This window comes from Pseudomonas sp. nanlin1, from assembly GCF_045571515.1.
Lineage (GTDB): Bacteria > Pseudomonadota > Gammaproteobacteria > Pseudomonadales > Pseudomonadaceae > Aquipseudomonas.
Map to the genome: position 1 here is coordinate 4,004,529 of NZ_CP124218.1, position 57,003 is coordinate 4,061,531.

Sequence of the window (57,003 nt, forward strand, 5' to 3'; positions counted from 1 at the left end):
AGGGCCGATTGCAGTTGATGCTGAAAATCGGCTTTGCTGGCCGCGGTGAAGAACGCCATCTGTGATACTCCGCTTGGGCTTGTTATTGAATGAAGCGTCGCGAGTGAGCCGCGTTACGGATCAACCATAGCCAATCCGCGCGGCGGGGTGGAAAAAAGGTCTACTAATTGCCCCAGCTTACCCATTGCCTGGGCTGCACTCTTGCGGTGCAGCGACATATTCGGACATGCAGGAGTTATCGTATAAGCCCACTGGCACGGGCGTTCCAGCCTGGCTAACGATTACCCGGGTATAATCGGTCGATTTCCCATCACGGATACTTTTCCCATGCAAATACGTACTGAGCAGCTGATGGCAACCCCCCGCGACGAAGAGGAAGACAACCTCGCGCTGCTGTGTTTCGAGTACGCGGATGGGGAGATGTTTATGCTGACCCGCTTCCCCGATGAAGACGAGTTGGAGATTACCTTGGACGAAGAGCAGTACCGGCTACGTGACGTCAAGGTGACGCTGGCGCCGCAGCTACTGCGTATTGAAGTTGCGGACGCTGAGGTGTTTGGCGGGGACCTAGTGCTGGATATCAGCCATTCGACGGCCGACGGGGACATGCCGGAAGTGATCGAAACGTTGCGTATTGTGTTGGATGGGGTCGGGACGTTGGTCGGGGGGGATGGTTGACGGATCGAGGGGACGGTTAACGGATCGGGGGCAAGCCCCCTCCTACGTTTAACACATGTAGGAGGGGGCCGGGCGGCGCTCCGCTTGCCCCCGATCTTTTGATTATTTACGCGCCGCCTCCCACGACTTCAATAGCTCGCTGTAGCCGACGGTCTCGCCCTGGGGTTTCTCGTTGGCCAGTTTGGGTTTCGGCGCACCGGGCTGGTCGAACCAGTACTGGGCGTCGCGCTCGGGGTTCATTTTAGGCCCGCATTTGGGTTGTACTTTGGAGCGCTCCAAACGCGCCATCAGTGCATCCTGATCTTTGGCCAGGCCATCCAACGCCTGCTGCGGGGTTTTCTCGCCGCTGGCGGCTTCGGCGATATGGGTCCACCACAACTGCGCCAGGCGCGGGTAGTCCGGCACGTTGGTACCGGTGGGGGTCCATTGCACACGGGCTGGGCTGCGGTAGAACTCCACCAGGCCACCCAGTTTGGGCGCCAGGTCGGTCATGGCTTGGGAGTTGATGTCGGACTCACGAATCGGTGTCAGGCCGACGATGGTTTTCTTCAGCGAAACGGTTTTCGAGGTCACGAACTGCGCGTACAGCCATGCCGCCAGGCGCTGTTTCTCGGGGGTGGAATACAGGAACGTCCACGATCCGGTGTCCTGGTAACCCAGCTTCATCCCCTCCTCCCAGTACGGGCCTTTAGGCGATGGTGCCATGCGCCACTTGGGCGTGCCGTCGGCGTTCATCACCGGTAAGCCAGGCTTGGTCATGTCGGCAGTGAATGCCGTGTACCAGAAAATCTGCTGGGCAATCGCGCCCTGGGACGGCACCGGCCCGGACTCCGAGAAGGTCATGCCCTGGGCTTCAGGCGGCGCATAGGCGCGCATCCAGTCAACGTATTTCTGCGTGGCGAACACCGCCGCCGGGCCGTTGGTATCGCCGCCGCGGGTCACGCTGGAGCCCACCGGGTGGCAGTCTTCGACGCGGATACCCCACTCGTCCACCGGCAGACCGTTGGGCAAGCCTTTGTCGCCGCCACCGGCCATGGAAAACCAGGCATCGGTGAAGCGCCAGCCCAGGGACGGGTCTTTTTTGCCGTAGTCCATGTGGCCATAAATACGCTTGCCGTCGATTTCCTTGACGTCTTCGCTGAAGAACTTGGCGATGTCCTCGTAGGCCGACCAGTTCACCGGTACACCCAACTCATAACCATATTTGGCTTTGAACTTGGCTTTGAGGTCGGGCCGCTCGAACCAGTCGGCGCGGAACCAATACAGGTTGGCGAATTGCTGGTCGGGCAGTTGGTACACCTTGCCGTCTGGCGCGGTGGTGAACGACAGGCCGATGAAGTCCTTGAGGTCCAGGGTCGGCGAGGTGACGTCTTTACCTTCGTTGGCCATCAAGTCGGTGATGGACTGAGTTTTGCCGTAGCGAAAATGGGTGCCGATCAGGTCAGAGTCGTTAACCCAGCCGTCGTAGATATTTTTGTCCGACTGCATTTGCGTTTGCAGTTTTTCCACCACATCGCCTTCTTGCAGCAGGTCGTGGGTCAACTGAATGCCGGTGATCTCGGTGAACGCCTTGGCCAGGGTCTTGGATTCATACTGGTGCGTGGTCAAGGTTTCCGAAACCACGTTGATCTTCATGCCACGGAAGGGTTTGGCAGCCTCGGTAAACCACTTCATTTCCGCCATTTGCTGCTCTTGGCTGAGCGTCGATGGCTTGAACTCGCTGTCGACCCATTTCTTTGCTGCATCTTCATAGGCATCCGCCCAAGCCGATGCGCTAAGACCACACAGCGCCAATGCCGACGCCAGGGCAATGCTATGTCTGAGCTTGTTGTTATTGTTCAACATAGTGACCTCCTAGTTATGTTTTTTGCACAGAACCGCCCCGCAGACGGGCCTAGCCCCAGCGCATCACCAGCAACAGCCACACCAGGGACAGCACGGACGCCACCCAGATGCTCCAGTCGCTCACGCCAATGACCAGCAGATGCAGGTAGGCGCTCGCGAGAAGACCGATAAATAGCCGGTCGCCACGGGTGGTGGCAATCGGCAGGAAACCGCGGCGCTCGACACACGGCGAGCGCAATTCGAAAACCGTCATACCCAGCAATATCAAGCCGATCGAGGCGAAGAACGCCGCCGTGGGCAAGGTCCAGTTCATCCATTCCATCGTCGTACCCCTCAGACTCGGCCGAGGGCAAAGCCCTTGGCCACGTGATTGCGAACGAACCAGATCACCAGCATGCCGGGCAGAATGGTCAGTACTCCGGCGGCGGCCAGCACTCCCCAATCGATACCCGAGGCCGACACGGTACGGGTCATCACGGCCGCAATCGGCTTGGCATTGACCGATGTCAGGGTGCGCGCCAGCAGCAGCTCGACCCAGGAGAACATAAAGCAGAAAAACGCCGTCACGCCGATGCCCGAGCCGATCAGGGGGATGAAAATCTTGCCGAAGAAGCGCGGAAAACTATAACCATCGATGTACGCGGTCTCGTCGATTTCCTTGGGCACCCCGGACATGAAACCTTCCAGAATCCACACTGCCAACGGCACGTTGAACAGGCAATGGGCCAGGGCCACGGCAATATGGGTGTCGAACAGACCGATCGATGAATACAGCTGAAAGAACGGCAGCAGAAACACGGCGGGCGGGGCCATACGGTTGGTCAGCAGCCAGAAAAACAGGTGTTTGTCACCGAGAAAGCGGTAGCGCGAAAACGCATAGGCCGCCGGCAAAGCCACGCTGAGGGAAATCACCGTGTTCAGGCTGACGTAATACAGCGAATTGAGGTAGCCGTTGTACCAACTGGGGTCGGTGAAGATCACCCGGTAGTTGGCCAGGGTGAAGTTCTGCGGGAACAGGGTCAGGCTGCCAAGTATCTCGGTATTGCTCTTGAACGACATGTTCAGCAACCAATAGATCGGCACCAACAGAAACAGAATGTAGATCAGCAGCAGTGCGCGCTTGCCCATGTCACACCTCAGCGGTTCTTATCGGTGTGGGTCATGGCGGTATAAAACAGCCATGACACCAGCAGGATGATCAGGAAGTACACCAGCGAAAAGGCGGCGGCCGGGCCCAGGTCGAACTGCCCGATGGCCATCTGCGTCAAGGTCTGGCTGAGGAAGGTGGTGGCGTTGCCGGGCCCGCCCCCGGTCAGCACGAACGGCTCGGTGTAGATCATAAAACTGTCCATAAAGCGCAGCATCACCGCGATCAGCAGCACGCTTTTCATCTTGGGCAATTGAATGTGGCGGAACACCGCCCAGGCCGAGGCGCGGTCGATACGCGCCGCTTGGTAGTACACGTCAGGGATGGCGCGCAAACCTGAGTAGCAGAGCAGCGCCACTAGCGATGTCCAGTGCCAGACGTCCATGACCAACACGGTGGCCCAGGCATCATAGGTGTTGCCCGCATAGTTGTAGTTGATCCCCAGGGCATTCAGGCTGTACCCCAGCAAGCCGATGTCGGCGCGGCCGAAGATCTGCCAGATGGTGCCCACCACGTTCCATGGAATCAGCAGCGGGATCGCCAGCACGATCAACACCAGGGACGACCAGCGGCCTTTGCTCGGCATGGTCAAGGCAATGGCGATGCCCAGGGGAATTTCGATCAGCAGCACGCTGGCGGAATAGATGAACTGGCGCAGCAGCGAGTCGTGCAGGCGCGGGTCGAGCAACACCTGGCGATACCAGTCGGCGCCGACGAAGTAACGGCTGGACTGGTCGAAGATGTCCTGCACCGAGTAGTTGACCACCGTCATCATCGGGATCACGGCGCTGAACGCCACCAGCAGAAACACCGGCAATACCAGCCACCAGGCTTTGTTGTTGTGCACCTTGCTCATGGTTGTTCCTCGGCCAGGTAGTCATCGACGTAAAGCATCAGCCACTGTGCCGGAAAACTGATATGCACCGGCCCGGCCGGCACGGTCCGGTCTTCCTGAAGGCGAACCTTGAGGGTTTTGCCACCCAGGCCCAGGGTCAGTACCTTGTAGGTGCCGAGGTCTTCGAGGTAGAGCAGTTCGGCGGCCATGGAGCCTTCGAACGGCGCGTCCCAGACTTTGACGAATTCCGGCCGGATGCCCACCTTCAAGTGCTTCCAGCCACCGCGCTCGATACGCGCCAGCAGGGGCTCGGCCAGCGGCAACTGCACATCGCCAAAGGTGACCCCGCCCGGCACAGGGCTGACCTCGATGAGGTTCATCCCCGGGCTGCCAATGAAATAGCCGACGAAGGTATGCCCGGGCCGCTCGAACAGCTCGCGCGGGGTGCCGAACTGGACGATCTGGCCGCCGTACATCACGGCGATCTTGTCGGCAAAGGTCGAAGCTTCCAGCTGGTCGTGGGTGACATAGACCATGGTGATGTTGAACTGCTCGTGGATCTGCTTGAGCTTGCGCCGCAGTTTCCACTTCAGGTGCGGGTCGATCACGGTCAGGGGTTCATCGAACAGGATCGCCGACACGTCGTCGCGCACCAGGCCACGGCCCATGGAGACTTTTTGCTTTTCATCAGCGGTGAGGTTGCTGGCCTTCTTGCTGAGTAATTTCTGCAAGTCGAGCACTTCGGCCACTTCTTCGACCTTGGTGCGTATCGCCGGCTCCGCCATGCCTTGGTTGCGCAAGGGAAACGCCAGGTTGTCGAACACCGTCATGGTGTCGTACACCACCGGGAACTGAAACACCTGGGCAATGTTGCGCTGCTCGGGGCTAAGGGTGTTCACTTCTTTGCCGTCGAACAGCACCTGGCCGTGGGAGGGGCTCAACAGCCCGGAAATGATATTGAGCAAGGTGGACTTACCGCACCCTGAGGGGCCCAGTAATGCGTAGGCGCCGCCCTGGTGCCAGACGTGGTCCAGCTCGCGGATGGCATAGTCTTGTTCGCTCTGAGGGTTCTTGCTATAGCTGTGCGCCAGGTGCTGCAAACGAATTTCGGCCATCAGGCAACCCTCGCTACACGCAGCCCAGGGGCCTGGATCAGGCGCCCTTCAGGCTCGAAGACAAACAGCTTATGGGTGGGGATATAGATGCGGATCGGCGCATCCACGGCGTAGTCGTGCACCCCAGGCAGGTGCAGCACCAGTTGAAAGTGTTCGTTACGCACGTGCAGAAAGGTCTCCGAGCCGCTGATTTCAGCCAACTCGACGCTGACGGCCAGTTCCAGGTCGTCGTCGTTGGAGGGCACCAGGCTGATATGGCTGGGGCGCACGCCAAACCGTAGTTCACCGTCACCGATGCGCCCCAGGTCGACATTGCGCGGAAAATGCACTGCAGCGGCGAAACTCACTTCGTTGCCAGCGATGCGCCCAGGGATCAGGTTGATCGGCGGTTCAGAAAACAGCTCGGCGGCCAGAACACTGTTGGGCCGGTGATACACCTCGGCGGTTTTTTCGCTCTGGATCACCCGGCCTTCGTGCAAAATCGTGGTGGTGCCGCCCAGCGCCAAAGCCTCGTTGGGCTCGGTGGTGGCGTATACCGCAATGGTATGGCGGGCGGCGAACAGCTCGCGCATCTCCTGGCGCAGCTCTTCGCGTAGCTTGTAGTCGAGGTTGACCAGCGGCTCATCGAACAGGATCAGTTCGGCGTCCTTGACCAAGGCCCGCGCCATGGCAGTGCGCTGTTGCTGACCACCGGAAAGCTCCAGCGGGTGGCGCTTGAGAAACGGCTCGATGCGCAGCATGCGCGCGGTTTGCAGTACCCGCTCCTGGATATGTTCAGCGCCCATGCCCGCCTGGCGCAGCGGCGAGGCGATGTTCTCGAACACGGTCATGGTGGGGTAGTTGATGAATTGCTGGTAGACCATCGAGACATTGCGCAAGCGCACAGCCCGGCCCGTGACATCCACCCCATTCATCAGAATGCGCCCTCGGTCCGGGCGATCCAGGCCGGCCATCAGGCGCATCAGGCTGGTTTTGCCGGACAACGTCCGGCCTAACAGAACATTGAATGAGCCCGGCTCAAAGCGCAGGCTGGCATCGTCGATAAACACCTGGTTGTCGACCACTCGGGTGACGTTTTCAAGCACGAGCGACATGGGCAGGCCCTTTGTCATTGAAATTATTATGGGGTCATGCGGTAAGGAGTACACAGCCAGATCCGTGCCAAAATTCTGCTTTCAGGCCGCGACCGCTCTGGTCTGCGGTTGTCGAGCCGAGGCGTGCTGAAGAGCGTTCACTGACGAACAAAAATGAACGGTTCGGGCTGAACAATTGAACAGTTCAGGCATTGACAATGAACAATCCTGAACAACAATGGAGGGACAAAAACAATAAGGCCACGGCCGGGGCAGTCCTATGTCCGTACACCTCGCAACCCCCGAGCACGACCAGCTCGTCCAAGCCTCGTGGTCACGCTGCCGTGGCTTCGGCCTGGAGCAAGCCAGCCTCCCCGACTTCGACGGGCTAGGTACCCAGGCGCTGGCGCAACTGCTCGAGTGCCAACACGACTTGGTGCACACCACCCATCGCGAAGTCCTGCCTTATTACGAAAATATCCTCGGCCATTCCAACTGTCTGATCCGCCTGGCCGACCCCCAGGGCCGTATGCTCAAGTCCTGGGGCGACCAACGCTTCATCGAAGCTGGCCGCCTGGCGGGCTTCGATGCCGGTGCCTGCTGGCTGGAACAGCGGGTCGGCACCAACGCCATCGGTACCGCCCTGGCGTGCCAACAGGCGGTACACATTGAGCACGACGAACATTACCTGCGCGCCAACCGTTTTATGACCGGCTCGGCGGCGCCGATCTTCGACGCACAACGCCAGGTCGTGGCGGTGCTGGATGTGTCCAGCGACAGCTACCTGCCCCCCTCGCACACCCTGGGGCTGGTCAAGGTAATGAGCCAGACCGTGGAAAACCGCCTGATTCTCAACGCCTTTGGCAGCAGCCAGTACCAACTGACCTTCAATACCGGCCTGAACAACCTCGACAGCCAGTGGGCCGGGCTACTGATCTTTAACGAAGGCGGCCAGGTGTTGGCCGCCAACCGCCGCGCCGACAGCCTGCTGGGCGGTCGCTTGCTCGGGCGAACCTTGGAAACTGTATTCAACACGCCACTCAGTGACCTGCTCGACCAGCCCGGCAGTACGCCCTTTGCCCTCCTGGCGGCGGGCCGCAGCCGTTTTCAATGCCTGTTGCGCCACCCGCTGCGTACGCCGCTGCGGCCTGTAACGCCTACAGCCGGCCGCCAAGCCAAGCTGGCCCCAGCCTGCGACCAGCGGGTTGAGCGCGCCCTGCGCCAGGGTGGCCGGTTGCTGGAGAAAAACATTGCGCTGTTGATCACCGGTGAAACCGGCACCGGCAAGGAGGTGTTAGTCAAGGCGTTGCACCGCGCCAGCAGCCGAGCGCATCAGCCATTGGTGGCGGTCAATTGCGCGGCGATTCCGGCGGAGTTGGTTGAGTCGGAACTGTTTGGCTACGAGCGAGGCGCTTTTACCGGTGCCAATCAAAAAGGCAACCTGGGGCTAATCCGCAAAGCGGACAAAGGCATCTTGTTTCTCGACGAGATCGGCGACCTGCCTCTGGGCGCCCAGGCTCGGCTGTTGAGGGTATTGCAGGAGCGCTGTATTCAACCGCTAGGCAGTGGCGACCCTTGGCCCGTGGACATCCGCGTGGTCTGCGCCACCCACCAGGACCTGCGCGCGCGGGTCAGCGCCGGGCTGTTCCGCCAAGACCTGTACTATCGGGTGGCCGGGGTGACGTTGCAGCTACCCCCATTGCGTGAACGCAGTGACCGGCACGAACTGATCCAGCAGCTTTGGCAGCAATACCGCGAGCCCGAACAGGCGGCGGGCTTGACCTCTGAGGTGCTCGCCATGATGTTGCAACACCCGTGGCCGGGCAACATTCGCCAGTTGGCCAGCGTGATGCAGGTGGCCCTGGCCTTGGCTGAACGGGAACCGGTGGGCGTGGAGCACCTGCCGACAGACTTTTACCAGGACATGCCTCAAGCGCCGGCGCCCGTGGTGCCGATCACTCCGGTTGCGGGTTCGGATTTGAATGAATTATTGGTGGCGACCCACGGCAATATTTCGCAATTGGCGCGGCGGTTGGGGGTCAGTCGCAATACGCTGTACAAGCGCTTGCGTGCTCAGGGGGCAGAGCAAAAGATCGGGGGCGAGCCCCCTCCTACAGCGTAGGAGGGGGCCGGGCGGCGCTCCGCTTGCCCCCGATCTTTTGCTTTTGCTTTTGATCAATCAGCCAACCGCCAAGTCGTGCCGCCCTTGCCATCTTCAAGAACCACACCCATGGCCGTGAGCTGGTCGCGCAGGCGGTCGGACTCTGCCCAATCCTTGTTGGCGCGAGCTGTTAGCCGGGCCTGGATCAAAGCGTCTACCTGGGCGGCATCCACACGGCCGGCCGCGTCGGCTTTGAGGAAGTCATCGGCTTCGAGCTGCAGTACCCCGAGCACACCGGCCAACTCGCGCAAACGTGCCGCCAGGGCAGCGGCGGCGTGGATGTCGGTTTCGCGCAGGCGGTTGATCTCGCGCACCATGTCGAACAGCACCGCGCAGGCTTCCGGGGTGCCGAAGTCGTCGTTCATGGCCGCGCTGAAGCGCTCGACGAATGCTTCACCACCGCCAGCCGGTACCTTGGGCAGACCTTTGAGGGCGTGATAGAACCGCTCCAGAGCGCCCTTGGACTCACGCAGGCTGTCCTCGGAGTAGTTGATCGCACTGCGATAGTGGCTGGCCACCAACAGGTAACGCACCACCTCGGGGTGATACTTGGCCAACACGTCGCGCAGGGTGAAGAAGTTGTTCAGCGACTTCGACATCTTCTCGCCGTTGATGCGGATCATGCCGCAGTGCATCCACGCATTGGCGTAAGGCTTGCCGGTGGCCGCCTCGCTTTGGGCGATTTCGTTCTCGTGGTGCGGGAACTCCAAGTCGTTGCCGCCGCCATGGATGTCGAAGGTATCGCCCAGGCAGCAGGTGGACATCACCGAGCACTCGATATGCCAACCCGGCCGGCCAGGGCCCCACGGCGACTCCCAGCTGGGCTCGCCTGGCTTGACGCCTTTCCATAGAACGAAATCCAGCGGGTCCTGCTTGGCTTCGCCCACTTCGATACGGGCGCCGATGCGCAGGTCTTCGATGCGGTTGCGTGACAGCTTGCCGTAGCCGACGAACTTGCCGACGCGGTAGTACACGTCACCGTTGCCTGGCGCATAGGCATAGCCTTTGTCGATCAGGGTCTGGATCATGGCGTGCATGCCGGGGATGTGGTCAGTGGCGCGCGGCTCGAGGTCCGGCTTGAGGATATTGAGCCGGGCTTCGTCTTCGTGCATCGCCGCGATCATGCGCGCGGTCAGGGCGTCGAACGGCTCGCCGTTGTCCCGCGCCCGATTGATGATCTTGTCGTCGATGTCGGTGATGTTGCGCACATAGGTCAGCTCGTAGCCGCTAAAGCGCAGCCAGCGGGTGACCAGGTCGAAGGCCACCATGCTGCGGCCATGGCCGAGGTGGCAGAAGTCGTACACGGTCATGCCGCACACGTACATGCGTACCTTGTTGCCGTCCAACGGCTGGAAAACTTCTTTGCGCTTGCTGAGCGTGTTGTAGATGTTAAGCACGATGATTCCTTAGCTGCCCCACGAATCGCGCAGGGTCACGGTACGGTTGAACACCGGACGACCAGGTTGCGAGTCTTTCAGGTCGGCGCAGAAGTAACCTTCGCGCTCGAACTGGAAGCGGTCTTCCGGCTGGGCGTTGGCCAGCGATGGTTCCGCGCGACAACCGCTCAGTACCTGCAGGGAATCGGGGTTGATGTTGTCCAGGAACGTCGCGCCTTCTGCGGTTTTCTCCGGGTTGGGCGAGCGGAACAGGCGGTCGTACAGGCGCACTTCGCACTCCACGCTGGCCGCAGCCGGCACCCAGTGGATCACGCCCTTGACCTTGCGCCCTTCGGGGTTTTTGCCCAGGGTTTCAGGGTCGTAAGAGCAGTGCAGCTCGACGATATTGCCGTCGGCGTCTTTGATCGCCTGGTCGGCGCGGATCACGTAACTGCCACGCAGGCGCGCTTCGACACCGGGCTCCAGGCGCTTGTAACCTTTGGGCGGCTCTTCCATGAAATCGTCGCGGTCGATGTAGATTTCCCGGGCGAAGGGCAAGGCGCGCACGCCCATGTCTTCTTTCGGGTGACGCGGCAGTTCGAGGTCTTCCACCTGCCCTTCGGGGTAGTTGGTGATGATCACTTTCAATGGCCGCAGCACGCACATGGCGCGCGGCGCGGTGCGGTCGAGGTCGTCGCGGATGCTGAATTCGAGCATCGACATGTCGACCACGCCATCGGACCGATTGGTGCCGATCATATCGCAGAAGTTGCGGATCGACGCCGGTGTGTAGCCACGGCGGCGGAAGCCCGACAGCGTGGACATACGCGGGTCGTCCCAGCCGTGCACGTGCTGCTCATCGACCAGTTGCTTGAGCTTGCGCTTGCTGGTGATGGTGTAGTTCAGGTTGAGGCGGCTGAACTCATACTGGCGCGGCTTGCTCGGCACCGACAGATGGTCGAGGAACCAGTCGTACAACGGCCGATGCCCTTCGAATTCCAGGGTGCAGATAGAGTGCGTGACGCCCTCGATGGCATCCGACTGGCCGTGGGTGAAGTCATAGTTGGGGTAGATGCACCAGGCGTCGCCGGTCTGGTGGTGATGGGCGTGGCGAATGCGGTAGAGGATCGGGTCGCGCAGGTTCATGTTCGGCGAAGCCATGTCGATCTTGGCGCGCAACACACGCTCGCCGTCTTTGAACTCACCGGCTTTCATGCGGGCGAACAGGTCGAGGTTTTCCGCCACCGAGCGCTCACGGAACGGGCTGTTCTTGCCTGCTTCGGTGAGGTTGCCGCGGTACTCGCGGGCTTGCTCTGGGGTCAGGTCGCAGACGTAGGCAACGCCTTGCTTGATCAGCTCTACCGCCCAGTCGTGCAACTGGTCGAAATACTGCGAGGCATAGCGCTCTTCACCGTTCCAGTCGAACCCCAGCCATTTCACATCGCTTTTGATTGCGTCGATGTACTCCTGGTCTTCCTTGGCCGGGTTGGTATCGTCGAAGCGCAGATTGCACACGCCGCCAAATTCTTCGGCCAGGCCGAAGTTGACGCAGATCGACTTGGCATGGCCGATGTGCAGGTAGCCGTTGGGCTCTGGCGGAAAGCGGGTGACGATCTGGCTGTGCTTGCCAGCGTCCAGGTCTGCCTGAACGATCGGGCGCAGGAAATTGGTAGGTACGGCGGGGCCGTTGCCTTTGGAGTTGAGCGCGGAGTCGGCAGTGGGCTTGCTCATAGGATCCTTGAACGAACTAACGGGTTGCGGCCGGGGTAGGCCGACGAAATCAAAGCGCTTATCATAGCCGAAGCGGTCAAGCCGCTGACAGGCCAGGGTCGACAAACTGTCGGCTAAATAGGGCGATGCTTGAAAAAACAGCCTTTACCCACGTATCCCCGCCGTTAAACTGCGCGTCAGTCTTTACCTATTCTCCAAAAGAAGAGCGATTTATCCCATGTCCAAAGTCAAGCTGAGCACCAACCACGGCGACATCGTGTTGCAACTGAACGCTGAAAAGGCCCCGCTCACCGTGGCCAACTTCATCGAATACGTCAACGCCGGGCACTACGCGAACACGGTTTTCCACCGCGTGATCAGCAACTTCATGGTCCAGGGCGGCGGCTTCGAACCTGGCATGAAAGAAAAGAAAGACAAGCGCCCAAGCATCCAGAACGAAGCCGACAACGGCCTGCCGAACAAGAAATACAGCGTGGCCATGGCGCGCACCATGGAGCCGCATTCGGCTTCGGCGCAGTTCTTCATCAACGTCGCCGACAACGCTTTCCTCAACCACAGCGCCAAGACCGTGCAGGGCTGGGGTTATGCGGTGTTCGGTGAAGTGATCGAAGGCCAGGACGTCGTCGACAAGATCAAAGGTGTCGCCACCACCTCCAAAGCCGGGCACCAAGATGTCCCTGCAGAAGATGTGATCATCGAGAAAGCCGAGATCATTGAGTGATACTGCTGATCTCTGATCTGCACCTGCAAGAGGAGCGCCCGGACATCACCCGGGCGTTCCTGGCGTTGACCACCGGGCGCGCTCGCAGCGCCGAATCGTTATACATCCTGGGTGACTTCTTCGAAGCCTGGATTGGCGACGACGCCATGAGCCCCTACCAACTTTCGATCTGCGAGGCCCTGCGCGCCCTCAGCGACAGCGGCACGAAGATCTTTCTGATGCACGGCAACCGCGACTTCCTGCTCGGCAAAGCCTTCTGCAAAGCGGCCGGCTGCACCCTGCTCAAGGACCCGACCCGGGTCGAATTCAATGGCGAGGCAGTCTTGCTGATGCACGGCGACAGCCTGTGTACCCGCGACGAAGCCTATATGCGCCTGCGCCGCTACCTGCGCAACCCGCTAACACTGTTCGTATTGCGCCATCTGCCCTTGGCGACCCGCCATCGGCTGGCGCGCAAGCTGCGCAGCGAAAGCCGAGCGCAGACACGGATGAAAGCCAACGACATTGTCGATGTCACGCCCACGGAAGTGCCTCGGGTGATGCTGCAACACGGCGTCACCACGCTCATCCACGGCCACACCCACCGCCCCGCCATTCATAAGCTGCAACTTGGCGACCTGGCCGCGCGGCGCATCGTGCTGGGGGACTGGGCCCGCCAGGGTTGGGCGTTGCAGGTGGACGAGCAAGGCATGACGCTGAACGCATTCGACCTCTAAGCACGGGCCCCTGGCGCCAGGGGCCCGGCCACTCAGTGCCCGGCAGAGGCCGGCCCGGCCTTGGCCGCGAACGGCGGCTTGGCGAACCACACCAGCACGATCAAACCTGCAAAGATCCAACCCAGTAAGGTGAAATAGTCCACCGTGCTCATCATGTACGCCTGGCTGTTGACGATCCGTTCGAGCTGGGCATAGGACTGCTCGTTGGCGCCGCCCATCTGTTCCAGGGCATGCCGAGTCACGGGGTCGTAGGTGCTGATGTTTTCGCTGAGGTAAGCATGGTGCTGGTCGGCGCGGCGAATCCAGATCCAGCTGGTCAGCGAAGCGGCGAAACTGCCGCCCAAGGTCCGCAGAAAGGTCGCCAGGCCAGAGCCGTCGGCAATTTGCTGGGGCGGCAGGTCCGAGAGCAAAATGCTCAGGGTCGGCATAAAGAACAGCGCCACACCGATCCCCATGAACAGTTGCACCAAGGCCACATGGGCGAAGTCCACCTCATTGGTGAAGCCGGCGCGCATGAAACAACTGGCGCCGATGGCCAGGAACGCCAGCCCGGCCAGCACCCGCAGGTCGAACTTGTTCGCGTATTTACCGACGAAGGGCGACATCAGCACCGGCAATATGCCGATGGGGGCCACGGCCAGGCCCGCCCATGTGGCCGTATAGCCCATTTGCGTCTGCAGCCATTGCGGCAGTATCAGGTTGATCCCGAAGAACCCCGAATAGCCGCCGACCAACACCAGGGTGCCGATGCGGAAATTGCGAAAGGCAAATAGCCGCAGGTTGACCACCGGGTGGTCATCGGTCAGCTCCCAGATGACAAACGCGCTCAGGGCCACCGCTGACAGGAGGCTGCCCATGATGATGAAGTTGGACTCGAACCAGTCCATGTCGTTGCCCTTGTCGAGCACCACCTGCAAGGCCCCTACGCCGATGATCAAGGTGATCAGGCCCACGTAATCCATGGGCTGGCGACTGGTCTGCACTGGCCGCGTGCGCATTTGCTGACGCACCACCAGCACCGCGAACAGGCCGATCGGCACGTTGATAAAGAAAATCCACGGCCAACTGTAACTGTCGGTGATAAAGCCCCCCAGGATCGGCCCGGCAATCGGCGCCACCACCGTCACCATCGCCAGTAGGGCCAAGGCCATGCCTCGTTTAGCCGGGGGGTAGATGGCGATCAGCAAGGTTTGCGTCATGGGGTACAAAGGCCCGGCTACCAGCCCCTGGACCACGCGGAACCCGACCAACTCAGGCATCGAGGTGGAAATACCGCACAGAAACGAGGCCAGCACGAAGAGGATGGTCGCCCAGATAAACAGTTTCACCTCGCCGATGCGCCGGCTCAACCAGCCGGTGAGTGGCAGCGCGATGGCGTTGCTCACGGCGAACGAGGTAATCACCCAGGTGCCCTGCTCCGAACTCACCCCCAGGCTGCCGGAAATGGTCGGCAAGGCCACGTTGGCGATGGTGGTGTCGAGCACCTGCATGAAGGTCGCCAGGGACAAGCCGATGGTGCAGAGCACCAGGCTGGGCGGCGTGAATGAAGCGGGCGCGGGTGAGCTCATCGCGAATCCTTTGGGGTACAGTACCCCGTGCCCAACCTTGCGCGGTCAGGCCCGAGGGGCGGCGCATCAACGCCGGGCAGTCTTGCCTGACGCGGCGCTGTTGGCGTGGATCAACTGGTTGATCAAGGCGTCGGCTTCGTCCAACTGGCGGGCGTAGACGTTGGTGCTGAACGACGCTTGCTGGGCAGGCTGTTGCGCCAGAACCGGGCCATTCTGGTCGTGCAGGTCCACATCAACCTGGGTCGACAGACCGATGCGCAGCGGATGATCCTTCAACTGTTCAGGGTTGATATGCACCCGCACCGGCACCCGCTGGACGATCTTGATCCAGTTACCTGTGGCGTTCTGCGCGGGCAACAGGGCAAATGCGCTGCCGGTGCCTGCCCCGAGGCTGTCGATGGTGCCGCTGTATTTGACCTCGCTGCCATACAGGTCGGCGGTGATGTCTACCGCCTGGCCGATGCGCATCTTGCCGAGCTGGGTTTCCTTGAAATTGGCGTCGATCCACAAATGGTTCAAGGGGATCACCGCCATGGTCGCTGTGCCCGGCTGCACCCGTTGGCCCAATTGCACGGTGCGCTTGGCCACATAGCCGGTCACTGGGGCGATCAGGGTGGTGCGGGCATTGGCCAGGTAGGCCTGGCGCAGCTGGGCGGCAGCGGCGAGCACGTCCGGGTGATCGGCGACCTGGGTGTCATCGACCAGCGCGGCGCTGCTGCTCAACTGCTGCTGGGTGTTGCTCAAGGCACTTTGCGCCGAGGTCAGGTCATCACGGGCGTGGGCCAGTTCTTCTTGGGAGATGGCTCCGCCGGCGGCCAAGGTTTTACGCCGGTTGAAGTTCTCCTGAGCGCGTTTGACTTCCGCCTGGCTAGCCGCCACCTGGGCTTTCATGCCGTCGACATTGCTGTATAGGCCACGGACCTGGCGCACGACTTTGGCCAGGTTGGCCTGGGCGCGCTGCAGGTCGATCTGCGCATCGTTGGGGTCGAACTGCAACAGGACCTGGCCTTCCTGCACCAGGTCGCCATCGTCAGCGCCGATGCTGATGACGGTGCCCACGGTCAACGGGGTGATTTCCACTACGTTGCCATTGACGTAGGCGTCGTCGGTGCTTTCGCTGTACTGCCCGTAAAAGGCGTACCAGACCCAAACCCCCAAGCCCACCAGCAGCACCAGCACGGCCAGGGCGATCAGCCACAGCTTGCGTTTGCGCGGGTTAGCCACGGGGGTGCCCGGGTTGTTCTCTGAAGCCTGCGATGGAGCGGCAGTGGCCATGTGGCAAATCCCTCGGTTTATTCAGTGGGCGGCGTGGTGAGGCTGGCCGTCGAAGCCATCGCGGCCCCTTGATAGCCGCCGCCCAGGGCCTGCATTAATTGGATCGAAAGGTCGAGCTGTTCGGCATTCAGGCTGGCCAACTGGCGCTGGGCCTGGAGCAATTGCTGCTCGACGCTGAGTACATCCAGGTAGTTGCCAATGCCCGAGCCGTAGCGCTGGGTGGCGATGTCGAACGAGCGCCGGGAAATGTCACTGGCCTGCTGTTGCGCAGCAATCTGCTGGCCAATGGCGCGCAATTGCTCGAGGGTGTCACTGACATCGCCCAACGCCTGCACCAGGGTTTTGTTGTACTGGGCCACCGCCAGATCGTAGTCGGCATCGCGGGCATCGAGGTCGGCGCGCAAGCGGCCGCCGTCGAACAGGGGTAACGAGACCGCCGGGGCAACATTGAAAAAGCGGCTAGGGGCGCCGAACAGCGCGTCGCCCAACAATGAGCGCACACCCGCCGAAGCGCTCAGGTTCAGGTTGGGATAGAAGCGGGTCTTGCTGGCGACGATATCTTTGCTCGCCGCCTCTACCCGCCAGCGGGCGGCGACCAGGTCCGGGCGGCGACCCAGTAGTTCGGCAGGCAACGCCGAGGGCAAGGCCACGGCGCTTGGCTGCAACACCTTGGGCCGGGCCAATTCGACGCCCCGGTCGGGCCCTTTACCCAGCAGCACGGCCAAGGCGGTGCGTGCGCTTTGCACGCGCTTGCGGGCATCCAGTGCCTGCTCCTGCGCGCTGGCGGCGACGCTTTGGGTCTGTTGGTACTGGTAGTCGCTGTCGATGCCGGCGTTGAGGCGGCGCTGGCCCAGTTCGAGCAGTTGGCGGGTACGCGCCAAGTCTTCTTCGGCCAGGTCATCGACCAGGTAGGCCTGGCCCAGGTGGCTGTAAGCGCGGGCGACGTCGGCGGCCAAGGTCAACTGCGCAGCCTGGCGGTCTACTTCGGCAGCACGGGCCTGGCCCAGGGCCGCTTCCCAGGCCGCACGCTGGCCGCCCCACAGGTCGAAACTGTAGTTGAACGCCACGTCCAGGCTACGCAGGGTGCTGTAGCGTTCGCCCTGCCCCAATGGGTCTTGCTCACGGGCCAAGCGCGACCGGCTGACCCCACCCTGGGCATCCAGGGTCGGCATGCGCGCGGCATTGGCGGCAGCGGCGGCGGCCGTGGCTTGGTGGGCACGGGCGTCGGCGATCTGCAGGTCCGGGCTATCGCGCAGGGCTTCGCGGATCAGCCCATCTAACTGCGGGTCGCCGAGGCTGGTCCACCAATCGCTGCGCGGCCAGGCGGCGGGCGATAAGGGCACGCCTGCCAGTGATTGTTTTGCGGCCAGCTTGTCGGGCTGCAAGCTGACGCCCGCGGTGTCCAGGCCGTGGTGGTTGACGCAACCGGCCACACTCATGGCCAATAGCAGCAGGCTGATGCGCCCGCGCCAGGGTTTAACGTTCATCGCCGATACCCAGCCAGCGCGCCGTCAACGAATCATTGGCGGCCAGCAAAATTTTCGTGAGGATGCGCTCCAGGTCTTGCAGCTCCTGGGGTTCGAGCCCGCCAAGCAGCTCGTTCATGGCATTGGCGCCGATGTGCGGCAGCAGGCCCGCCAGCTTCAAGCCCTCCTCTTTGAGCAGCAGTTGCACTTGGCGTCGATCGGTTTCGCTACGGCGCCGGCAGATCAGGTCTTTGTGTTCAAGACGGTCGAGCATGCGCGTGATCGAACCGCTATCGAGCCCCATATGCCGTGACAGCTCCGCGGGGGTGTCGACACCGAAACGCTCCATGATGATCAGCACTTTGAATTGGGCCGCAGTGATGGCGTATTCGGTCAAATGGGTTTCCAGCACCATGTCCTTGAGGACAGCGGTACGGCCGATCAGCAAACCCAGGTTGCACTCGGAGAAGTTTTCAGGCGTGAAGTGACTCATTGCAGAAAAGCCTGCTTAGGCAGAGAAGTAACATAATGTTACTGCCTAGGCAGACAATGTCAATGCAATAGTTAGGAAGCTTTCTATAACGGTAAAAAAAACGCAGCTCGGCTGCGTTTGCAAGCTATGGGATAGGGTCAGGCAGGCACGCCACTGTGAAAGCGGAACTCGCTGTCCACGCTCTCGATCAGCTCAGCTTCGGCCACTCGCACGCGCTCGATGACGCGAGCGATATCGGCGCTGTCGCCATATTGATAGGCCAGTTTCAGATAGCCCTGATAATGCCGCGCTTCGCTTTTGAGCAGCCCGTGATAGAAGCGCCCCAGCTCTTCGTCCAGGTGCGGCACCAGCGCCTCGAAGCGCTCGCAACTGCGAGCCTCGATAAACGCCCCGACCACCAACGTGTCCACCAGCTTGACCGGCTCGTGGGAACGCACCTGCTTACGCAACGCCGAGGCGTAGCGCCCTGCGGTGAGCAGGCGCAATTGGACCTTGCGTTTTTTCATCAAACGCAACACTTGCTCATGGTGAACCAGTTCTTCCCGGGCCAGGCGCGACATCATATTGATCAGGTCGGGCAGCAACGCGTAGCGGGCGATCATGCTGAGCGCCGTACTGGCGGCTTTGAATTCACAATTCTTGTGGTCGATCAGCAGCGTCTCCTGATCGGCCAGCGCCGCCTGCACCCACGCGTCGGGGGTACGGCAACCGAGGAATTCATGGATCTCTGGCAGCATGAGAGGAGCACCGGGCAAAAGCGGGGGATTATACCCGTGGGGTTTCGATGTGGGTATTGGCACAACAAGATCAAAAGATCGGGGGCAAGGCCCCCTCCTACGTGCCGCGGTATATCTGATATTCACCTATATCCCCGACTGTAGGATGGGGGCTTGCCCCCGAGCTCTTCAACGATTACACGTTGGCCGAAGATCAAAAGACCGGGGGCAAGGCCCCCGGTCAATCATTGCCAAGGGCGTCGCGCAGAAAGCCTGGGGCGATGTAGCGTTGGTAGTGGGCCTCGGACAACAGGAAAAATTCCCGATCGATGGCATCGCGTAACTGCGGCAGGTCCCAGTCGCGGAACTCTGGCAGCAGCACCATGCCGTAGGCTTCCAACTGGTTGATCACCCGTGCCCCCCGCGCGATGAGCTGGTAGGCCCAGCAGTATTCGGACTGTTGCGGCACGAAACGGATTTTGCGCTGTTCGAGCTGGTGGCGCAGGCGCTCAGGGTCGAACACCTCCAGCTTGGCCGCCATGACCTGCACCAGCAACTGCTCCAGGCGCAGCCAGACGGCGCGTTTGGCGGCTTCGTCATAGCCGTTCCAGTGGATCACTTCGTGGTGGAAACGCTTGCAACCACGGCACACAAGGTCGCCATAGACCGTGGAGCAGAGGCCCACGCAGGGCGTTTTGATAGACTGGTTGGACATGGCAATTGGCAGCGTCGAAGGGCGGAACGGGGAGGCATGTTAGCCCTTTGTCTAAAAGGGGTCACCCCAGAAGTCGTAGGGCTTAACTTACCTTTCTGTTATTTATGACGTAGAATCATGCAGCCTTTTTAGGCGCCAATGTCCAGGAAGCTGTTTTCAAAGCGTCACGAGCACAGTCGATCCAGTAGAAGGGCCCAGGCCCCCGTATCTCCGGGTGCCAGCCCTCATCAGCTCAGCCCTTCTACCGGCGTAAAACTTTGAAAGCAGCTTCTGTAAGGAACCTTCGACACCCAGGCTAATGGGCCCAACGGCCATTTAGTGCATGGGGGCTTAGGTTTGCTGGATGAGCGTCCCACCGGGACCACTGATGAGGGTAATAACTGTGCTTGAAGCCTATCGCAAACACATCGAAGAGCGTGCCGCCCTGGGTATCGTGCCCCAGCCGCTTAACGCCGAACAAACCGCAGGCCTGGTCGAGCTGCTGAAAAATCCCCCCGCCGGCGAAGAATCCGTCCTCCTGGACCTGATCACCAATCGAATTCCTCCAGGCGTTGACGAAGCCGCCTACGTCAAGGCCGGTTTTCTCTCTGCCCTGGCCAAGGGCGAAGCCACCTCTCCTCTGATCGACAAGCAGCGCGCCGTCGAACTGCTGGGCACCATGCAGGGCGGCTACAACATCGCCACCCTGGTGGAGCTGCTGGACGACGCCACCCTGGCACCCATCGCCGCCGAGCAGTTGAAGTTCACTCTGCTGATGTTCGACGCTTTCCACGACGTCGCTGAAAAAGCCAAGAACGGCAACGCCCACGCCCAAGCGGTGCTGCAGTCCTGGGCGGACGGCGAGTGGTTCAAGAAGCGCCCGACCCTGGCCGACAAGATCAGCCTGCGGGTATTCAAGGTCACTGGCGAAACCAACACCGACGACCTCTCCCCGGCCCCCGATGCCTGGTCGCGCCCGGACATCCCGCTGCACGCCCTGGCCATGCTGAAAATGGCCCGCGAAGGCATCGTGCCTGACCAACAAGGCGCTATCGGCCCGATGAAACAGATCGCGCAGATGTACGCCGACGGCTACCCGGTCGCCTACGTCGGTGACGTGGTCGGTACCGGTTCTTCGCGTAAATCGGCTACCAACTCGGTTCTGTGGTTCTTCGGTACCGACATCCCCTACGTGCCGAACAAGCGCGCCGGTGGCTTCTGCTTCGGCACCAAGATCGCGCCAATTTTCTACAACACCATGGAAGATGCCGGCGCCCTGCCGATCGAGTTCGACGTGTCGAACATCAACATGGGCGACGTGATCGACCTGTACCCGCACCAGGGCAAAGTGTGCAAGCACGACTCCGACGAAGTCATCACCACCTTCGAAATGAAGACCCCGGTGTTGCTCGACGAAGTTCGCGCCGGTGGCCGTATTCCGCTGATCGTCGGCCGTGGCTTGACCGACAAGGCCCGCGCCGAGCTGGGCTTGGGCCCTACCGACCTGTTCAAGCTGCCAGAAGCGCCGGTCGACACCGGCAAGGGCTACACCCTGGCGCAGAAAATGGTCGGCAAGGCCTGCGGCCTGCCAGAAGGCAAAGGCGTTCGCCCGGGCACCTACTGCGAACCGCGCATGACCACCGTCGGCTCCCAGGACACCACTGGGCCGATGACCCGCGACGAACTCAAAGACCTCGCGTGCCTGGGCTTCTCGGCTGACCTGGTAATGCAGTCGTTCTGCCACACCGCGGCCTACCCCAAGCCTATCGACGTCACCACCCACCACACCCTGCCAGACTTCATCCGCACCCGTGGCGGCGTGTCGCTGCGCCCTGGCGACGGTATCATCCACAGCTGGCTGAACCGCATGCTGCTGCCCGACACCGTCGGCACCGGTGGTGACTCCCACACCCGCTTCCCGATCGGCATCTCGTTCCCAGCCGGTTCCGGCCTGGTAGCTTTCGCCGCAGCCACCGGCGTTATGCCGCTGGACATGCCGGAGTCGGTGCTGGTGCGCTTCAAGGGCAAGATGCAACCTGGCATCACCCTGCGCGACCTGGTGCACGCCATTCCGTACTACGCCATCCAGAAGGGCCTGCTGACGGTCGAGAAGAAGGGCAAGAAAAACGCCTTCTCTGGCCGTATCCTGGAAATCGAAGGCCTCGACGACCTGACCGTCGAACAAGCCTTCGAACTGTCCGACGCCTCGGCCGAGCGCTCCGCGGCAGGTTGCACCATCAAGCTGCCGGAAAAAGCCATTGCCGAGTACCTGAAGTCCAACATCACCCTGCTGCGCTGGATGATCAGCGAAGGCTACGGCGATGCCCGGACCATGGAACGTCGTGCCCAGGCGATGGAAGCCTGGATCGCCAAGCCTGACCTGCTGGCCGCCGATGCCGACGCCGAGTACGAAGAAATCATCGAAATCGACTTGGCCGACCTGAAGGAGCCAGTCCTCTGCGCGCCTAACGACCCGGACGACGCCCGCCTGCTGTCCAGCGTGCAGGGTGAGAAAATCGACGAAGTGTTCATCGGTTCGTGCATGACCAACATCGGCCACTTCCGCGCTGCCGGTAAGTTGCTGGACAAGGTCAAAGGGCAATTGCCAACCCGCCTGTGGCTGTCGCCGCCGACCAAAATGGACGCGCATCAGCTGACCGAGGAAGGCTACTACGGCATCTACGGCAAAGCCGGCGCGCGCATGGAAATGCCGGGCTGCTCGCTGTGCATGGGTAACCAGGCACGGGTAGAGCCGAACGCCACTGTGGTGTCGACTTCCACGCGTAACTTCCCTAACCGCCTGGGCGATGGTGCCAATGTGTACCTGGCTTCAGCGGAACTGGCGGCGGTCGCGTCGATCCTCGGCAAGCTGCCTACCGTCGAGGAATACATGGAGTACGCGGCAAGCATCGACAGCATGGCGGCAGACGTTTACCGCTACCTGAGCTTCGACCAGATCGCCGAATTCCGTGAGGCTGCGGCCAACGCGAACATTCCGGTCGTGCAAGCTTGATGTAACTTAGCTGTATAAAAAAACCCGTCCTCGTGACGGGTTTTTTTATGCCTCGCTTATTGAGGCGAACGGCGCTCAGACAAACTCTTTTATCGTCGCTCGAAAACGACCGATGGGGCCTTGGAAGGTGCTCAAAAAATGCAGGAATTGTGGGTATGGCGTACTAAGGCTAGACGTTCTGCGGTGGTAATACGCACAGACCCGTTTACCTTCAGGGTCGCGCCAATAAAAATCAAAACTCTTGGCCTGCTCGTTGCTGCTGAGCACCTCAACTTTCCAGAAGTCAGAAACCTTGGCGATATTGTAGAGCCCTAAAAAACCACTGATACTAACGCCGACTTTCGCTCCCGCGTAATCCCCGGCAGAGGGCGCACCGCTGACCATGTAATGTATTCGGTCGGAGGTATGTTCCAAATAATCGAAGCGCAGTTCCAACGTCTGGCCCGATGGGAAGTCGTAAACCAGCCAGCCCTCGCCGCCTGCACGAAAATTGCGATCGTAATCTACAGAGCGGTACTTGTCGGCTATCTTGCACTCTAGCGATGCGATGAATGATTTGCCTCTGATATCCAGCATGATTGACCTCCTGGTCATGTCAGGTGACGCGTCAAACTCTAAAGCCCTGTCCGGTGGGCTTATCAGCCTGAAACCTTTGTCATCGACAGCGCAAACGGGATGTAAGTTAATCGCGCTCAAACAAACGCTTTTATCGTCGCGCGAAAAATACCGACGGTGCCTTGCAGGGTGGTTAAAAAATTCAGAGAGGCCGGGGACGGTGAACTAAAGCTAGACGTTCTGAGGTAGTGATACACACACACGCGTTTACCTTGCGAGTCGCGCCAGTAAAAATCGAAACTATTGGCTTGCTCGTCGCTGCTGAGCACTTCCACTTTCCAGAAATCAGTCACGCTGGCGATATTGTATAGCCCTAAAAAACCATTGAGACTGGCGCCGATCTTCGCGCCCGCGTAGTACCCGGCAGAGGGCGCACCGCTGACCCTGTAATGTATTCGGTCGCAGGTGTGTTCCAGATAATCGAAACGCAGCTCCAAGGTATGGCCCGCCGGGAAGTCCCAAACCAGCCAGCCGCCTCCGGCAGTACGATCGTTGTTATCGTAAACAACTGGGCGGTAGTCTTCGAATATCTCGCACTCTAAAGATGCGATGAATGATTTGCCTCTGATATCCAACATGATTGACCTCCTGGTCATGTCAGGTGATGCGTCAAACTCTAAAGCCCTGACCGCTGGGCTTATCAGCCTGAAGCCTTTCACGTCGACATTCCCGCCCGTCAACGAGGCCGGGATCGATCACCTTGGAGCCCACCTGTGTGCACGAATACCCAGCGCGAGCGTGGAGGCAGGCCTGAGGCGCTGACGTGCTGTTGCAGGGCCATGAGGGCCTTGCCGGTATACACCGGCTCCAGGGGCACCCCGCTGTGCCGCTCGCAGGCAGCCATAAACGCCAGTAACTGCGGGTCAATGCGGGCGAAGCCGCCCCGGCTGGCGTCAAGCAACTGCACGTTGCGGGCATTCAAGGCCGCGATCTGTTCGGCCACGCCATGCCCCGGTGGCACCGCCATGGCAGCGAACACCGGGCGGGCGCCGCCCTCGGCCAAGGCCAGGCCCGCCGCCGTGGTGCCAGTGCCTGCGGCCAACCACCAGCCATCGAAATCGGCCCACCCCAGCTTGCCCAGTTGCGTCTGCACCTGCGCCAGCAACGGCGCGCAACCGGCCGCGCCGAGGGCCCCGCCACCGCCTTCGGGCACCGCCAGCAGTTGTGGGTAACGCTGCTGCCAGCTGGCCCAAAAGTGCGGTTGGTGGCGCTCGCGATAACCGCCATAACCCAGCCAATGCAATTGCATGCCCCATGCCTGAAGGTCATCGGTGGTTGGCGTGCGTTGCGCGTGGCCGCGGACCAACCCGACCGTTTGCAGGCCCAGACGCTGGCCTGCGGCGGCCAACGCGTGAAGGTGGTTGGAGTGGGCACCGCCAAGGCTGATCAGCCCGGCGTAACCACCCGCCAGGGCAGCGCGAACGTGATGTTCGAGCTTGAACCATTTGTTGCCGCTGATCAGCGGGTCGATAAGGTCCAGGCGCAGCACCGCCACTTCCACCCCGGCTTGGGCCAGCCAGGGCAGGCACAGCAGGTGCAATGGGGCGGTGGGCAGCTCGATGGGGCTGGACATGACAGGCTCGGCCGGTGGCAAGGCAAAGCCCGACAGTTTACAACGCCGCCGCCAGCCGTGAACCTTGATTGATCGCGCGTTTGGCATCGAGCTCCGCCGCCACATCGGCGCCGCCGATCAGGTGGACGTGCTGGCCTGCGGCGAGCAGACCATCGTGCAGCTCGCGCAGGGGGTCCTGGCCGGCGCAGATCACCACGTTGTCCACCGCCAACAGTTGCGGTTCACCCTCACCGATGCGGATGTGCAGGCCGTCGTCGTCGATTCGCAAATACTCGACGCCGTTGAGCATCTGCACCCCTTTGTTTTTCAGGCCCGTACGGTGGATCCAGCCAGTGGTCTTGCCCAGGCCGTCGCCGACCTTGCTCGCCTTGCGCTGCAGCAGATATACCTGCCGAGCCGGCGCATGGGGCTGCGGTTTGACCCCAGCCACCCCGCCGCGGGCGGTCAAGCTGGTGTCGATGCCCCACTCCTGCCAGAACGCTTCGCGGTCCTGACTGGTGGATACGCCCTGGTGCACGAGAAACTCGCTCACATCGAAACCGATCCCCCCGGCACCTACCACGGCCACGCGCGGCCCCACGGCGCGACGTTGCAGCAGCACGTCCAGGTAACCGAGCACTTTCGGGTGGTCGACGCCCGGTATGGCTGGCAACCTCGGCACCACCCCGGTCGCCAGGATGATCTCGTCGTAGCCGCCAGCGACCAGCGTCGCCGAATCGACCCGACTGCCCAAGCGCAGGTCCACCCCGGTCCGACTCAGCTTGTGGCGGAAGTAACGCAGGGTCTCGAAGAATTCCTCCTTGCCTGGCACACGCTTGGCCACATTGAATTGGCCACCGATTTCGCTGCCGCTGTCGAACAGCGTGACCTGGTGCCCGCGCTCGGCAGCCACCGTTGCCGCGGCCAAGCCGGCGGGGCCGGCCCCCACCACGGCGATACGCTTGGGCTGCGCGGTGGGCAGGTAGTTGAGCTCGGTTTCGTGACACGCCCGGGGGTTGACCAGGCAACTGGTCAGTTTGCCGCCGAAGGTATGGTCCAGGCAGGCCTGGTTGCAGCCAATACAGGTGTTGATCTCATCGCCTCGCCAGGCGGCGGCTTTGTTGACGAACTCGGGGTCGGCGAGAAAAGGCCGGGCCATGGAAACCATGTCGGCATCGCCCTCGGCCAGAATGCGCTCGGCCACTTCCGGGGTATTGATGCGGTTGGTGGTGATCAGCGGCACGCTGACCGCACCCCGCAACTTCGCCGTCACCTTACTGAATGCGGCACGCGGTACCTTGGTGGCGATGGTCGGAATGCGCGCCTCATGCCAGCCGATGCCGGTGTTGATCAAAGTCGCACCGGCACGCTCGACGGCCTGGGCCAATTGCACGATCTCGGCCCAGTCGCTGCCACCCTCGATCAAGTCGAGCATCGACAAACGGAAAATAATAATGAAGTTCGGCCCCACCGCTTCGCGGACCTGGGTCACGATGGCCACCGCCAGGCGCATGCGGTTGGCATAGCTACCGCCCCAGTGATCAGTGCGGTGGTTACTGTGGGCGGCGAGAAACTGATTGATGAAGTAGCCTTCGGAACCCATGATTTCGACGCCATCGTAGCCGGCACTCTGGGCCAACCGAGCGCACTGGACAAAATCGGCGATCTGCTTCTGGATACCCGCCTCATCCAGTTCATGGGGTTTGAACGGGTTGATCGGGGCCTGAATCGCACTGGGCGCGACCAGCTTGGGGCTGTAGGCATAACGCCCAGCATGCAGGATCTGCAGGCAGATCTTGCCGCCAGCGGCGTGCACGGCCGCCGTCACCTGGCGATGCTGTTCGGCTTCTGCCTCGGTGCTCAGCTTGGCCGCACCGGCATACACCCCGCCCTCCTCGTTGGGCGCAATCCCACCCGTGACCATCAAGCCCACGCCGCCCCGGGCACGCTCGGCGAAATACACCGCCATGCGCTCGAACCCGCCGGGCTTTTCTTCAAGGCCCGTGTGCATAGAGCCCATCAATGTGCGGTTGCGCAGCGTGGTGAAGCCCAGGTCAAGGGGGGCCAATAGGTGTGGGTAAGGGGTCAAGGGCATGGCGGACGGCCTCGGAGCGAATCACGGGATGCGAGCACCTCACTGGCAGGTGGGGCCCGTCGTATGGAGCAGACAGTACGGTGGACTCCGCCGCGCCTCAATGACTGAAAGTGACAAGTTATTGATCCAAGCGTACAGTCGTGGGGCCTTTGGGTAGGCGGTTGAGATTAGAAGATCGGGGGCGAGCCCCCTCCTACGTTCGGTTGAATTTGTATTTCATGGGTAAATTTTTGATAGCCCTGGCGCTGTTGACGATGCTGGGTGCAGCAGGCAGCTACGCCTTTTGGGCGCAACAACGTCCTGTCAGCCATTACCTGTCTGACTTGCGCATCCAGGTCGATCCCGACCAGGGGTCGCCGGGCGATCGAGGTAATGTGCTGGGGGTAGAGACGGCGTTGTCTGCAGGGGACTATCAAAGCCTTGAACGCTTGCACCTAAAGCTTGCCGCCTACCTGCAAGAAGCGCGCGAGCACGGTTTGATCAACGCAAAAACCGTGGTGGTGCTGCCGGAACAGGTCGGCACCTGGCTGTGGGCGGTGGGTGAAAAACCGCAGCTGTACCTGGCCGAAGAGCGCAAAGAGGCCCAGCATTGGCTGGCGCTCAGCAACCCGCTGCGCTTTGCCTGGGCCTACCTGACCGCCAGTGGCCAAGACCGCTTGGCCGACGCCCGCTTGCGCATGAAGGCCGCCGACATGGCGCGCGACTACCAGCAACTGTTCGGCGGCCTGGCACAGGAGTTCGCTGTCACGCTGGTTGCCGGCACCATCGTGCTGCCTGCCCCGTATATCGACGAAGGCGTGCTGCACCCGGGCTCAGGTGCGCTGTACAACGTCAGTGTGGTGTTTAGCCCTGAGGGCCAGGCGCTGAGCCAGCCTCAGCGGCAATTGCGCCCCGCCGCTAACGAACAGGGCTACCTCACCGACGCCGGCGATGAGCCCCTGCAAGTGTTCGAGACCCCTGCCGGGCGTTTGGGGTTGTTGGTCGGCCCAGACGTCCGCGACGCAGCCAATCATCAGCGGCTCACGGCGCTGTCGGCTCAGTTGGTCGTGGTACCCGCCGCCCAGGCCGGCATTCAGCCTTGGGCTGGCCATGGCGGTAAACCTCGCCTGCGCAACCAATGGCGGTGAACGTGCCCGGCCCTCGGGTGCGCCTGGGTGATCTGTCGGTAGGCTTTATCCAGTGCCTGGCCCAGGCCCTGCGAGCAGCGGGGCAGCCGCCGGATGCGCTGTTGCAGCGTTTTGGCCTAGACTCTGCGCGCCTGGGCGAGCCCGACGCACGGTTGTCGATCGCACGCTACATGCGCCTGGGCCATGCGGCCATTCAACTCAGCGGTGACCCCGCATTGGGCTTACGCATGGGCCAGGCCAGCCGCCTGAGCCAGTTGGGCCTGGCCGGGATCGCGGCGGCTCAGGCCCCCACGGTGCGCGAGGCGGCCCGCACGCTGATCCGCTTCGAGCCATTGTATGCCGCCAACTATCGCGGCAACTCCAGCTTCCATGAAGACCCCAAGGGCGCTTGGCTGCGCTTTTACTCCATTAGCCCGTATAACGACTACAACCGGTTTGTGGTCGACTCGGTGCTGTCCGGTTGGCTGAACCAGCTGTCCAGCGTGGCCGGCAGCCCGCTATTGGCCGAGCAACTGGAGATAGAATTCGATGCACCCGCCTACGCGGCGCAGTATGTGCCGTTGAGCAATGCCCACGTGCAGTTTGGCGCACCGCTCAATCAGCTCCGGCTAGGCTTGCAGGCGCTGGGCCTGCGCAATGCAGACCATTGCCCCAGTACCTGGAAGCAAATGCTAAGGGTGTGCGAGCGGGAATTGGAGCAACTGACCCGTACCCGCCATCTGCGCGAGCGGGTGATTCAGCTATTGGGGCCGCTGCTCAGTGGCGGCCGTGAGCCTGACCTGGAAGAGGTCGCGGTGCGCCTGAAGTTGCCCACCTGGACACTGCGGCGCAAGTTGGCGGATGAAGGCACGCACTTTCGCGCGATCCTTAACGACACCCGTCGCGACCTGGCCATGACTTACATCCGCGATACGGAGTCGAGTTTCGGCGAAATCGCTTACCTGTTGGGGTTCGCATCCGCGGAAGCGTTTCAACGGGCATTCAAACGCTGGACGAGCCAGACGCCCGGGGAGTTTCGCCGCGCTTCACGGCATTGAGCCACGGCGCGCACGGCGGTTTAAGTTGGGGAACGCCCGACGCTAGAGTTCGGTGGCGTCTTCTACTGCGTCGGGTACATCTTGCTCGCGAGCACGTGCTTCGAGCCACTCTTCTTGATAGTCATCCATATCGCTGTCCTAAGTAGCGCTTCAGTTCGTCTTTTACTGACCACTCGGTCAGCATAAAGTGCCTGAATGACGCTATCGTGACAACCGCCTTGGCTCAAGGCGCGGGCTCGCCTGGGGTCTCCTGTGCAGGCACCAGGGGTGCAGGCTCTGGTGCAGGAGCCAGCGGCTGTGAGGCGCCGGGGGTTTCCGTTGCCGGCATCTCGGGGGCTGGGGCAGCTTGCTCGGGGGCGGCCTGTTCGGTTGCAGCCGGCTCAACAGCAGCCGGTGCTGGTGCAGGGGCCGGTGTAGTCACCTCCGGCATGCCCAACTCACTCTTGGGCTTCTCAACGATGTGGGCTGCCTGCTTGGCTTCGGCGGGCATGAAATTTTCAACCAGGCCAAAGTAGCGGTCATAGAATTTGTCGGACGCCACCGTCTCGCTGGCGACTTTTACCATGGAGTCATCGGTGGAACCGATCGGCATCGACACCGACCCGAGAATCCCCACCCCCAAACTGGCGGAATTGTTGACCTTCTTCAACGCATAGCGGTCGACCAAGGCATTGGCAAACATCGTGGAAGAGTTAGCGCCGCTGGCGTCGGCCGCGCAGACCACATTGAAGGTGATCTCCAGGTGGGTTTCGCCGGTTTGCTGAAAGCTTTTATGCCCACTGACCAACTTGGCATCGTTGCTGGTGATGATATAGCCCTGGCTCAGTAACGCGCGGCGCGCCGCCTCGCAAGACACCGCTTCACTGGCCGGGTAGGTGCGCGAGAACGTGCCGGAGTCGTCAAAGTTCTCATGTTCGTAGATGGCTGGTTTTTTCGACGAACAGCCGACCACGCCGGCCACCAATAGCACGAGTACGACGCCTACCCGCAGGGCGCCTGAGCCTGTGTGATTCAACATTATCAACCCTGGAAAAACGAACTGGGGCCCATTGTGCAACACAACGGGCCCCGTCCTTGGTGAAATTAAGTTTCGATCAACCTACAACCCTACTACGCATTGGCCAAAGGAAAAAGCCAAAGCGTCTTGCGTGCAGGCAGATGTCACCTCTTCTCCCAGCATAAGCGCTACTGGTCGAAGCGCAACTGCACACCGAGTGACTGCAGCGCCTGCCAGTACCCCGGATAGGTCTTGGCCACGCAATCTGGGTCCTGGATGCGAATGCCGGGGACTTTCAAGCCTGCCAAAGCAAAGCACATGGCGATGCGATGGTCGGCATGGGTATCCACCAAGGCGTCGCTGACGTGATCGGCCAAGCCTGGGTCCGCCGCCACCAGCAGGTCGTCGCCCTCGACCGTGGCCAAACCCGCGCGAATGGCATTGAGGCCGTCGTGCAACGCCTGCACGCGGTCGCATTCCTTGACCCGCAGGTTGGCCAGTTCGGTAAAGCGCACGGGCGTACGGTTGAACGCGGCCAGCACCGCCAGGGTCGGGATCGCATCCTGCATCTGCGAACCCACCACCACGGCGGGCATGTGCGGGAACTGGGCGATGACCTTCTGCGCCTCGGCATCGGGTTGGGTGAACGCCGCGTCCGCGACGCCCAGATCGATGCGACCGCCAGTCAATGCTTGCGCCGCCCACAGATAGGTGGCTGCTGAAGCGTCCGGCTCGATATGGTAGTCGGTGGCCTTGTAGCCGCCAGGCGACACCCGCCAGGTGGTGTCGTCCAGGCTCTGCACCTGCGCGCCGAACGCCTGCATGCAGGCCAGGGTGAGGTCCACGTAACCGCGAGCGCCGATGTCCTTGCCGGTCAAGGCGACATCGATCGGCGCCTGGCCGCACGCCGCCAGCATCAACAGCGCCGAGACGTATTGGCTGGATAAACCGCCATCGATCTCGAAGCGTTGCGCAGTAACTTGGCCTCGGCCTTGCACCTGCACCGGCGGGCAGCCGGTGGCGCTGCTGGCGTCGACTCCACCTCGGCTGAGCGCTTCCAACAGCGGGCCAATGGGGCGCTTGCGCATATAGTCGTCGCCATCGAGGGTCACGGCGCCATCGACCGTGGCCACCGCTGCGGTCAGAAAGCGCATTGCGGTGCCGGCATTGCCCAGGAACAGGGCTTGCTCGGGCATGCTCAGGCGCCCCTGGCCGGTCACCACAAAAGTGGTGGCATCCGGTTCGTCTATGCTCACGCCCATCTGTCGCAAGGCGTTGGACATGTGCCGGGTGTCATCACTCTTCAATGCGCCGGTCAGACGGCTGGTACCGCTGGCCAGGGCCGCGACCAGCAGGGCACGGTTGGTGATGGACTTGGAACCTGGCGGGGTGACCTTTCCGTTCAAGGCAGACCCAGGTGGCGTGACCGTGACGGTTTTTTGCGTGCTCAACGTTCGACTCCCTCATTCGGCACCCGCCCCGAGGCAATCCGGGGCGCTAATGGGGGCCTATGATGCCATGTCTGTCGAGCCGATGGAGGCGTCACGTGCGTTGGACAGGCCTCAGCCCACCCAACCGATGGCGGTTTTAGGGATGACCTCCGACTCATCGAGTTTGGAAGCGAACATGCTAACCGCCTCCACCGCATCACTGGCGCCATCACGGATCTGTACGATGACCTGGCCAGCCTGGTCGGCCAGGGTCACGCCCCGATGGGCGCCGGCCTCGGTGGATTTCATGCTGGTGACCGCCTCCTGGGTTTCAGCGACGATCCTGCCGATCATTTCGGCGATCTCAGCCGTCGAACCGCTGGTGCGCCCCGCCAGTTGCCGCACTTCATCGGCCACCACGGCAAAGCCGCGGCCCTGATCACCGGCCCGTGCCGCCTCGATGGCCGCGTTGAGGGCCAGCAGGTTGGTCTGATCGGCAATGCCACGGATGGTATTGACGATCGCGGTAATCTGCTCCGAGCGCGCGCCCAATTGCGCGATCAGACGCGCCGAAGAGCCAATATTCTCGGCGATCGAGCGCATCTCTTTGGCGGTTTCCTGAATCACCTGGGTACCGTGCTCGGCGACTTTTTCGGTCTCGGCGGAAATATGATAGGCGCGAGAGGCGCTGCGCGAGTCTTCCTCGAATTTTTCCACCCGCTCGGTGATATTACTGGCGAACTTGACCACCTTGCACAGCTTGCCCTCGGCGTCGTACACCGGGTTATAGGTTGCTTCCAGCCACACCACCCGGCCATGCTTGCCCAAGCGTTTGAATTGCCCGGCGAAGAACTCGCCGTGGTTCAGACGCCGCCAGAAGTCGGCATATTCCGCGCTGTTGACCAGGCTCGGCTCGCAGAACTGCCGATGGTGTTTGCCTTTGATTTCATTCAGGCCGTACCCCATGACCTGGAGAAAATTGGTATTGGCCGAGAGCACATTGCCATTTAAATCGAATTCAATGACGGCCATGGCGCGGTCCAGCGCCGTCAGCTTGGCGGCGGTTTCGCTTTCCAAGCGCACCTTGGCGGTGACGTCCAGGGCGTACTTCACCACTTTGAGCACCCTGCCCTGTTCGTCCAGTACCGGGTTGTAGCTAGCCTCCAACCAGATGCTCTGACCCTTGGCGTCGATCCGACGAAACGTCCCCGAGACAAATTGCCCAGCCTTCAACGAAGCCCAAAAGTCGCTGTACTCACGGCTCGCCACCAAAGCCGGCGGGCAAAAGTCGCGGTGGCTCTTGCCAATGATTTGCTCGGCGCGGTAGCCCATGGCGGCCAGAAAATTGTCGTTGGCGCGAATGATTCGGCCATCCAGTTCGAACTCGATGACCGCCATCGAGCGCTCTAATGCAGTGGTCAATCCTTTGAAAATTGCAACTTCGGCCTCCTTGGCCGCTAGCTGTTTCTTGAGTTTATGGTCGAACATGGTGGGCCACCTCAGGGCTGAATCATCTATCGGATGATTACCTAGAGGTTATCGGCGCGATACCTGAAGGCATGAATCGAACCCTGAGTAAAGCGATGAAGGGATGGCTACACGGGAAATTCCAATGCTGCGGTAAGGTCCCCCATCGGCACCTGGCCACGGGCGAGCATGGCTTGGTCGCGCTGTTGCAGGCCGTCGAGTTTTTCCAGGCCATGGACACGGGTAATCAAGCGCAACACCGATGCGGTGTCATAGACCGTGTGATCCACCAGCCCTTTGCGCGCGAACGGCGAAACCACCAACGCGGGGATGCGTGTGCCGGGGCCCCAGCGGTCGCCTTTGGGCGGCGCGACATGGTCCCACCAGCCGCCGTTTTCATCGAAGGTGACCACCACCACCATCTGCGACCACTGTGGGCTGGCGCGCAGTACTTTAATCGCCCGGTCGATGTGGCGGTCGCCGGAGGCCACGTCAGCGTACCCGGCATGCAGGTTGAGGTTGCCCTGGGGCTTGTAGAAGGTCACGGCCGGTAACTTGCCCGCCTCGGCATCGGCGAAAAAACGGTTAGTGCTGGACTCGTCCCCCAGGCCGCCGTCGCGCAGACGCCGCTGACGCTCTTGGGGAAACTCGGGGCCCTGGCGTTTGAAATAATTGAACGGCTGGTGGTGGTACTGGAAGTTAGGAATTTTGGGGATCCCTGCCGAATCCTTGAATTGCTCCAGGGTGACCTGCCAGGCGCCGGCGTACCAAGCCCAATCCACGCCTTTTTTCGACAGTTTGTCGCCGATGTGCTCATGCTCCTGCGGCACCAGCACACTGGCCAGGCCCGGCTTGGAGTAATCGGGGTTGTCCGGGTCGCGCAGCCAGGTGGGCCAATAGGGTGGCGCCAGGGTGTTCACCGCATAGCCGTCGGGGGTCAATGCACTGGGGCCGAACTGCGGCGGCCCAGTCATGGCGCTGGCGGGTGACGCCTCCAGGGGTTTGAGGCGGGTATCGAGCGGGTCATCGCTTTGCAGGGTGGCGATCACCGCGCTGGCAGGCGAGTTGCGCGCATCCGGGTAGAAGGGCGCGGTGGCTGAAATCAAGTATTGGTGGTTGAGAAACGACCCACCAAAGGCCCCCTGAAAGAAGTTGTCACAGAGCACGAACTCCCGCGCCACGTCCCACAAGCGTAACGAATAACGGGTTTGTGCGTAGTGCCCCATGGTCAGGCCACCGGCATCGCCCCAGGCGACAAAACCATCGTTCTTGCCGCCGTTGATCTGCATCTGGTTCTGGTAGAACACGTGCCACAGGTCCCGCGTGACCAAGCCCAATGGCAAATCTTCGCCATCCGGCCCTTTAAGCGCATAGGGTGCATTGGCCAGGTTTTGCTGAAACTGGGTGCCCACCGGGTAGGTCACCCCATCCAGGGTTTGTGGCCCCACCTGAAGCACGCCGCCCCAGGTGGCTGGCAAGGTGGTCAGCGGGCTACCGTTGCGGTCGCGCTGCTCGCTGGCCTGGGCACTCACCGCCGACAGGGGCTGCTCGACGCCGGGAAAATTGCCGAACAGGTTATTGAAACTACGGTTTTCGGCGTAGATCACCACCACTGTTTTCACGTGCTCGCGCAGGGCTTGATCAAGCGCCTGGCCGCTCAGCGGGCGCGCCTTGGCTTGCCCAGGCTCCGCGGCGGCGTTGGCGTAGCCGCCCAAGGTCGCCCCCGCGCCCAGTACTGCCACGCCACCGAGGAAGCGTCGGCGGCTGCTGTCGGCGGGAGCGGGCTCGGAGGGGTCGCGCAGATCGTCTGGGGTGTCTGTCATGTGGGCTACCGGGTCGGATATGGATGTTTCAAGATGTGTCCGCTGAGCGTATTTGCTTAATATGACGTAATCGCGACAGCACGCAAACCCTCCCCCAAAGCAACTGGTCAGTCCAATTCATTATTTTTGATATTGGTCTTGCCAATGTATGAGCCAAGGTTTAGCGTTCAGGTAGAGATCATCTGGGCAACCACCTGCCCGCTTATAACAAAAAGAGATCCTTACCATGCTGACTGTTATCTGCAACGCCCCTGGTACGTTAACCGCTATCGACCGTGAAAAACCGCGGCGCCAACCTGGCGAGGTGCTGATCCGCGTCAAGCGCGTCGGCGTCTGCGGCACTGACCTGCACATTTTTACCGGCAACCAGCCCTACCTCGATTACCCGCGGGTGATGGGCCACGAATTCTCCGGAACCGTCGAAAGCGCCGACCCTGACTGCGGCCTAGCCCTAGATGACGTCGTCTACGTGATGCCGTATTTGTCCTGTGGCACCTGCGTGGCGTGCCGCCAGGGCAAGACCAACTGCTGCACGCGCATTCAGGTGCTCGGGGTTCACTGCGATGGCGCGTTTACGGAGTACCTCAGTGTGCCCCAGCAGTTCGTCCACAAGGCGGCGGAGATTACCCTGGATCAAGCTGCCATGGTCGAGTTCCTGTCCATCGGCGCCCATGCGGTACGCCGTTCCAACCTTCAGGCCGACACCCACGCGCTGGTGGTAGGCACCGGCCCGATCGGCATGGCTGCGGCCATCTTCGCCAGCCTGCGCGGGGCCAAGGTGACGGTGCTGGACACCCGCGACGACCGCTTGGCGTTTTGCCAGGCGCACCTGAATATCCACGCCGCCGTGAAGATAGGTGAGCACGACCAGCAGCAACTGGCTGACCTGACCGACCACGATTTTTTCGATGTGGTGTTCGATGCCACCGGCAACGCCAGGGCCATGGAGCGCGGCTTCGAGTTCATCGCCCACGGCGGCACCTACGTGATGATTTCCGTGGTGCGCGACTCCATCACCTTTTCCGACCCCGAGTTTCACAAACGTGAAGCCACCCTGATGGGCAGCCGCAACGCCACCCTGGAGGACTTCCACTACGTAGAGCAATGCCTGCGCGATGGCCTGATCCCCGATGCCGCCCTGAACACCCATCGCCTGACCTTGGGCAACGTCGCCGAGGCGTTCAGCACCCTGCTCGACCCCACCCAGGGTGTCGTCAAAGCCATCGTCGAATGCTAACCGTGAGGCGTCCCATGCATCCTTCAGCCGCTTTACTGGTACTGAGCCCCGGTGACGATGTCGCCGTGGCGCGCGGTGACATCGCCCCCGGCCAACGCCTGCAAGCCGACGGCATTGCGCTTATCGCCGAACAGGCGGTCCCCTCTGGGCACAAGATCGCCCTGCGCAAAGTGGCGGCGGGCCAGCGGGTACTTAAGTATGGCCAGACCATCGGCCAGGCCACCCAAGACATCGCACCGGGTGAGCACGTCCACGTGCATAACCTGGCGATGCCGGCGACCAGCACTGAACACAGCCTGACCAATGTTTACCAAGCCACCGTGCCAAGCCAGGTGGCCGCCACGTTTGAGGGCTTCGTGCGCGCGGATGGCCGGGTCGCTACCCGCAATTTCATCGGCGTGATTGCCAGCGTCAACTGCTCGGCCACGGTGTGCAAACAGATCGCCCAGGCCTTTACCGCCGAGCGGCTGAAGGCTTTCCCCAACGTCGATGGCGTCGTCGCAATCACCCATGGCAGCGGGTGCGGAATGGGCGCCAAGGGTGAAGGCATCGACATCCTCAAACGCACCCTGCGCGGTTACGCCGACCATGCCAACTTCGCTGCTGTGCTGCTGATCGGCCTGGGTTGCGAGGTGAACCAGTTGACCCCGCTGATGGAGGAACTGCGCGAGCGCCCCGCCGCGCTCAAGGCCAGCCTGGTGATCCAGGACGCCGGCGGTACGCGCGCAACCGTGCAGCGCGGCATTGCCCAGATCGACGCCATGTTACCTCTGGTGGATGCCTGCCAGCGCACTACCGTTGCCGCGCGGCATCTGTGCGTCGGCCTGCAATGCGGAGGCTCGGACGGTTATTCGGGAATCACCGCCAACCCTGCCCTGGGCGCCGCCGTAGACTTATTGGTGCGCCAAGGCGGCACGGCGGTACTGTCGGAGACCCCGGAAATCTATGGCGCCGAACACCTACTGACCGCCCGTGCGGCGTCGGCAGACATCGCGGCGCAGCTAATGGCCAGGATCCACTGGTGGGAAGCCTATGTGCGCGACAATGCCGGCGACATGAACAACAATCCCTCGCCTGGCAATAAGGCTGGCGGTATCACCACCATTTTGGAAAAGTCCCTGGGGGCCGTGGCCAAGGGCGGCGCCAGCGGGTTGATGGGGGTGTACCGCTACGCGCAGCCGGTGGACACCCAGGGGCTGGTATTTATGGACACCCCTGGCTATGACCCGGTCTCGGCCACCGGCCAGGTGGCTGGCGGCGCCAACCTGCTGTGCTTCACCACGGGACGCGGTTCGACCTACGGCTGCAAGCCAACGCCGTCGCTGAAAATCGCCACCAATACCCGCTTGTTCGAGCACATGGCCCTGGACATGGACTTCAATGCCGGCGGCATCGTCGATGGCCTGGAGTCGGTGAGCGAAGCCGGCGCGCGGTTATTTCAGTTGATGCTCGACACCGCCTCCGGGCGGCGCACCTGCAGCGAAGACAACGGCCTGGGCGACAACGAGTTCTTGCCCTGGCAAATGGGCGCGGTGATGTAAGCGGGGCGCTATGGTAGCCTGCGCAGACTCTCCGAGGGACGCCCTGCCCATGGCCTCTGCGCTAAACACCGCCGAACAAAAGCCGTACCAGAAAATCGCCGAGCAGCTTCGCGCTTACATCGCCCAGGGCGATTTTAGCGCGGGCTCGCGGCTGCCCCCGGAACGCGACCTGACCCAACTGCTGGGGGTGTCGCGCCCCTCGCTGCGCGAGGCGCTGGTGGCCCTGGAGATAGAAGGCGCGGTGGAAATCAAGATGGGCTCGGGCGTCTATGTGCGCAAGCCGCCCACAGCCGCGCAACCCGCCCGCCAAGCCCTGGGCGAGAGCCCATCGGAACTGATGCAGGCACGCGCGCTGATCGAAGGCGAGTCCGTGGTCCTGGCCTGTGTGCATGGCAAGAAAAGCGACCACCGCTATTTACAGGCGTGCATCGAGGCCATGCGCGCCAGCATCGCGCAAGGGCAGGCGCCGCTGGAAGACGACCGCAAGTTTCATCAGCGCCTGGCCAAAATGAGCGGCAATGGTGCGCTGGTGCGGATTATCACCGCCCTGTTCGATGAGCGGCACACCCCCCTCTCGGCGCACCTGAGCAAGCACGCAGAAAACCGCCTGACCTGGGAAGCGGCCGTCAGCGAGCACGAGGCGATCCTGGCCGCCGTCGTTCGCCAGGATGTGCTCGGCGCGCAAACCGCCATGCGCCTGCACCTGAGCCGCTCGGAAAACCGCTGGCTACGCGTGCTGGAGCCGGAAGACTGACGTTACTAAGCGCCCCGCTATGGCGCGCCCAGTTGCCGCCGAACCGCCAGCTCCACGCCCCGCAGTTCCGCCAGGCCCTTGAGGCGACCGATCAGCGAATAGCCTGGGTTGCTGTGCCGGTGCTGATCATCCAGCAGTTGATGGCCGTGGTCCGGCCGCAACGGTAGGCGTGGGCCGCCTTCACGCTGACGCCGACGTTCTTCAGTTACCAGCGCGGTGATCACCCCCACCATGTCAACGTCACCGCCCAGATGATGGGCCTCGTGAAAGCTGCGCGGGTCGGCTTCGCGGCGGGTCGAACGCAGATGGGTGAAGTAAATGTACGGCGCGAACCGCGTGGCCATGGCCACCAAGTCGTTGTCGGCCCGCACGCCATAAGAGCCGGTGCAAAAGGTCAGGCCGTTGGCCGGGCTGGGGGCCGCGTCCAGCAACCACTGCGCATCTTCAGCCGTGGAGAGAATTCGCGGCAAGCCGAGCAATGACCGTGGCGGGTCGTCGGGGTGGATCGCCATGCGCACCCCCGCCTGTTCGGCCACCGGGATCACCGCCCGCAGAAAATACCCCAGGTGCTCGCGCAGCCGCGCTTCGTCGATGCCTTCATAGGTACGCAGCAAGGCGCGGAAGCTGTCCAGGCTGTAGTGTTCTTCGGCACCGGGCAAACCGGCGATCAGCGTGTTCACCAGGGTCTCACGCTGCTGCGGCGTAAGCCCTTCGTAGTGGGCCTTGGCCTGGCGAATATCCTCGGTGCTGTAATCGGCTTCGGCCCCCGGGCGCTGCAGGATGAACAGGTCGAAGGCGGCGAAGGCGGTCTGATCGAAACGCAGCGCCCAGCCGCCATCGGCCAGTTCATAGGCCAGGTCCGTGCGGGTCCAGTCCAGCACCGGCATAAAGTTGTAGCACACGATATCGATGCCGCACTGCGCCAGGTTGCGCACGCTTTGCTGGTAGCGGGCGATGTATTCGTCGCGCCGCTCGCCTGCACGTTTGATGTCCTCGTGCACGGGAATGCTTTCCACCACCGACCAGGTCAGGCCGGCGGCTTCGATCATCTGTTTACGTGCGGCAATGGCCTCCAGCGGCCATACCTCACCGTTGGGAATGTCGTGCAAGGCGGTGACGATGCCGGTTGCACCGGTTTGCCGGATGTCCGCCAGGGAGATAGGGTCCTTGGGGCCAAACCAACGCCATGTCTGTTCCATTGTTGAGCTCCGGTCTTATTGGTCAAAGGTTGCAAAGGTGGGCAGCAGGTTGCCGAGGCCGTCACGGGCCAGGGCGGCGCTGGCGCGATGCACGGCCTGGCGAAACGCTGGGCGGTCTGCCAAGGCTGCGGGAAATACTTGGTCCAGCGCCAGAAAGGCATCCACCAAGGCCTCCCCGGAGAACCTGGCGGCCAGGTCGGCAAAGGTCGCGCGCAACGGGTCGTCGACCTGCTGCGCCGTACCGTCGGCCTGGGGCTGGCTGCAATAGTGAATCCAGGCCGCAATGCCCAGGGCGGTGCAAGGCATGGGGCGGCCTTGGTCGAGCAGTTGTTGCGCGCCCAGCAGCCAACGCTGTGGCAGCTTTTGCGAGCCGTCCATGGCGATCTGACGCAGCCGGTGTTGCAGGCTGTCGTTGGCAAAGCGCGCCTTCAACTCGCTGGCATAGCCGGCCAGGTCGCTACCCGCCGGCATGTCCAGTGTGGGTGCCGCTTCCTCGGCCATGTAGCGGCTGATCAAGCGGGCCAGATCGGCATCGTTGATGGCGTCGGCCACATAGGTGTGGCCCGCCAACACCCCCACGTAAGCCAATAGCGAATGACTGCCATTGAGCATGCGCAGTTTCATGGTTTCAAAGGGGCGCACGTCCGCCACCATCTGCACGCCTTCGGCTTCCCAGTCTGGGCGCCCGAGGGGGAAATGATCCTCGATGACCCACTGGCTGAACCCCTCGCAGACCACGGCGGCAGGGTCATGGCAGTCAAGTTGCTGAGCGAGCTGGGTGAAGGCTGCCGCGTCCATCGCGGGAACAATTCGGTCGACCATGGAGCCGGGAAACGCCACGCATTCGAGCACCCATTGCGCCAACTCCGGGTCTTGCTGCGCAGCCAACGCACTGACGGCCTCGCGGGTGCGCTGGCCGTTGTCGGGCATGTTGTCGCAACAGAGCACGGTAAACGCCGCGACGCCTGCCGCACGCCGGCGGCGCAATGCTTCCAGGACAATCCCCGGCGCCGTGCGCGGGGCCTGCGGGTGGGCGATATCGTGGACCACCCCAGGGTCGTCTAGGCGCAGCCTCCCCGTGGCCGGGCTTAAACAGTAGCCTTTTTCGGTGACGGTCAGCGTGACGATACGCGTCTGCGGCGCCGCCATGCGCTGCAGCAATTGCTCCAACTCTGCACCGCCCTCGCCCACATACAACGCTTGGCGCAGCACGCCGATCTCGCGCAATGTAACCTGTTCGCGGTCGCGGTATTCGGCCACATGGTAACGGCCATCCTGCTCGCGCAATTGCTCGACCAGGGTGCGATTGGAGCGCAGGTTCGCGCTGCACACCCCCCACTCGCTGCCCCCGTGGCGTTCCAGGTGGCGTTGCAGGTACACCGCCTGGTGGGCCCGGTGAAAGGCGCCCAGGCCCAGGTGCACTATGCCGATCTCACCGACAGCGCCAGTAGAAGGCACACGTTTTACTACAGGCATCGACACGCTCCTTCTGCTCAAGGCCGGCCGGGGCTGGCTAACGGCCCGGCTGGCTGCGAACGAGTGGCTGACTCGCCAGCGTTATCCACCACGGCCAGGGGTTTGACATAGCGGGCCACGCACACGGCGCCGATCACGGTCAACAACCCCGCCAACAGGAAGGCGCTGGTGAACGAACCGGTGAACTGCACCAGAAAGCCGGTCAAGGTTGGGCCGATGATCCCCGAGGTATTGGCCAGAAAATGCATGAACCCGCTGACCCCACCCACTCGCGCGGCGGGCACGGTGTCTTGAATGATCGCCCAGTAAATGGCCCCGGTGAGGTACAGAAAGAACACCGCCAAGGCCACCAAGGCGACCGCTGGATACAGGGTTCTTACCAAGCCGGCGATGCCAATGCAGGCGGCGCAGGCCAACAGGCACGTGACCAACACTACTTTGCGCGAGAACATCATTCGCCCGGTTTTCTTGAACACAAAGTCGGAGATGAAGCCGCCCAGGGCCAGGCCGAGAAAGCCCAGTAACCAAGGGATCACCGTGGCGATACTCATGTCCTTGACGTTCAGGCCGTGGGCCATGGTCAGGTAGCTGGGGAACCAGGTGAGAAAAAAGAACAGCGTGTAGTTGTACGAAAAGAACGCCAACGCGGTAAACAGTACGGTCGGCTGCTTGAGGTAGTAACGCAGCGGATGAACCGGCAGCGCGGCCATATCGCTAAGGCCTTCAGCCTGAACGATCTCCTCGGCGACCTTGCCTTCAGGCTTGTCTTTGACGAACTTGAACCACACCAACGCCCAGATCAGGCCGATCACCATAATGATGATAAACGACACCTTCCAGCCATAGCTGATGGCGATAAAACCCACCACCGGCCCGGAAATCGCCCCACCCAGCGGCGTGCCAGACATTGAGGTGCCGAGCGCCCGGGCCCGGTTGCGCGGGGTGTACCAGTTGTTGACCATCTTGCTGGTGGTCACACTCAGCGGCCCTTCACCCATGCCGAACAGAATCCGAATCAGCACCAAGGAGGCGAAGCCGACGGTCAACACCGTCAAACCGCTGAACAACGACCACAGCACCATGGCAAGCAGCAGGGTGGTCTTGGCCCCGTAGCGGTCGGCTGCCCAGCCGCCGATAAAATTGAAAGCCGCATAACCGACAAAAAAACTGCTGAATATCATGCCCATCTCACCCGTGCTCAGACCGTAGTCTTTCTGGATGAAAGGGGCCGCCACCGACAATGCCGAGCGGTCGAGGTAATTGATCACCCCCGCCAGGAACAACATGATGATGACTAAGCTACGTCCTTGACCAAACATGGTGGAACCTCCCGCTTGTTGTGTTTATTCGGTGAGGATGCCCGTGACGGGCATGTTGAAACGGCGGTACGGGTGCGTCAGTGCTGGGCGCTGCTCAGCTCTATCAGGACCTTTCGAGTTTGCTCCGGGTGCTGCTCGATCAGTTCGATGGCGCCGGGCATGTCGTCGAAGCTGACCCGATGGCTGATCAACTCCTGGACTTGCAACTTGCCACTGGCGATCAGCTCGATCACCCGCGGGAACTTGCGGTTATTGAGCCGCGAACCCACCAGCGTCAGTTCCTTCTTGATCATTTCCAACTGCACCAGGTCGCTGGGCGTGGCATTGAACCCCAGTAGCCCGATGCGGCCGGCGGGCGAAGCCAGGCGCACCATCTGCGGCATCAGGGCCGGGATGCAGGCGGCGTCGACAATCAGCGGCACCCCTTCACCCTGGGTCAGCTCACGCATCGTCGCTTCGACGTCGACCGCCTGACCATTAAGCGTGCGGCTAGCGCCTAGCGCCTTGGCAGTCTGCAGCCGGCTGTCGATAACGTCGGTCACGGTGATATCGGTCAGCCCCAACGCCCGCGCCATCTGCACCAAGGTCAAGCCGATCACCCCAGCGCCGTAGATCAGCACGCTGTCACCTGGGTGCACTTCCATGCGTTCGAGAACATTGAGGGCAATCGAATAAGGCTCGACCAGGGCGGCGTGGCTCAGGGGTACGTGGTCGGGCAGGCGGTGGGCGTTTTCAGCTGGCACGCAGACCTGCTCACTGAAGCCACCATCACGGTGTACGCCGATCACTTGCAGGTGCGTGCAGACATTCGGTCGGCCGATGCGGCATGGGTAGCAAGTGCCGCAGCTGATCACCGGGTCGATGCACACCCGATCCCCTACGCGCAGGCCCTCGACGCCCTCGCCCACCTGCTGGACCCGCCCGGAGAACTCATGGCCGGTGACCCGGGGAAAGCGCACGAATGCGTTCTGCCCGTGAATGATGTGCATGTCCGAGCCACAGATGCCGGCGTACGCCACATCGACCCGCACCTCACCGCGCTGCACCTGCGGGTGGGCGACCTGCGCCAACCCGAACTCGAAGGGTGCTCTGACCTGAAACGCTTTCATCGGGTTACTCCTGACGGGCGCTAGGCCCTTTTTATTAATGGGTTCGGGTCGCGTTACCAATGCCAGAGGGTGCCGTCTTCGAGGCGATTGACGGGCAAGCTGGCACGTTTGTAAGGGTATTGACGGGCCAGCTCTTCATCGATGTCGACGCCATGCCCGGGGGCTTCGCCTGGCGTGAAGTGGCCGTCCTCGAAGCGATAGGCATGGGGAAACACCTCATCGATGCGGGCGTCGTGGGGCATGTGTTCCTGAATGCCGAAATTCGGCACCCAGGTGTCGAAATGCAACGCGGCACCCATGCACACCGGCGATAGATCGGTGGCCCCGTGAAAGCCGGTGCGCACCTGAAACAGCGCGGCAAAATCGGCAATGCGCCGCACATGGGTAATGCCTCCGGCGTGCACGATGGTCGTGCGGATGTAGTCGATCAGTTGTTCCTGAATCAACTCGCGGCAGTCATGGATAGAGTTGAACACCTCGCCCACCGCCAGGGGGGTGGTGGTGTGCTGGCGGATCAGGCGAAAGGCCTGCTGGTTTTCTGCCGGCGTACAGTCTTCGAGCCAGAACAGGTTGTAGGGCTCGACGGCTTTGCCCAAGCGCCCTGCTTCAATGGGCGTGAGGCGGTGGTGAACGTCATGGAGGATATGCAGGTCGTCGCCAAAGTGGTCGCGCACGGCGGCAAACAGTTTGGGCACGTAGTTAAGGTATTTGGCGGTGTCCCACACGTGCTCGGCGGGCAGGTCACTGTCGGCGGGCTCGTAACGCTCGCCGCTGCGCTTGGCCACGCCATAGGTGGTGGCAATGCCGGGGATCCCGCATTGCACCCGCACTGCGCGGTAACCCTGTTCGACGTGGCGCGCCACTTCGGCCAGGCAGCCTTCGATGTCCTTGCCGGTGGCATGCCCGTAGACCATCACCCGCTCGCGGCTCCTACCCCCAAGCAGTTGATACAACGGCATGTTGGCGGCCTTCGCCTTGATGTCCCAGAGCGCCACATCGACGGCCGCAATGGCGGTCATGGTGACCGGCCCACGGCGCCAATAGGCACCCCGATAGAGGTACTGCCAGATGTCCTCGATGCGCTGTGCATCGCGGCCGATCAACGCCGGCAGGACGTGTTCTTCCAGGTAAGCCACCACTGCCAGTTCACGGCCATTGAGGGTGGCATCGCCAATGCCGTGGATACCAGCATCGGTGACGATTTTTAGGGTGACCAAGTTACGGCCCGGGCAGGTAACGATGACGCGCGCGTCAAGAATTTTCATAAGGTCAGACCTGAGCAACGGAAAGGGGAGATGGCGTGTCCATGGCCGGCATGGCCGCCTGCGCAATCAATGCACCGGGGTGCTGGACCACCTGGGCCGCCAGGCGATGGCCCCAGCGCGCGGCCTGCTGCGGGTCGCCGCCTTGCAGGCGGCAGGCCAGGTACGCAGCACTGAAAGAGTCACCGGCGGCGGTGGTGTCGAGCACGTTGTCGACCCGCTGCGCAGGCACTGCAAAACGCCCCGACGGGCAGTCAATCAAACACGAGTCAGGCCCACGCTTGAGCACGACTTCGCCGACGCCCATCTGGGCATAAGCGGCGAACAGCGCGTCAGGGTCGCGGTAGCCGAACAGGCTGGCATCGTCGTCCCAGGTGATCAGCGCCAGGTCGGTCAATTGCAACTGGGCGCGGTAGGCCTGCTGGGCTGAGGCAATGTCGGGCCAGAGGTGGGGGCGATAGTTATTGTCGAACACCACGCGGGTGCCTGCTCGGCGAGCCCGCTGCAACGCCTGCATCAGGCGCTCGCGGCTGTCAGGGGGAAGGATCGCCAGGCTGATGCCGCTCAGGTAAACGTAGTCGTAACCGGCCAACGCTTCGAGCATGGCGTTGGCAGCGGGCCCCTCGAACATGCGCCGCGCCGCCGCTTGACCGCGCCAGTAGAGAAATTGCCGCTCGCCGTGGGAGTCGGTCTGGATGAAATACAACCCAGGCAGCGCGCCCTCGATTACCCGCACCTGGGTGTCGCCCACCCCTTCGGCACGCCAGGCGCAGCGCATGGCCTGGCTGAAGGGGTCGTTGCCCAATGCCGTCATGTAGTCGACCACGACGGCCCCAGGGGCACTCAAGCGCGCTAGGTAAACCGCGGTGTTGAGGGTGTCTCCGCCAAAGGTCTGGCTAACGGCCGCGCCTGGCAGGCCGCGCATTTCGATCATGCACTCGCCCACCAGCAGGACCTTCGCAGGGCTGCGTTGTCGGGCAGATGAGCCATTGGCAAGCATCGAATTCATGGTTGAACGCCTTCTTTTTTTTTATTAAAACAGCGTTTCACTTATTTTCTAAGCCTGAGTCTAATCCGATTTATCCTGCCGTCAAGAAAAATGAAAAGGTGTTTTGATCCTGCAGCGTATATTCTTGGCTGACTTTCACTTTCGCGTTGGAGCCTTCATGGACAACAGTGTCACCCCCAACAACGAGTTGGTCTCGGCGGTAGGCCGAACCATGGCGGTGCTCGAGGCCCTGGCTGATCACCCGGAAGAAAGCGGCGTCTCGGAAATCGCGCACAAACTGGACATGTCCAAGGCCACGGTGTACCGCTTTCTGCAGTCACTCATGGCACGGGGCTACGTGGTGCAAGACGCCGAAGAGCGTTATCGGCTCAGCGTGCGCCTGTTCGAACTGGGCGCCCAGGCCCTGCCGCACCTGGACATCGTGCGCGAAGCCGAACCCGGAATGCGCCGTATCAACGAGCTGACCGGCGAGACGGTGCACTTGGGCATCCTCGACGAAGGCAGCATCGTCTACGTGCACAAGATCGACTCCAAGTACAACTTGCGCATGTATTCACGCATCGGCCGGCGCGCGCCCCTGTACTGCACCGGCATCGGCAAAGTCCTGATGGCCTGGCTAGAAGGGGATGAATTACTCGCGCACCTCAAAGACGAAAGCTTCGCGCCACGTACCGCCAATACCCTCACCGACGTCGACGCGTACCTCAAGGAATTGGCAACGGTCCGCCAGCAAGGCTACGCTGAAGACCACGAAGAATTCGAAGACAACATGCGCTGCCTGGCCGCACCGATCCGCGACCGTTTTGGCCACGTTATCGGCGGCATGAGCGTGTCATTCCCCTGCTTTCGTTTTCGTGAAGAGCTCAAGCAGGAGTATGTCGAGCAGTTGATGAAAGCCTCGCAGCAGGTCTCCAGCCAGTTGGGCTGGCATGGGCGGGGTTAGCGTGCCGGTGAAGAGCTCGGGGGCAAGGCCCCCTCCTACGGTCAGCGACATGTCCGAATATTGAATGTGTCTCCGACTGTAGGAGGGGGTCTCGCCCCCGAGCTCTCCACCTCCAACAAAAAAACAAAAACAAAAACAAAAACAAAAACAATAGGACATACCTATGCACAGATTCAGCTCAAGCCCCGTGATCGGGCTGTTGGTGCCTCTAGCGTTCTTTGGTTCCGCCGTTAGTGCCGCGCCGTTACCGGCCGCGACCGAGGGAGACTGGGTCGCCCCGCAGTTCACCTTCCATACGGGTGAAAAACTCGCCAACCTCAAGCTGCACTACCTCACCCTGGGCAATCCCAAGCACCCCGCCATCCTTTACCTGCACGGCACCTACCGGCCGGGCAGCGATGTGCTGAACAAGGATTTTGCTGGGGAGCTATTCGGCCCTGGGCAACCGCTGGACGCCAGCAAGTACTACATCATTTCCACCGACGGCATCGGCGTGGGCCAGTCCAGTAAACCTTCGGACGGCTTGCGCACAAAGTTTCCGGCGTACAACTACACCGACCTGGTGCAAGCCCAATATCGGCTGGTCACCGAAGGCCTGGGGGTCAAGCACCTGCGGCTGATCATCGGTAACTCCATGGGGGGTATGCAAACCTGGCTGTGGGGGCAAACCTGGCCGACGATGATGGACGCACTGGTGCCCATGGGCTCCCAACCCACCGAGATGTCATCGCGCAACTGGATGATGCGCCGCTTGCTGGTGGAGTCGATCAAGCAAGACCCGGCCTGGAACAACGGTAACTACACCGTGCAACCGCCTTCCTTGCGCTTGGCCAATGCGCTGTTCAGCGTCGGCACCAGCGGCGGAACCCTGGCGTATCAGGCCGCTGCCCCGACCCGCGCCCAGGCCGATAAGCTGGTGGATGAACGCCTCAACGCTGCCCAAACCGCCGACGCCAATGACTTCATCTACCAATGGCAATCCTCCGCCGACTACAACGCGGCCCCCGGCCTGAAAAACATTCAAGCGCCGGTGCTGGTCATCAATGCGGCGGATGATGAGCGCAACCCGCCGGAAACAGGGCTGCTGGAAGCGTCGATTAAAGAACTCAAGCACGCACGGCTATTGCTGATCCCCGCCAGCGCCGAGACCCGTGGCCACGGCACCACGGGCATGGCGAAGTTCTATAGCAAAGAGCTGGGGCAGTTTATGCAGGAGACTGAAAAGGCGCGCTAGGGCGTCAGGGACAAGCTGGAGAAGCCTGCTGAAACGAAAAAAGCGGCCAATGGCCGCTTTCTCCGTGGCTTCCAAGCGTTCAGAGGGCCTGGAAGCAAATATGGCGCAGCGGACGGGACTCGAACCCGCGACCCCCGGCGTGACAGGCCGGTATTCTAACCGACTGAACTACCGCTGCGTATCGCTCGGGCTTGCGCCCGTTTGAATCTGTTGCCAACCAGGCTTCGGTGCCTGGGTAGCGCGAACCGGCTTATACCGATACGTTTGAAAAATGGCGCAGCGGACGGGACTCGAACCCGCGACCCCCGGCGTGACAGGCCGGTATTCTAACCGACTGAACTACCGCTGCGCGTCGGTGCCTCTTACGAGACAGATGTTGCTTGAAACGTCACTGTTGATGCATCGATTGGAACAACTTTATCAACCGACTTTCAACTTCTCCGAACAAAGTGGTGGGTGATGACGGGATCGAACCGCCGACCCTCTGCTTGTAAGGCAGATGCTCTCCCAGCTGAGCTAATCACCCATTTGCTTCGTTGAGGCCGCGAAATTTACGCACCTATCGAAGCTAAGTCAATAGCCTGGTTGAAGTTTTTTTCTAAAAGCAGGAAACAGCCGAGATCCAAAGAGCGGCGCCTGACAGCACTCCACTCAGCGGTCTGTCACTCGGCGTAGACCATCTTGCGCGTCATCCCACCGTCCACCACGAACTCCTGGCCAGTGACGAAGCCCGCTTGCCGAGACAGCAGCCAGGCGACCATGGAGGCGACGTCTTCGACTGTCCCTACCCTGCCCGCTGGATGCTGGGCATGGTCGGCCTCGCTGAGGGGTTCGGCACGCCGTGCGGCCAGGTCGCGGGCATCGACCCAACCCGGGCTGACTGCGTTGACCCGAATCTCCGGGCCCAGGCTGACTGCCAGCGCATGGGTGAGAGCCAGCAGGCCGCCCTTGCTCGCCGCGTAGGCCTCGCAGTCCTGCTCAGACTGGTGCGCACGGGTGGAAGCGATATTGACGATCGCCCCGTTATGCGCGCGCAGGTACGGCGCACAGTGCTTGGCTAGCAGCATCGGCCCAGTGAGGTTGACCGCCAGCACGCGGTTCCAGTGCTGCAGCTCGAGGCTTTCGAGGGTGGGGTTATGGGGGTCGGCGATGGCGGCATTGCACACCAGCGCGTCGAGGCGGCCGAACTGGCCCAATACCTGGGCCACCGCCGCGAGCACCTGGGCCTCATCGGCCACGTCCATGCGGATGAACAGCGCGTTTTCACCCAGGGCCTGGGCGACTTTCCGCCCCCGGGCTTGGTCGACGTCGGTCAGTACCACCTGCCAACGTTCACTGACCAGCCATGCCGCGATGCCTAAGCCGATACCACGGGCGGCACCTGTCACCACCGCCACCCGCCCGTTGTGCTGCTTGCTGCCGCTGGACCAGTCGATCACAAGGCAGCCAAGCCTCGCATCAGGTCCGCCTGCAGGTCCGCCACGTCTTCCAGGCCCACCGCGACGCGAATCAAACTGTCGCGAATCCCTGCGGCCTCACGCTCTTGGGGCGTCAAGCGACCATGGGAGGTGGTACCGGGGTGGGTGATGGTGGTCTTACTGTCGCCCAGGTTGGCGGTGATGGAGATCAGCCGGGTGGCGTCGATAAAGCGCCAGGCGCCCTCTTTGCCGCCACGCACCTCAAAGCTCACCACCGCGCCGAAACCGCCACGGGTCTGACGCTTGGCCAATTCGTGCTGCGGATGACTCGGCAAACCCGAATAGTGAACCCGCTCGATGCCGTCCTGCTGCTCCAGCCATTCAGCGAGTGCCTGAGCGCTGGCACAGTGGGCGCGCATGCGCAGGTTGAGCGTTTCCAGGCCTTTGAGAAAGACCCAGGCATTGAACGGGCTGAGGGACGCGCCTGCGGTGCGCAGGAAGCCCACTACCTCCTTCATGTGCTCGCTGCGCCCGGCCACCGCGCCGCCCATGCAACGGCCCTGGCCGTCGATGAACTTGGTCGCCGAATGGGTGACGATGTCAGCCCCCATTTTCAAGGGCTGCTGCAGGGCTGGCGTGCTGAAGCAGTTGTCCACTACCAGAAGGGCGTTGCGCGCATGGGCGACTTCAGCCAAGGCGGCGATGTCGACCAGCTCGGCCAGCGGGTTGGAAGGCGACTCGACGAACAGCAGCCGTGTGTTGCCCTGGATCGCCTGTTCCCAACCGGCGATATCGGCCAGCGGCACGTAGGTGACTTCAACGCCAAAGCGTTTGAAGTACTTTTCGAACAGGCTGATGGTCGAACCGAATACGCTCTGCGAGACCAATACATGGTCGCCCGCGCTGCACAGGCTCATCACCACCGCGGTGATCGCGGCCATGCCAGTGGCGAACGCCACGGCCTGCTCAGCGCCTTCCAGCGCCGCCAGCCGCTCTTCGAACGAGCGCACGGTGGGGTTGGTGTAGCGCGAATAAACGTTGCCCGGCACATCGCCGGCAAAGCGCGCAGCCGCGTCGGCGGCCGTACGGAAAACGTAGCTGGAGGTGAAGAACAGCGGATCGCTGTGTTCACCTTCCGGTGTGCGGTGCTGGCCGGCGCGTACCGCGAGGGTGTCGAAGCTGACGCCCTCCAGGTCGCTGTCCAGTCGCCCGGCATCCCAATCCTGTGTCATGCCGTTGCTCCCTAATCAGTTGTTGTAAAGGTCGATGATCGCACTGCCCAATTGGCTCTTGACCTTGGACACATCGTTACGGGCTTGTTCGATCTTGTTCAAATAGAACTCGTCGACGTCGCCGGTCACGTATTGGCCATCAAATACTGCGCAGTCAAAGTTGTCGATCTTCACTTTGCCGCCGCCGACAGCATCGATCAGATCAGGCAGGTCCTGGTAGATCAGCCAATCGGCGCCGATCAGGTCGGCGACTTCCTGGGTGCTGCGGTTGTGAGCGATCAATTCATGGGCGCTGGGCATGTCGATGCCGTAAACGTTGGGGAAGCGTACCGCCGGGGCTGCCGAACAGAAGTAGACATTCTTGGCGCCGGCTTCACGGGCCATCTGGATGATCTGCTTGCAGGTGGTGCCGCGCACGATCGAGTCGTCTACGAGCATGACGTTCTTGCCGCGGAACTCCAGTTCGATAGCGTTGAGCTTCTGCCGTACCGACTTTTTCCGCGCCGCCTGGCCGGGCATGATGAAGGTGCGCCCGATGTAGCGGTTCTTCACGAAGCCTTCGCGAAACTTCACGCCCAAGTGGTTGGCCAGCTCCAGCGCCGACGTGCGGCTGGTGTCCGGAATCGGGATGACCACGTCGATGTCATGGTCAGGGCGCTCGCGCAGGATCTTCTCGGCGAGCTTTTCACCCATGCGCAGGCGCGCCTTGTAGACCGAAATACCGTCAATGATGGAGTCAGGCCGAGCCAGGTAGACGTGCTCGAAAATGCACGGGGCGTACTTGGGGTTGGGCGCGCACTGGCGAGTATGCAATTGGCCATCTTCAGTGATGTACACCGCTTCACCGGGTGCCAGGTCACGGATCAGGGTGAAGCCGAGCACGTCCAAAGAGACGCTCTCGGAGGCGATCATGTACTCCACGCCTTCGTCGGTGTGACGCTGGCCGAAAACGATCGGGCGGATAGCATTCGGGTCGCGGAAGCCGACGATGCCATAGCCGGTGATCATCGCCACCACGGCGTAACCGCCGCTGCAGCGCTTGTGCACGTCGGCGACGGCGGCGAAGACGTCTTCCTCGGTGGGCTGCAACTTGCCGCGCACCGCCAGCTCGTGGGCGAATACGTTCAGCAACACTTCGGAGTCCGAGTTGGTGTTGACGTGACGCAGGTCCGACTCGTAGATCTCCTTGGCCAACTGCTCGACGTTGGTCAAGTTACCGTTATGCGCCAAGGTGATGCCGTAAGGCGAGTTGACGTAGAACGGCTGGGCTTCGGCCGAGGTCGAGCTGCCCGCCGTGGGGTAACGCACGTGGCCGATGCCCATGTGCCCCACCAGGCGCTGCATGTGGCGCTGTTGGAACACATCGCGCACCAGCCCGTTGTCCTTGCGCAGGAACAGGCGGCCATCGTGGCTGGTAACAATACCGGCGGCGTCCTGGCCGCGGTGCTGGAGGACCGTTAGCGCGTCATACAGCGCCTGATTGACGTTCGACTTACCGACGATACCGACGATGCCACACATGCGACGCAACCCCTACTTAATGAATCTGAACTGAACCGCTGCTACTGGCCTTTAGCGGCCGGGAACAGCTGCTCCTTGAACGGAAGGTCAGCCGGTGCGCTGATTCCGCTGGCTAGCCACTGACTGGACATCCCCAGAATGAGGTTTTTCGACCAGTCGGCGACCATGAGAAATTGTGGGACCAGGCGCGATTCTTGCCACCAGGCGTCTTGCTGTACCGGGCCGAGGCTCATCAGCCCCACCGCGACAATCACCAATAACGCCCCGCGGGCCGCGCCAAACACCATACCGAGAAAGCGGTCGGTGCCCGACAGCCCAGTGACCCGAATCAGTTCGCCGATCAGGTAGTTGACCATGGCGCCGACCAGCAGGGTCGCGACGAACAAAATGGCGCAACCGGCAATGACCCGCGCCGACGGGGTTTGAATGTAGCTTTCGAGATAAACCGCCAACGCGCCGCCGAACATCCAGGCCACGGCTCCGGCGATGATCCACGTGAGCAGCGACAGGGCTTCTTTGACGAAGCCGCGTGTCAAGCTGATCAATGCAGAGATGGCGATGATCGCAACGATCGCCCAATCGACCCAGGTAAATGCCACGGTGCAGCCTGCAGACTGATAAGGCGGCGCATTTTAGCAGAGCGCCGCGCTGGTGTCCCATCAGAGAATGCTATCGAGAGGATCGAGGGAAAAGATAGCAGGCAAGCACCAGCACTTGCCTGCCTGCCTTAAGACTTGTGCTCAGCCTTTTTCGGGCTCGAAACGCACCACAAAGCCTTTCAGGTTTTGCTGGCGGTTGATCACGTCGCGCAAGCGATCGGCTTCGGCACGCTCGACCAAGGGGCCCACATACACCCGGTTTTTGCCATCGGCGCTGCGCACATAGGCGTTATAGCCCTGGCTGCGCAGGGTTTTCTGCAGGTTGTCGGCACCCGCGCGGTTGGCCAGGCTGGCTACCTGCACCGACCAACTGACAGGCAGGCCGTTGGGGTCGATCTTGCTCGTCGGTGCCACGCTAGGCTTGCTCGCGGGCGCTGCTGCGACGGGCGGTGCGGTGGGTTTGGCAGCCGCAGCCGGGGTGGCGGGGGCTGCGGGTTTGCTGGCAGCAGGTGCCGCAGGTGCGGGCGCAATGGGCATGCTCGGCGCCTGCTCAGCGGCCGCCGGATCGGTGGGCAGCGGCTCGAGAATCTGCGGCTCCGGCACCTGCGCCGGCTCGACCTTGACCTCCGGTACCACCGGCGCCTGGGGCGCGGCGGGCACCGCAACGTGGACCTCACGTTGTTCGTCGGAACGGGAAAACAGCATAGGCAGGAACACCACGGCCAGCGCGATCAGCACCAGCGCACCCACCATGCGTTGCTTGAACTTGTTATCCAGCAAAGCCATCTGAAGCCTCCTCCATGGTGTGTGCGCCGGCGCATTGCAGAGCTTGGGCTACACAGTAAAAAGACCCGAACACGAGGATCTCGTCCTCATCGGTTGCCGCACGGCACTGGGCATCCAGTGCGTCGGCGATGCTGGAGTATGACGCCACGGCAGCGCCAAGGTTCTCCAGCGCAGCGGCCAGTTCTGTAGCCGAACGTGTCCGCGGGGTCGGCAATGCCGCCACTGCCCAAGCCTGAACCGCACCCAGCAATGGCGCGATCACCGCGTTCAGGTCTTTGTCATTGAGCAAACCGAACACTGCCAGGCGCTGACCGCGCAGTGGGCCCAAACGGCTGGCCAGGTATTCGGCCGCATGGGGGTTGTGGCCGACGTCCAGCAATAAGTTCAGGGTTTTGCCCTGGAACGCCACCTGGCGCCGGTCGAGCCGCCCCGGGATGTGCGTGGCTTGCAGCGCCGTGGCGACAGCGTTGGGGTGCAGAGGCAGGCCTAGCAAGGCAAAGGCCTGAATGGCCAGCGCCGCGTTTTGCATTGGCAGGTCGAGCAAGGGCAGTGCCGTTAGGTGCAGCGCTTGGCTGGCGACCTGCCCTGACCAGGCCCAGTCGCCCTCGCCCACCGCCAGGTCGAAATCGCGGCCACGCAGGTACAGCGGGCAACCCAGTTGCGCCGCCTGGTCGAGCAATGGCTGCGGCGGGTCCAGGTCACCACACAGGGCCGGGCAGCCTGCGCGGAAGATCCCGGCTTTCTCGAACGCCACCGATTCGCGGGTATTGCCCAGGTACTCGACATGGTCGACACCAATGCTGGTCACTAGGGCCAGGTCGGAGTCAACCAGGTTGACCGCATCCAGCCGGCCACCCAGCCCCACTTCGAGCACTACGGCGTCCAGGCTAGCGCGCTGGAACAGCCAGAAGGCCGCCAAGGTACCCATTTCGAAATAAGTTAGGGAGATCTCCCCACGTGCCGCTTCAACCGCACTGAAGGCTTCGCACAGTTGCGCATCGCTGGCCTGGCTGCCGTCCACTTGCACCCGCTCGTTGTAGTCGAGCAGATGCGGCGAGCTGTAAACCCCGACACGTAAGCCCTGGCCGCGCAGCAGCGCAGCCAGAAAAGCACAGGTAGAACCTTTACCGTTGGTCCCCGTCACTGTTACCACCCGTGGCGCCAGGCGCCCTAGCCCCAGGCGCTGGGCAACCTGGCGCGAACGCTCCAGGCCCATGTCGATGGCCGAGGGGTGCAACTGCTCCAGGTAAGCGAGCCAGTCGGCGAGGCTCCGCTGGGTCATAGGTTGGCGGGAGCTGGCGGGACGACGATGGGTTCGATCGGCGCGGCGACGAACGTCGGCGTCGGCAGGCCCATCAATTGCGCCAGCAGGCTACCGAGGCGCGGGCGCAGTTCCTGGCGCGAAATGATCAGGTCGATAGCGCCGTGGTCTAGCAGGAACTCGCTACGCTGGAAGCCTTCGGGCAGTTTTTCCCGCACGGTCTGCTCGATCACCCGAGGGCCGGCAAAGCCGATCAGTGCCTTGGGCTCCGCCACAATGACGTCGCCGAGCATCGCCAGGCTGGCCGACACACCACCGTAAACAGGGTCGGTCAATACCGAAATGAACGGCAGACCTTCTTCACGCAAACGGGCCAGCACGGCGGAGGTTTTGGCCATCTGCATCAGGGAGATCAGCGCTTCTTGCATGCGCGCGCCGCCGGAGGCCGAGAAACAGACCATTGGGCAGCGGTGCTCAAGGGCGTAATTGGCGGCCCGAACAAAACGCTCGCCGACGATGGCGCCCATGGAACCGCCCATGAAGGAGAACTCAAAGGCACAGGCCACCACCGGCATGCCCAGCAGGGTCCCGCCCATGGATACCAGCGCGTCTTTCTCGCCGGTTTGTTTCTGCGCGGCGACCAGGCGGTCCTTGTACTTTTTGCCATCGCGGAATTTCAGGCGGTCGACCGGCTCCAGCTCAACGCCCAGTTCCTCACGGCCTTCGGCGTCGAGGAAGATATCCAGGCGGGCGCGAGCACCAATGCGCATGTGATGGTTGCACTTGGGGCAGACGTCCAGGGTCTTTTCCAGCTCTGGCCGATAAAGCACCGCCTCGCAGGACGGGCATTTGTGCCATAAGCCTTCTGGCACCGAGCTTTTCTTGACCTCGGAACGCATGATCGAAGGGATCAGCTTGTCTACCAACCAGTTGCTCATGCTGTGTTTCTCCAGTACCGGTAAACGACGAGGAGCAGCGGCTCTCTGCGTCTTTAAAGTGTGTGGATGGGCGACCCGGGCCGCCATCGCATTGCAAAAGTGATGGACGGTGCCCACTGGGCAACCGTCACATCGTTAACACCGCCCTCAGGCGCCCTGCACCGCCTGGATGAACGCCTGAATACGGGCTGCGTCCTTGATACCCTTGGCAGCCTCGACCCCACCGCTCACGTCCACCGCATAGGGCCGCACCTGGGCAATGGCCTCAGCGACATTGCCCGGCGTCAGGCCGCCGGCGAGGATCACCGGCTTGCTCAGGCCCTGGGGTATCAGCGACCAATCGAACACTTCCCCGGTGCCACCCGGCACGCCCGCCACGTAGGCGTCCAGCAAAATACCGCAGGCCCCCTGATAGAAGCGACAGGCCGCCTGCAAGTCGTCGCCTGGGCGCACCCGCAGTGCTTTGATCCAGGGCCGATGGAAACCGGCGCAGTCGTGCGGCGACTCATCACCGTGAAACTGCAAGAGGTCCAGGGGCACGGCGTCGAGAATCTCGCCCAGCTCGCAACGGCTGGCATTGACGAACAAGCCGACCGTGGTCACGAAGGGCGGCAGCGCCGCGATAATCGCCCGCGCCTGCTGAATGCTGACGGCCCTGGGGCTCTTGGGGTAAAACACCAAGCCAATGGCATCAGCCCCGGCCTCGGCCGCAGCAAGTGCGTCTTCAACCCGGGTAATGCCGCAGATTTTGCTGCGAACGGCTGACATGTCGCAGAGTACTCCCAGGCCGCTAAAGCCTCGGATCTTAGCAAATGCTGCCGGGAACGTCAGCCAGTGTGTCGAAACCGGTCAAAAAATGCGGGCCGACGTAGCGTTCGGGCAGCTCGAATTCATCGCGGTATTCAACCTGCACCAAATACAGGCCGAACGGGTGGGCGGTGACCCCGCCCGTGCGCCTGACCCGACTCTCCAATACCTCCCGGGCCCACTGCGGCGGGCGTTCGCCAGCACCGATGGTCATCAGCACGCCGGCAATGTTGCGCACCATGTGATGCAAAAAGGCGTTGGCGCGGATGTCCAGCACGATGATCTTGCCATGCTGGGTAACGCGCAGATGGTGCACCTGCTTGATCGGCGACTTGGCCTGGCATTGGCCGGCACGGAACGCACTGAAGTCATGGGTGCCGACCAGGTGCGCCGCGGCCTCGGCCATGCGCGCGACATCCAGCGGGCGGTGGTTCCAGGTGATTTCTTCGCCCAAGTGCGCGGGGCGTATCTGATCGTTGTAGATCACGTAGCGATAGCGCCGGGCAATGGCCTTGAAGCGCGCATGAAAATGCGCCGGCATGACCCGCGCCCAAGTGACGCTAACGTCATGGGGCAGGTTGATATTGGCGCC

The 57,003-nt window shown here is 62.0% G+C and carries 50 protein-coding genes and 3 tRNA genes (2 of these 53 running past the window's edge); 12 read left to right on the forward strand and 41 right to left on the reverse strand.

Features of this window, described 5'->3' with window-relative positions; genetic code table 11:
• Positions 1–59 carry the 5' portion of an NAD-glutamate dehydrogenase gene (locus QCL65_RS18375; protein WP_407311222.1) on the reverse strand. The gene continues 4,801 nt to the left of window position 1, outside the view, so 59 of the gene's 4,860 nt are visible here — the first part of the coding sequence; the start codon lies at positions 57–59; its stop codon lies off the left edge, out of view.
• A 268-nt stretch (positions 60–327) separates the two neighbouring features.
• Between QCL65_RS18375 and QCL65_RS18380 the strand changes: the two genes are divergently transcribed.
• Positions 328–678 carry a hypothetical protein gene (locus tag QCL65_RS18380; RefSeq protein ID WP_407311224.1) on the forward strand — a complete coding sequence of 117 codons (351 nt, stop codon included), beginning with the start codon at positions 328–330 and terminating at the stop codon, positions 676–678.
• A 102-nt stretch (positions 679–780) separates the two neighbouring features.
• Here the strand turns inward: QCL65_RS18380 and QCL65_RS18385 are convergent, their stop codons facing one another.
• The 6 genes from QCL65_RS18385 to QCL65_RS18410 are packed head-to-tail and all read right to left on the reverse strand — an operon-like array spanning position 781 to position 6,714.
• Positions 781–2,523 (reverse strand): carbohydrate ABC transporter substrate-binding protein, encoded by a 1,743-nt coding sequence (locus tag QCL65_RS18385; RefSeq protein ID WP_407311226.1) that lies wholly within the window; start codon positions 2,521–2,523, stop codon positions 781–783.
• A 49-nt stretch (positions 2,524–2,572) separates the two neighbouring features.
• Positions 2,573–2,845, reverse strand: a complete 273-nt coding sequence (locus tag QCL65_RS18390) for a DUF2160 domain-containing protein (protein WP_407311228.1) — start codon at positions 2,843–2,845, stop codon at positions 2,573–2,575.
• An 11-nt stretch (positions 2,846–2,856) separates the two neighbouring features.
• A complete protein-coding gene (locus QCL65_RS18395; protein ID WP_407311230.1) occupies positions 2,857–3,651 on the reverse strand; it encodes a carbohydrate ABC transporter permease in 795 nt (264 codons plus the stop codon).
• 8 nt (positions 3,652–3,659) lie between these two features.
• Entirely contained in the window at positions 3,660–4,526 is an 867-nt protein-coding gene (locus tag QCL65_RS18400; RefSeq protein ID WP_407311232.1) for a carbohydrate ABC transporter permease, read from the reverse strand.
• Positions 4,523–5,620 (reverse strand): ABC transporter ATP-binding protein, encoded by a 1,098-nt coding sequence (locus tag QCL65_RS18405; RefSeq protein WP_407311235.1) that lies wholly within the window; start codon positions 5,618–5,620, stop codon positions 4,523–4,525. Before QCL65_RS18405 ends, QCL65_RS18400 begins: the two co-directional genes overlap by 4 nt.
• Positions 5,620–6,714, reverse strand: coding sequence for an ABC transporter ATP-binding protein (locus tag QCL65_RS18410; RefSeq protein WP_407311237.1), 1,095 nt, complete (start codon positions 6,712–6,714; stop codon positions 5,620–5,622). The genes QCL65_RS18405 and QCL65_RS18410 overlap by 1 nt, the downstream gene beginning before the upstream one ends.
• A 259-nt stretch (positions 6,715–6,973) precedes the next feature.
• Here QCL65_RS18410 and QCL65_RS18415 point away from each other — a divergent pair, with 259 nt between their 5' ends.
• On the forward strand, positions 6,974–8,815 hold the full coding sequence (locus tag QCL65_RS18415; protein ID WP_407311239.1) for a sigma-54-dependent Fis family transcriptional regulator: 1,842 nt from the start codon (positions 6,974–6,976) through the stop codon (positions 8,813–8,815).
• 53 nt (positions 8,816–8,868) lie between these two features.
• On the opposite strand, the gene cysS is transcribed toward QCL65_RS18415, so the two are convergent.
• Positions 8,869–10,251 carry a cysteine--tRNA ligase gene (gene cysS, locus QCL65_RS18420; RefSeq protein WP_407311241.1) on the reverse strand — a complete coding sequence of 461 codons (1,383 nt, stop codon included), beginning with the start codon at positions 10,249–10,251 and terminating at the stop codon, positions 8,869–8,871.
• 9 nt (positions 10,252–10,260) lie between these two features.
• On the reverse strand, positions 10,261–11,961 hold the full coding sequence (locus QCL65_RS18425) for a glutamine--tRNA ligase/YqeY domain fusion protein (protein WP_407311243.1): 1,701 nt from the start codon (positions 11,959–11,961) through the stop codon (positions 10,261–10,263).
• 217 nt (positions 11,962–12,178) lie between these two features.
• Here QCL65_RS18425 and QCL65_RS18430 point away from each other — a divergent pair, with 217 nt between their 5' ends.
• Both QCL65_RS18430 and lpxH read left to right on the forward strand, forming a co-directional pair.
• Entirely contained in the window at positions 12,179–12,682 is a 504-nt protein-coding gene (locus QCL65_RS18430; protein ID WP_407311245.1) for a peptidylprolyl isomerase, read from the forward strand.
• Positions 12,679–13,398 carry a UDP-2,3-diacylglucosamine diphosphatase gene (gene lpxH / locus QCL65_RS18435; RefSeq protein ID WP_407311247.1) on the forward strand — a complete coding sequence of 240 codons (720 nt, stop codon included), beginning with the start codon at positions 12,679–12,681 and terminating at the stop codon, positions 13,396–13,398. The genes QCL65_RS18430 and lpxH overlap by 4 nt, the downstream gene beginning before the upstream one ends.
• Positions 13,399–13,430: 32 nt before the next feature.
• Here lpxH and QCL65_RS18440 read toward each other — a convergent pair whose 3' ends face one another.
• The 6 genes from QCL65_RS18440 to QCL65_RS18465 form a co-directional block, all read right to left on the reverse strand.
• Positions 13,431–14,966: a DHA2 family efflux MFS transporter permease subunit gene (locus QCL65_RS18440; RefSeq protein ID WP_407311249.1), complete on the reverse strand. Its 1,536-nt coding sequence runs from the start codon at positions 14,964–14,966 to the stop codon at positions 13,431–13,433.
• 66 nt (positions 14,967–15,032) lie between these two features.
• On the reverse strand, positions 15,033–16,241 hold the full coding sequence (locus QCL65_RS18445) for an HlyD family efflux transporter periplasmic adaptor subunit (RefSeq protein WP_407311251.1): 1,209 nt from the start codon (positions 16,239–16,241) through the stop codon (positions 15,033–15,035).
• 17 nt (positions 16,242–16,258) lie between these two features.
• Positions 16,259–17,728, reverse strand: a complete 1,470-nt coding sequence (locus QCL65_RS18450) for an efflux transporter outer membrane subunit (protein ID WP_407311253.1) — start codon at positions 17,726–17,728, stop codon at positions 16,259–16,261.
• A complete protein-coding gene (locus QCL65_RS18455) occupies positions 17,718–18,200 on the reverse strand; it encodes a MarR family winged helix-turn-helix transcriptional regulator (RefSeq protein ID WP_407311255.1) in 483 nt (160 codons plus the stop codon). The genes QCL65_RS18450 and QCL65_RS18455 overlap by 11 nt, the downstream gene beginning before the upstream one ends.
• 137 nt (positions 18,201–18,337) lie before the next feature.
• A complete protein-coding gene (locus QCL65_RS18460; protein ID WP_407311257.1) occupies positions 18,338–18,937 on the reverse strand; it encodes a tRNA-(ms[2]io[6]A)-hydroxylase in 600 nt (199 codons plus the stop codon).
• Between the two features lie 220 nt (positions 18,938–19,157).
• Positions 19,158–19,631 (reverse strand): DUF1289 domain-containing protein, encoded by a 474-nt coding sequence (locus QCL65_RS18465; RefSeq protein WP_407311259.1) that lies wholly within the window; start codon positions 19,629–19,631, stop codon positions 19,158–19,160.
• 382 nt (positions 19,632–20,013) lie between these two features.
• Here QCL65_RS18465 and acnB point away from each other — a divergent pair, with 382 nt between their 5' ends.
• Entirely contained in the window at positions 20,014–22,623 is a 2,610-nt protein-coding gene (gene acnB / locus QCL65_RS18470; RefSeq protein WP_407316923.1) for a bifunctional aconitate hydratase 2/2-methylisocitrate dehydratase, read from the forward strand.
• Between the two features lie 75 nt (positions 22,624–22,698).
• Here acnB and QCL65_RS18475 read toward each other — a convergent pair whose 3' ends face one another.
• The 4 genes from QCL65_RS18475 to QCL65_RS18490 all read right to left on the reverse strand — a co-directional run bounded on the left by QCL65_RS18475 (position 22,699) and on the right by QCL65_RS18490 (position 26,885).
• On the reverse strand, positions 22,699–23,199 hold the full coding sequence (locus QCL65_RS18475) for a hypothetical protein (RefSeq protein ID WP_407311261.1): 501 nt from the start codon (positions 23,197–23,199) through the stop codon (positions 22,699–22,701).
• A 116-nt stretch (positions 23,200–23,315) separates the two neighbouring features.
• Positions 23,316–23,816, reverse strand: coding sequence for a hypothetical protein (locus QCL65_RS18480; RefSeq protein WP_407311263.1), 501 nt, complete (start codon positions 23,814–23,816; stop codon positions 23,316–23,318).
• 98 nt (positions 23,817–23,914) lie between these two features.
• Positions 23,915–24,811, reverse strand: a complete 897-nt coding sequence (locus QCL65_RS18485) for a 1-aminocyclopropane-1-carboxylate deaminase/D-cysteine desulfhydrase (RefSeq protein ID WP_407311265.1) — start codon at positions 24,809–24,811, stop codon at positions 23,915–23,917.
• A gap of 37 nt (positions 24,812–24,848) precedes the next feature.
• Positions 24,849–26,885, reverse strand: a complete 2,037-nt coding sequence (locus QCL65_RS18490; RefSeq protein ID WP_407311267.1) for an FAD-dependent oxidoreductase — start codon at positions 26,883–26,885, stop codon at positions 24,849–24,851.
• Positions 26,886–27,103: 218 nt separating this feature from the next.
• Between QCL65_RS18490 and QCL65_RS18495 the strand changes: the two genes are divergently transcribed.
• Positions 27,104–28,012, forward strand: coding sequence for a nitrilase-related carbon-nitrogen hydrolase (locus tag QCL65_RS18495; protein ID WP_407311269.1), 909 nt, complete (start codon positions 27,104–27,106; stop codon positions 28,010–28,012).
• A gap of 2 nt (positions 28,013–28,014) precedes the next feature.
• Complete coding sequence (locus QCL65_RS18500) at positions 28,015–29,049, forward strand: AraC family transcriptional regulator (RefSeq protein WP_407311271.1); 1,035 nt, start codon at positions 28,015–28,017, stop codon at positions 29,047–29,049.
• A gap of 223 nt (positions 29,050–29,272) precedes the next feature.
• On the opposite strand, the gene QCL65_RS18505 is transcribed toward QCL65_RS18500, so the two are convergent.
• The 4 genes from QCL65_RS18505 to QCL65_RS18520 all read right to left on the reverse strand — a co-directional run bounded on the left by QCL65_RS18505 (position 29,273) and on the right by QCL65_RS18520 (position 34,766).
• A complete protein-coding gene (locus QCL65_RS18505) occupies positions 29,273–30,067 on the reverse strand; it encodes a DUF2242 domain-containing protein (RefSeq protein ID WP_407311273.1) in 795 nt (264 codons plus the stop codon).
• Between the two features lie 167 nt (positions 30,068–30,234).
• A complete protein-coding gene (aroA, locus tag QCL65_RS18510) occupies positions 30,235–31,497 on the reverse strand; it encodes a 3-phosphoshikimate 1-carboxyvinyltransferase (RefSeq protein ID WP_407311275.1) in 1,263 nt (420 codons plus the stop codon).
• Positions 31,498–31,608: 111 nt separating this feature from the next.
• A complete protein-coding gene (locus QCL65_RS18515) occupies positions 31,609–32,964 on the reverse strand; it encodes a methyl-accepting chemotaxis protein (RefSeq protein WP_407311277.1) in 1,356 nt (451 codons plus the stop codon).
• 107 nt (positions 32,965–33,071) lie between these two features.
• A complete protein-coding gene (locus QCL65_RS18520; RefSeq protein ID WP_407311279.1) occupies positions 33,072–34,766 on the reverse strand; it encodes an acid phosphatase in 1,695 nt (564 codons plus the stop codon).
• A 226-nt stretch (positions 34,767–34,992) separates the two neighbouring features.
• Between QCL65_RS18520 and QCL65_RS18525 the strand changes: the two genes are divergently transcribed.
• The 3 genes from QCL65_RS18525 to QCL65_RS18535 are packed head-to-tail and all read left to right on the forward strand — an operon-like array spanning position 34,993 to position 38,298.
• The gene (locus QCL65_RS18525; RefSeq protein WP_407311281.1) at positions 34,993–36,003 is read left to right on the forward strand and encodes a zinc-binding alcohol dehydrogenase family protein; all 1,011 of its coding nucleotides are present in this window, start codon (positions 34,993–34,995) and stop codon (positions 36,001–36,003) included.
• 14 nt (positions 36,004–36,017) lie between these two features.
• Positions 36,018–37,544 (forward strand): UxaA family hydrolase, encoded by a 1,527-nt coding sequence (locus QCL65_RS18530; protein ID WP_407311283.1) that lies wholly within the window; start codon positions 36,018–36,020, stop codon positions 37,542–37,544.
• A 49-nt stretch (positions 37,545–37,593) separates the two neighbouring features.
• Positions 37,594–38,298 carry a FadR/GntR family transcriptional regulator gene (locus tag QCL65_RS18535; protein WP_407311285.1) on the forward strand — a complete coding sequence of 235 codons (705 nt, stop codon included), beginning with the start codon at positions 37,594–37,596 and terminating at the stop codon, positions 38,296–38,298.
• Between the two features lie 17 nt (positions 38,299–38,315).
• Here the strand turns inward: QCL65_RS18535 and uxuA are convergent, their stop codons facing one another.
• The 6 genes from uxuA to QCL65_RS18565 all read right to left on the reverse strand — a co-directional run bounded on the left by uxuA (position 38,316) and on the right by QCL65_RS18565 (position 45,672).
• Positions 38,316–39,497: a mannonate dehydratase gene (gene uxuA, locus QCL65_RS18540; RefSeq protein ID WP_407311287.1), complete on the reverse strand. Its 1,182-nt coding sequence runs from the start codon at positions 39,495–39,497 to the stop codon at positions 38,316–38,318.
• Positions 39,498–39,512: 15 nt separating this feature from the next.
• A complete protein-coding gene (locus QCL65_RS18545) occupies positions 39,513–40,973 on the reverse strand; it encodes a mannitol dehydrogenase family protein (protein ID WP_407311289.1) in 1,461 nt (486 codons plus the stop codon).
• Between the two features lie 17 nt (positions 40,974–40,990).
• Positions 40,991–42,292, reverse strand: coding sequence for an MFS transporter (locus tag QCL65_RS18550; protein WP_407311291.1), 1,302 nt, complete (start codon positions 42,290–42,292; stop codon positions 40,991–40,993).
• A gap of 77 nt (positions 42,293–42,369) precedes the next feature.
• Positions 42,370–43,401 carry a Zn-dependent oxidoreductase gene (locus QCL65_RS18555; protein WP_407311293.1) on the reverse strand — a complete coding sequence of 344 codons (1,032 nt, stop codon included), beginning with the start codon at positions 43,399–43,401 and terminating at the stop codon, positions 42,370–42,372.
• A 53-nt stretch (positions 43,402–43,454) separates the two neighbouring features.
• A complete protein-coding gene (manD, locus tag QCL65_RS18560; protein ID WP_407311295.1) occupies positions 43,455–44,666 on the reverse strand; it encodes a D-mannonate dehydratase ManD in 1,212 nt (403 codons plus the stop codon).
• 4 nt (positions 44,667–44,670) lie between these two features.
• On the reverse strand, positions 44,671–45,672 hold the full coding sequence (locus QCL65_RS18565; RefSeq protein ID WP_407311297.1) for a sugar kinase: 1,002 nt from the start codon (positions 45,670–45,672) through the stop codon (positions 44,671–44,673).
• A 157-nt stretch (positions 45,673–45,829) separates the two neighbouring features.
• Here QCL65_RS18565 and kdgR point away from each other — a divergent pair, with 157 nt between their 5' ends.
• Together kdgR and QCL65_RS18575 are read left to right on the forward strand one after the other, a co-directional pair.
• Positions 45,830–46,615 (forward strand): DNA-binding transcriptional regulator KdgR, encoded by a 786-nt coding sequence (gene kdgR / locus QCL65_RS18570; protein ID WP_407311299.1) that lies wholly within the window; start codon positions 45,830–45,832, stop codon positions 46,613–46,615.
• A 163-nt stretch (positions 46,616–46,778) separates the two neighbouring features.
• A complete protein-coding gene (locus QCL65_RS18575; protein WP_407311301.1) occupies positions 46,779–47,849 on the forward strand; it encodes an alpha/beta fold hydrolase in 1,071 nt (356 codons plus the stop codon).
• Between the two features lie 101 nt (positions 47,850–47,950).
• On the opposite strand, the gene QCL65_RS18580 is transcribed toward QCL65_RS18575, so the two are convergent.
• From QCL65_RS18580 to truA, 12 genes are all read right to left on the reverse strand, one after another.
• Positions 47,951–48,027 (reverse strand) — tRNA-Asp (locus QCL65_RS18580).
• Between the two features lie 94 nt (positions 48,028–48,121).
• Positions 48,122–48,198: transfer RNA gene (locus QCL65_RS18585), tRNA-Asp, on the reverse strand.
• A 101-nt stretch (positions 48,199–48,299) separates the two neighbouring features.
• Positions 48,300–48,375: transfer RNA gene (locus tag QCL65_RS18590), tRNA-Val, on the reverse strand.
• Between the two features lie 136 nt (positions 48,376–48,511).
• Positions 48,512–49,288, reverse strand: a complete 777-nt coding sequence (locus QCL65_RS18595; RefSeq protein WP_407311303.1) for an SDR family oxidoreductase — start codon at positions 49,286–49,288, stop codon at positions 48,512–48,514.
• The gene (locus QCL65_RS18600) at positions 49,285–50,499 is read right to left on the reverse strand and encodes an O-succinylhomoserine sulfhydrylase (protein ID WP_407311305.1); all 1,215 of its coding nucleotides are present in this window, start codon (positions 50,497–50,499) and stop codon (positions 49,285–49,287) included. The genes QCL65_RS18595 and QCL65_RS18600 overlap by 4 nt, the downstream gene beginning before the upstream one ends.
• A gap of 15 nt (positions 50,500–50,514) precedes the next feature.
• On the reverse strand, positions 50,515–52,020 hold the full coding sequence (gene purF / locus QCL65_RS18605) for an amidophosphoribosyltransferase (protein ID WP_407311307.1): 1,506 nt from the start codon (positions 52,018–52,020) through the stop codon (positions 50,515–50,517).
• Between the two features lie 41 nt (positions 52,021–52,061).
• On the reverse strand, positions 52,062–52,619 hold the full coding sequence (locus QCL65_RS18610) for a CvpA family protein (protein WP_407311309.1): 558 nt from the start codon (positions 52,617–52,619) through the stop codon (positions 52,062–52,064).
• 141 nt (positions 52,620–52,760) lie between these two features.
• A complete protein-coding gene (locus tag QCL65_RS18615) occupies positions 52,761–53,405 on the reverse strand; it encodes an SPOR domain-containing protein (protein WP_407311311.1) in 645 nt (214 codons plus the stop codon).
• Entirely contained in the window at positions 53,389–54,687 is a 1,299-nt protein-coding gene (gene folC, locus QCL65_RS18620) for a bifunctional tetrahydrofolate synthase/dihydrofolate synthase (protein WP_407311313.1), read from the reverse strand. Before folC ends, QCL65_RS18615 begins: the two co-directional genes overlap by 17 nt.
• Positions 54,684–55,604, reverse strand: a complete 921-nt coding sequence (gene accD, locus QCL65_RS18625) for an acetyl-CoA carboxylase, carboxyltransferase subunit beta (RefSeq protein WP_407311315.1) — start codon at positions 55,602–55,604, stop codon at positions 54,684–54,686. Before accD ends, folC begins: the two co-directional genes overlap by 4 nt.
• A gap of 147 nt (positions 55,605–55,751) precedes the next feature.
• Positions 55,752–56,372 (reverse strand): phosphoribosylanthranilate isomerase, encoded by a 621-nt coding sequence (locus tag QCL65_RS18630; RefSeq protein WP_407311317.1) that lies wholly within the window; start codon positions 56,370–56,372, stop codon positions 55,752–55,754.
• A gap of 37 nt (positions 56,373–56,409) precedes the next feature.
• Positions 56,410–57,003, reverse strand: partial view of a tRNA pseudouridine(38-40) synthase TruA gene (gene truA / locus QCL65_RS18635; RefSeq protein ID WP_407316925.1) — the 3' portion only. It continues 249 nt past the right edge of the window; 594 of the gene's 843 nt are visible here — the last part of the coding sequence; its start codon lies beyond the right edge, outside the window; the stop codon is at positions 56,410–56,412.

What these genes read in the sequence shown, in the direction of transcription:
- QCL65_RS18380 (WP_407311224.1), top strand. Translation starts at nt 328, where the DNA reads ATGCAAATACGTACTGAGCAGCTGATGGCAACCCCCCGCGACGAAGAG.
- QCL65_RS18385 (WP_407311226.1), bottom strand. Translation starts at nt 2,523, where the DNA reads ATGTTGAACAATAACAACAAGCTCAGACATAGCATTGCCCTGGCGTCG.
- QCL65_RS18390 (WP_407311228.1), bottom strand. Translation starts at nt 2,845, where the DNA reads ATGGAATGGATGAACTGGACCTTGCCCACGGCGGCGTTCTTCGCCTCG.
- QCL65_RS18395 (WP_407311230.1), bottom strand. Translation starts at nt 3,651, where the DNA reads ATGGGCAAGCGCGCACTGCTGCTGATCTACATTCTGTTTCTGTTGGTG.
- QCL65_RS18400 (WP_407311232.1), bottom strand. Translation starts at nt 4,526, where the DNA reads ATGAGCAAGGTGCACAACAACAAAGCCTGGTGGCTGGTATTGCCGGTG.
- QCL65_RS18405 (WP_407311235.1), bottom strand. Translation starts at nt 5,620, where the DNA reads ATGGCCGAAATTCGTTTGCAGCACCTGGCGCACAGCTATAGCAAGAAC.
- QCL65_RS18410 (WP_407311237.1), bottom strand. Translation starts at nt 6,714, where the DNA reads ATGTCGCTCGTGCTTGAAAACGTCACCCGAGTGGTCGACAACCAGGTG.
- QCL65_RS18415 (WP_407311239.1), top strand. Translation starts at nt 6,974, where the DNA reads ATGTCCGTACACCTCGCAACCCCCGAGCACGACCAGCTCGTCCAAGCC.
- QCL65_RS18425 (WP_407311243.1), bottom strand. Translation starts at nt 11,961, where the DNA reads ATGAGCAAGCCCACTGCCGACTCCGCGCTCAACTCCAAAGGCAACGGC.
- QCL65_RS18430 (WP_407311245.1), top strand. Translation starts at nt 12,179, where the DNA reads ATGTCCAAAGTCAAGCTGAGCACCAACCACGGCGACATCGTGTTGCAA.
- QCL65_RS18440 (WP_407311249.1), bottom strand. Translation starts at nt 14,966, where the DNA reads ATGAGCTCACCCGCGCCCGCTTCATTCACGCCGCCCAGCCTGGTGCTC.
- QCL65_RS18445 (WP_407311251.1), bottom strand. Translation starts at nt 16,241, where the DNA reads ATGGCCACTGCCGCTCCATCGCAGGCTTCAGAGAACAACCCGGGCACC.
- QCL65_RS18450 (WP_407311253.1), bottom strand. Translation starts at nt 17,728, where the DNA reads ATGAACGTTAAACCCTGGCGCGGGCGCATCAGCCTGCTGCTATTGGCC.
- QCL65_RS18455 (WP_407311255.1), bottom strand. Translation starts at nt 18,200, where the DNA reads ATGAGTCACTTCACGCCTGAAAACTTCTCCGAGTGCAACCTGGGTTTG.
- QCL65_RS18460 (WP_407311257.1), bottom strand. Translation starts at nt 18,937, where the DNA reads ATGCTGCCAGAGATCCATGAATTCCTCGGTTGCCGTACCCCCGACGCG.
- QCL65_RS18465 (WP_407311259.1), bottom strand. Translation starts at nt 19,631, where the DNA reads ATGTCCAACCAGTCTATCAAAACGCCCTGCGTGGGCCTCTGCTCCACG.
- QCL65_RS18475 (WP_407311261.1), bottom strand. Translation starts at nt 23,199, where the DNA reads ATGCTGGATATCAGAGGCAAATCATTCATCGCATCGCTAGAGTGCAAG.
- QCL65_RS18480 (WP_407311263.1), bottom strand. Translation starts at nt 23,816, where the DNA reads ATGTTGGATATCAGAGGCAAATCATTCATCGCATCTTTAGAGTGCGAG.
- QCL65_RS18485 (WP_407311265.1), bottom strand. Translation starts at nt 24,811, where the DNA reads ATGTCCAGCCCCATCGAGCTGCCCACCGCCCCATTGCACCTGCTGTGC.
- QCL65_RS18490 (WP_407311267.1), bottom strand. Translation starts at nt 26,885, where the DNA reads ATGCCCTTGACCCCTTACCCACACCTATTGGCCCCCCTTGACCTGGGC.
- QCL65_RS18495 (WP_407311269.1), top strand. Translation starts at nt 27,104, where the DNA reads ATGGGTAAATTTTTGATAGCCCTGGCGCTGTTGACGATGCTGGGTGCA.
- QCL65_RS18505 (WP_407311273.1), bottom strand. Translation starts at nt 30,067, where the DNA reads ATGTTGAATCACACAGGCTCAGGCGCCCTGCGGGTAGGCGTCGTACTC.
- QCL65_RS18515 (WP_407311277.1), bottom strand. Translation starts at nt 32,964, where the DNA reads ATGTTCGACCATAAACTCAAGAAACAGCTAGCGGCCAAGGAGGCCGAA.
- QCL65_RS18520 (WP_407311279.1), bottom strand. Translation starts at nt 34,766, where the DNA reads ATGACAGACACCCCAGACGATCTGCGCGACCCCTCCGAGCCCGCTCCC.
- QCL65_RS18525 (WP_407311281.1), top strand. Translation starts at nt 34,993, where the DNA reads ATGCTGACTGTTATCTGCAACGCCCCTGGTACGTTAACCGCTATCGAC.
- QCL65_RS18530 (WP_407311283.1), top strand. Translation starts at nt 36,018, where the DNA reads ATGCATCCTTCAGCCGCTTTACTGGTACTGAGCCCCGGTGACGATGTC.
- QCL65_RS18535 (WP_407311285.1), top strand. Translation starts at nt 37,594, where the DNA reads ATGGCCTCTGCGCTAAACACCGCCGAACAAAAGCCGTACCAGAAAATC.
- uxuA (WP_407311287.1), bottom strand. Translation starts at nt 39,497, where the DNA reads ATGGAACAGACATGGCGTTGGTTTGGCCCCAAGGACCCTATCTCCCTG.
- QCL65_RS18545 (WP_407311289.1), bottom strand. Translation starts at nt 40,973, where the DNA reads ATGCCTGTAGTAAAACGTGTGCCTTCTACTGGCGCTGTCGGTGAGATC.
- QCL65_RS18550 (WP_407311291.1), bottom strand. Translation starts at nt 42,292, where the DNA reads ATGTTTGGTCAAGGACGTAGCTTAGTCATCATCATGTTGTTCCTGGCG.
- QCL65_RS18555 (WP_407311293.1), bottom strand. Translation starts at nt 43,401, where the DNA reads ATGAAAGCGTTTCAGGTCAGAGCACCCTTCGAGTTCGGGTTGGCGCAG.
- manD (WP_407311295.1), bottom strand. Translation starts at nt 44,666, where the DNA reads ATGAAAATTCTTGACGCGCGCGTCATCGTTACCTGCCCGGGCCGTAAC.
- QCL65_RS18565 (WP_407311297.1), bottom strand. Translation starts at nt 45,672, where the DNA reads ATGAATTCGATGCTTGCCAATGGCTCATCTGCCCGACAACGCAGCCCT.
- kdgR (WP_407311299.1), top strand. Translation starts at nt 45,830, where the DNA reads ATGGACAACAGTGTCACCCCCAACAACGAGTTGGTCTCGGCGGTAGGC.
- QCL65_RS18575 (WP_407311301.1), top strand. Translation starts at nt 46,779, where the DNA reads ATGCACAGATTCAGCTCAAGCCCCGTGATCGGGCTGTTGGTGCCTCTA.
- QCL65_RS18600 (WP_407311305.1), bottom strand. Translation starts at nt 50,499, where the DNA reads ATGACACAGGATTGGGATGCCGGGCGACTGGACAGCGACCTGGAGGGC.
- purF (WP_407311307.1), bottom strand. Translation starts at nt 52,020, where the DNA reads ATGTGTGGCATCGTCGGTATCGTCGGTAAGTCGAACGTCAATCAGGCG.
- QCL65_RS18615 (WP_407311311.1), bottom strand. Translation starts at nt 53,405, where the DNA reads ATGGCTTTGCTGGATAACAAGTTCAAGCAACGCATGGTGGGTGCGCTG.
- folC (WP_407311313.1), bottom strand. Translation starts at nt 54,687, where the DNA reads ATGACCCAGCGGAGCCTCGCCGACTGGCTCGCTTACCTGGAGCAGTTG.
- accD (WP_407311315.1), bottom strand. Translation starts at nt 55,604, where the DNA reads ATGAGCAACTGGTTGGTAGACAAGCTGATCCCTTCGATCATGCGTTCC.
- QCL65_RS18630 (WP_407311317.1), bottom strand. Translation starts at nt 56,372, where the DNA reads ATGTCAGCCGTTCGCAGCAAAATCTGCGGCATTACCCGGGTTGAAGAC.